We start from the raw sequence: 52,983 nt of genomic DNA, 5'->3' as shown, positions 1-52,983 counted from the left end.
GCCAACTGCCAGTGCTTCCATAATTTGAAGAGGAGATAACCGGGCAGGTTCATATAAAAACATGAGAAATCCCGTCGACATAAAAATCGGGGGAAGAACGATCTTTTTGAGTGTGGCCGGCTTCTTAATTGCTTTTAAGCGTATGATGATCGCTAAGGCAGCCATCATGGCAGCGCCCAAGGTTCCAAGCATCACCGATGTTGTCAAGGTGTATGCCTCCTCCCTTTTCCGTTTTACGGCTACTATAAAACTCCGTAAGTTCCTATTATTAATCATACACCGAGCAGCCTGAAAGATGCAATGTCGTTTTAAGGGGAAACAGGCTTTAACAGTAAATCGATAGCAACGACGCTAAAAGCCAGGTAAAGAGTAAGGATAAATGGCTGTTTGCTTATAACCCAATTTGCTCCAAACCATAAAAAAACAAGCCCCAGCGTCCCTTCGTACACATGAAGGGGATGATGGAAATTCCCATCATACATTAGTCCCCATGAACCCCCGGTCGATAGGCCTGGCTGGATTAATAACAAGGAATAGAGCGAATAACCAAGGAAAATAGACAATGAAATGTCATCGGCTGCATGAAGAGACCATTTCTTTTTCTTCCACATTAAACCAAGCACAATAGCACCTAATAAGACAGCAGCTTCTTTTGCGAAAGGACCTCCAGAAGTAAACAGTAACTGGGATGGATTAAGTATCATACTCCAATTTCCAAATAAAGGCCACATATGGTATAGGATAAACCCTGCCACAATTGTACCTGTTACAGCTGAAGTGATCTCTTCCTTTGTATTGTTTCCCCACTTTCTTTTTAAGATAAGGCTTAGTAACCCATAGGAGAGAACAAAAGCAACGGCCAAAGCAATCAGCCAGCCTGGAAATTGAAAAGGTCCCATGGTGATCAAATCATGCCTCTTCATCATCACTTCTGCCCCCTTCTTCTCTTACTATATGTATGGCCTGTATTAATTCATTCTTTGTTAGAGCACCTGTTTTCCTCCACCTTATGTATCCTTCTGCATCTATTATAAAGGTAGTCGGTATTGATCTCACCTGATACTCTCGGCTTACAGTCCCTTCTTCATCAAAAAGATTTATATAAGGAACTTTATATTCCTCTATAAAGCTCTTGGCATCTTCCATGGTATCCTGGGTAAGCATGTTTACTCCCACAAACTTCACCTCTTCTTCTTCAAACAGATGAGAGGATGCTATTAAATCCTCCATCTCTTCGTGACAAGGAGGACACCAGGAAGCCAGAAGTTTATGACAAGGGGGCGTTTCTCATCCTCTGTTATCGGATCATACATCGAACCATTTTTGTATAAGGATAAAGGCGGTGCCTGAAAACCTTCCAAAGGCAATGCTGATTCCTGGGAGTCCTCTGGCTGGGCGGACCCTAACCAGATAAAGAAAATGATAAAGAGTACGAAAAGAAAAGCAGAAGATAATTTTTGCCATTTCACAGCTGCCGCCTCCTTTTTTCCTGTAGTGTGAAAGAAGGAAAAAACCGCCTTATTTTCAGGCGGCTTTTACTTATTTTTCTACATCATACCCAATATCTTCTATTTCTTCTTTCATCCTAGCAGGTGTCACTTTATCGTTATCATAAGAAACTGTTACGTTGTTATGATCAAGACTTACCTCAGCCTTTTCTACGCCTTGTAAACTTGTTAATGCTTTTTCTACAGAAGCTTTGCAATGACCGCATGTCATTCCTTCTACATGTATCACTTCCGTCGCCATTTCTTCACCCCATTTGGTAAGTTTATCAATTCTTCTATATTATTATGACAAAAGACACTCTTGATTAGCAACTACTCATTCTTCTTCATCCGGCTTGCCAGAGATGATTAAATTTTGTATAATTTTTCAATGATACTTTTTGAGGTGAAGATGATCATGCATGCACAAGAGCTCATAATCAAAATAGAAGCCAAACGAAACCAAATGATGAATGCTGGCCGCCACTATGGATTAACCTCTGGAAAAGTTTTGCAAGCAAGCCAGGAACTGGATGAACTGCTTAATTTGTATCAAAATGAACAAGCCCTGACCCCACACCCTTATTGAGACGAAGAGCAATGGATTTCTCAGGTAGAGAAATAATTATGAGACTTGGAAAAACAGTCTCTTAAAAAAGCAGGGTCCAATTATCGTTATTTGATAATTGACCTTTTTGGTGTCAATAGATAGTACCGGGCGGTGTACTTTTTCAAACTTTATAATGGTTTATCACCGAATGGTCATCCAGGCATTTCTTTATTAATCCCTTGTTGAAGCAGGTACATATTGTAATAAAGTCCTTTCCTTGTCAGGAGCTGGTCATGAGTTCCTTCCTCGGCTATTTCTCCCTGGTGAAGAACAAGGATATGATCAGCTTCCTTGATTGTGGACAGCCGGTGAGCAATAGCGAGCGTTGTCCTGCCTTTTTTCATTCTTTGTAATGCTGCTTGAATCGCTTCTTCCGTTTCTGTATCAACATTGGCCGTTGCTTCATCTAAAATTAATATCTTTGGTGAACGCGCCATAGTTCTTGCAAAGGAGATCAACTGTCTTTCTCCGCTGGAAAAAGTAGCGCCTCGTTCTCCAACAGGGTGGTTATACCCTTTCGGAAGCCGACTGATAAATTTGTCAGCATTCACAAAGCGCGCAGCTTTTTCGATGTCCTGATCAGTCAATGATTTATCATATAACCTGATATTTGTTTTCACATCTCCGGTAAATAAGAAATTATCCTGTAGAACCAGACCCAGATGTTCTCTAAGCTCACTGTTTTCATAGGAGGAAAGATCTGCTCCATCAATCAAAATACGTCCTCGTTCTACCGGGTAAAACCTCATCAAAAGATTTATAATTGAACTTTTCCCGCTCCCAGTATGCCCCACTAAAGCGAGAGTTTCGCCTTTGCGAACCGTAAAGGAAATATTTTTTAAAACGTCTGTTTTTCCATCATATGAAAAAGAAACATTTTCAAAACGGACTTCTCCCTCCCGGATAGTTGGACGGTCTTTGCCAACCTTAAAAGGGGCAGCCTCATTGTGGTCAATTAAACGAAAAACACGACCGGCTGATACAATGGCCTGCTGAAACAATGAAAGACGCTGCATCATTTGATTAACAGGCTCAAAGAAACGATCCAGGTAATTTACAAATGCGTATAACACTCCAATCTCAACTGGCCCTTGAAACGATGCAAAACCAAAATATTGTAAAACTAAAATAAGAGCAAGAATCGATATAAAATCTACAGCAGGCCGCAGCAGGAGCCCATCAAGTTTCATGCCCTTCAACCAGGCGCGATGATGTTCTTCGTTTACTTTTTCGAATTCTTTTCTCATTCTTTTTTGCTGCCTGAAAGCTTGAATAATTGTCATTCCCTGAATCGATTCATTGATTTTTCCGTTTAACTGACTTAGCTTACCGCTCATTGCTCCGTAAAACCTGGCACTTAAACGACGGTATACATACATAAGACCCAAAATAACAGGAAGGAGAAATAAGCATAGAATCGCAAGGCGTGCATTTAAATAAAACATTGCTATGAAAATACCAATAAGAAATACAATATTTTGAACGAATGTCGATAATACGTCAACAAACATATCTTTAACTGCCTCGGTGTCATTGGTCACCCTTGAAATAATCCCGCCTGCCGGAGTACGGTCAAAAAAGGAAAGGCCAAATTTCTGCGTCTTTGAAAAAACATCTATTCGAAGCTGCTGAATAATCCGTAACGCAATCCTTTGAAACCAAAAACGCTGAAAGTAGTTAAAAATAACCGAAGTTACATGCAGGATAATATAAGCAGAACCTAACCATAAAAGCGGTTCAAAAGGGAAGTTTTGTGGCGTAAGATAATCGTCTATAAAAATTTGAATTAAAATCGGACCAACAAGTTCGGCTCCTGTTCCAAGTAACAGGAAGATAAATGAAAGAATAACGAGCCCTTTATGCCCTTTCAAATAAGCCATAAGCCTGAGAAATACTTCCCTTTGTTCCTTGGGCTCCAAAAAATCATCTTGGTGCTTCATCCTGCCTCCCTCCTCTGTTAACGAGTGATTCAAGCTGCTGCTGCTCATACATCCTCTTATACCAGCTGTTTTTTTGCTGCATTAAATCCTCATGGCTCCCTTTTTCCAGAATTTTTCCTTCATCAAGTACAAGGATAAGATCTGAATGCTTGATTGCACTTAAACGATGAGCCGTAATAATTGTTGTTTTGTTTCTTCTTTCTTTTCTTAACGCATGCAAAATATTTTCCTCCGTTTGAGCATCGACCGCAGATAAAGAGTCATCTAATATAAGCATTTCCGGGTCAAGCAAAAGAGCTCTTGCGATAGAAATTCTCTGCTTTTGTCCTCCGGATAAGGTCACTCCCCTTTCTCCTACTACTGTTTCATACCCTTTATGAAGCTGAATGATATCCTCATGAACGCTCGCAAGCCTGCTTGCTTTGATCAGGCTGCTAAACGAAGCATCTGGATCTCCAAATGCAATGTTATCAGCAATCGTCGCAGAAAATAAAAAATGATCCTGAGGCACGTAAGCAATAGATTTCCTCAATGCATCCAAAGTATATGCGCTAAGAGAATGCTTTCCAAACAAAATTTCACCTCTATTAATCTCAACTTCTCTTAAGAAAAGTTTAACTAACGTCGTCTTTCCGCTCCCTGTTTTCCCGACTACTCCTAACGTCTGCCCTTTTTTTAAGGAAAATAAGATATTTTGAAGAGCAGGATCCTGGCTGTTGTCATAATATACTGTTTGAATATGAGCTTTCACATCACCTTCAGGCGGGATAGATACCGCTCCGTCTTTATCTGTAATTGCTTGTGGTTCTTTAAGAAGCTTCTCGACTCTGCCGTAGGAAGCACGGCCTCTTTCCACTATGTTAAAGAGCCAGCCAAAAGCAAGCATGGGCCATATTAATAATCCAAGGTAGATCGTAAAGCTCGTAAGTTCCCCGATCGTAATTGTTCCAGCCACTACATATTGAGCCCCAAAATAAATAGATAGAAAATAGGAGATACCTACAATAAAAGAGATCGTAGGATCGAATAAGGCATCAACCTTGGCCACCGATATATTTTTCTTTACCACGTCCTCTGACTTGTCCCTGAAAGACTCTATTTCCAGATTCTCATGGCCAAATGTTTTCGTTATTCTGACTCCTGAAACGCTCTCTTGAACTTTATCGTTTAATGAAGAAAAAGCTTCCTGTGCCTTTCCAAACCTTTTATGAAGTAACGTTCCATAATAACTTGTCATCAATGCCATAAATGGCATAGGGATTAAACTGATCAGTGTCAGTTCCCAGCTAATCGTAATGGCCATTGTAAGAATGACAAAACCGCCCATGGTCAGTGAATCAACAAGAGTCAACACCCCTACTCCCGCTGTCTGTTCTATAGCTCTTATGTCGTTTGTGGAATGAGCCATTAAGTCACCTGTTCGTCTTTTGTTGTAAAAGCTTGACGACATTTTTGTAAAATGCTCATAAAGTCTATTCCTAAGTAAGCGTGCCAGTCGGATGGCAGAGCCAAAAATCAGCAAGCGCCAAAGAAAGCGGAGAATATATATTAAGACAGCAAGTATGAATAAAATTCCTGTCCAATACCATATTATTTCCTGTGTTAATGTTTCGTCTAAGATATGATCAACAAAGACACCAACCACATAGGGAGGAAGCAGGGATAAGAAGGAGACTAGTACGAGAAGAAAAATTCCTGTTCCATACTGCTTCCTCTCTTTTTTGAAATACCACCATAAATCTAAAAATACTTTCATAAAACCACCTGCTCTCCCATTCAAATTCTAATCGCAAAATAAAAACACCTCATATTTGAGGTGCTTGTGTTATTTCTTATCTTGCTGCCGCTGCATCGCTTTCATCATTTGATTAATTTTTTTCTGTGAAGGGTTCTGACCCATTTGCATCATCATTACCCGCAGCATTTGTTCATTAATAGGCGGGTTTTTCTTCATGTAATTCATCATGGTCTTGCGGGCAATGAAAAAACCTAATGCTAAACCAGCTAAAAGGCAAGCAAGCCCCACAAGCACAAACCAAAGCCAATCCATTCCTTATGTTCCTCCTTCTAAGACCATTAACGGAAATAATGTCATGAATGCAAGTATAACCTTGTATATTATAACGTATCCAAAGTCCTAATGAAAGAGGAGGGATGAAAATCTTTATAAAACCGTGTAAACTTTTAACGGTTTCAGCCACCCGAAGGTTTGCTTTTTGTAATTAATTGCAAAGATATAGTCGCTTAGCTGCTTGATGATATCAAATACTATCCACTCTTTTTGGTAATCCCCGTCAGTTTCAAGGATCATATACGTTGGAGTAACCGTAAGGGAAGCAGATTCGTCGGTATTTTTAAACATTAAGCTTTGATCCTCTTTTACCGCTTTTCTAAAACCCTGGTCCTGAAACATACCCTCCATGCCCAATAGCCAATCTTCAATTGGAATCGGGGTAGTGACGTATTTTATTTGCTTTTCAAGTAATGGCTTTGCCCACTTATACGCTCTTTCATAGTCCTGGAACAGGCGATATAGTTTATCCTCAGATTGGTAGTATTGAACCGCCACTTCCTTTTCCATTAAGTATAGTACATAACGATTCATTGCCGTATCCCTCCTGGAATCTTTTTATCATCATACAGGATAAAAAAAGCAAGGAGTGTCATTTTATGGTTTTAATCTACCATTCTTTTTGTCGAATGTAAAATTATTTCATTAATATTCAGAAAAAAGATAGAAGAAGCTCTCCTTAAGAGAGCTCCTTCTATCATATATCATTATCTTTGCAGTAATGCCTTTACTTTTGCTACAACATTCTCCACTGTAAATCCGTATTCTTCAATAACCTTGTCCCCAGGCGCAGAAGCTCCAAAGCGGTCAATGGTTAAGGTGTCTCCTTTTAGGCCTACATATTTATGCCAGCCTTGTGAAGCAGCCATTTCGATACCAAGACGAATTTCTACGTCACTAGGAAGAATTTCTTCTTTATAATCCTTATTTTGCTCGTCAAAGCGATCAAAGCTTGGCATGCTTATTACATTGACTTTAATACCGTCTTTTTCAAGGGCACTTTTAGCTTCGACAGCCAACGACACTTCAGACCCAGTAGCTAATAAAAGAGCATCAGGAGTTCCTTCTGTTTCAGAAATCACATAAGCTCCTTTTTTCACTCCTTCATAGGCTTTCTCTGCTGTTCCCTCTAATGTTGGCAGTCCTTGTCTAGTCAAGATAAGAGAGGTTGGCTTGTTTTGGCTTTCAAGAGCCGCACGCCAGGCTGCCACTGTCTCATTTCCATCTGCAGGCCTGATGACAGAATGATTAGGAATTGCTCTTAATGCAGCAATTTGTTCAATCGGCTCATGGGTTGGACCATCTTCACCCACTGCAATGCTGTCGTGAGTGAATACATAGGTAGCCGGAATCTCCATAAGTGCACTTAAGCGAAGGGCCGGACGGAGGTAATCCGAAAAGACCAGGAACGTTGCAGAGTAAGGTTTTACTCCGCCATGAAGAAGCAACCCGTTGACTGCTGCCGCCATCGCAAACTCACGCACTCCAAACCAGACATTTCTACCTTTGTAATTGAGTTGTGTGAAATCCTCTTCTTCTTTGACGAGAGTTTTGTTAGAGGATGCAAGGTCAGCTGATCCGCCGAAAAGGGAAGGAACTGCAGAAGATAGTGCCTGAATCGCTTCTCCAGAAGAAGCACGTGTTGCAAGCTTATCCTCGCCAGCCTTATAAACAGGAAGATTACTATCCCATCCATTTGGGAGCTCGCCTTTTACCGCTTGAGTAAATTGCTCAGCAAGTTCCGGGAATGCCTCCTGATACTTTTCAAACGATTTATTCCATTCAACTTCTTTCCCTGCTCCCTCAGCTTTCACGTTTGCGTATAATTCTGCTACCTCAGGCGGGATGTGGAAGTCGTTTTCAAATTCCCATTTGTACATTCCTTTAGTGGCAAGCACTTCTTCTGAGCCAAGAGGAGCACCATGAGCTGCGTTTGTTCCTCCTTTTTTCGGAGAACCAAAACCAATGGTGGTCTTTACTTCAATGAGTGTCGGACGCTCATCTTGTTTTCCTTCTTCAATGGCTTTCGTAATAGCATCTATGTCGTTGCCATCTTCTACTAGAATCGTATGCCAGCCATATGCTTCATAACGCTTTCTTACGTCCTCGGAGAACGATTTATTAAGATCCCCATCCAAGGAAATATCATTTGAATCATATAAAACCACAAGACGCCCAAGCTTCAAATGCCCTGCTAATGAGGCTGACTCACCGGATACACCTTCCATTAAGTCGCCGTCACCGCATAGAGCATAGGTGTAATGATCAACAATTTCATGGCCCTCTTTGTTATAAGTCGCAGCTAAATGCCTTTCAGCCATGGCCATCCCCACTGCCATTGCGACTCCCTGACCTAATGGGCCTGTTGTTGCTTCCACACCAGGAGTGTGTCCGTATTCAGGGTGGCCTGGGGTCTTACTCCCCCATTGCCTGAAGTTTTTTAACTCATCAAGAGACAGGTCATAACCTGTAAGGTGAAGCAGGCTGTATAAAAGCATAGACCCGTGTCCAGCAGATAATACAAAACGGTCCCGGTCAAACCATTCGGGGTTAGACGGATTGTGCTTCATTACTTTTGTCCACAAGGCAAAAGCCATGGGAGCCGCCCCCATAGGCAGACCAGGATGACCTGAATTTGCTTTCTCAATACTGTCAATAGATAGTGTACGAATGGTGTTTATCGCTAGCTGCTCAACATTAGTTGACATTCCTGAAATTCATCCTTTCTTCCTCTGTATATGTATTCCTGTTTTATGATATCCTTTCTGCTTGTTTTTAACAAGGCTAGAGAGACCTTAATCTTCCATCGTGCAAAAAAGAATCCATATATTACTACTTATTAAAAATAAAAAACCCTAGACATTTGTCTAAGGCTCTCTATATGTGATAAGTTACCTTCCGCTTTTCTTGGCTTCTTCAAGTTTTGCTGGCGTAACATCGTTGCCTTTTTCATCAACTACTTTCACTGATTGAAGCTGACTTTTAAAAGAAGAACGAAACTTAGCTAAATATTCATTTCTTAGCTTTTGTTGTTCAGCCTCTTCTGTTTCCGTTAGTCCTGTCGTCTTAGCTCGTTTCGCTAGTTCATTAATTCGAGCAATCTTATCTTGGGATAACATGACAGATGTAAGACCTCCCTATTTTTACCGAAATATATGTACATGGTAACGTATGAGTCAAGGTAAATGCAAATGTCCAGGCGTGTTGTTACATGACCTGACAAAGCTGATGCTTTGAAATAGAAGGACATTGTTTATTTCTCTCCACTTTCCAAATCCTGGTTTTCTGTTTTTATATATTCTACATACCTGCGGTGAACTGTTGCTTTTGAGACTTCAAATCCAAGACCTCTTAACGTGGCAGCAATTTCATGAAAAGTTAAATCGCGCTTTCTTAAATTTACAATTTCTTCGATAGGCACTTCTTTTCGGTCACGCCCTCCCTGATCCATGTTTTTTAAATTTCTTTCAGGTCTGTAGCCCTTTTCAACAGCCCGCTTCATCCCCCTCTGGATTTTAAGGTTATGTATTTTCCGTTGATACTCTTCCACCACAGAAATGATGTCCATCAGCATGGAATCCGTTTCTGAAAGCTGAAGCTTTCCTCCATCACGGACTGAATACACCTCAGCACCTTGTTTATGAAGCTGGTGCAAAATAGCAATCTTAGCATTTCCTCTTCCTATTCTCGTGTCGTCTTGGACACAGAGCGCATCGGCTCTTCCTTCTGACAGATCATCCAGAGCTTCAAGCAAGCCTTCACGCTCAACTGTATAGCCGCTTGCTTCTTCTTTAATAGTTTTATAGACTCGGTCGCCCTTTTCCTCTACCAGTTTCTTCAGCTCTTCCTCCTGTCTGCTCAAGGAGGATTGCTGGCTTTCTTTAACCGTGCTTACCCGGCAATAAATAATACACTTCTTCATTGAATAACCGCCTTATCATACACCTGCTGGATCACGTTCTATTATAAAACTGTGTGTGTTCAATCATCGACAAAACTGCCGCAGCTGGAAGGTTCCCTGGGTCATCTACTGAGCTTTGGTATTGGACAGTAGAGACAAGAATGATAATAGAAAGAATAAATAATAAAAGGATAAGCCATTCTTGTCCTGAAATTTGCTGAAACTTTCTTATCATATGTATCACCTTTTCACCAGAATGTATGTTCTTATTTGATAATGATTATAACGAGAACTATTGTTCCCGTCAACGAATTAGAACGAATGTTTGCGTACATATGTTTTCCATGGTATAATTTGCTTAAATTCAAAGAATAAAAAGAGGTGCGGAATTATGAGTAAGTTGTCTACTAGGCAGCAGCAAATATTAGACTATATTAAAGACGAAGTCCGCCAAAAAGGGTACCTCCTTCTGTTCGGGAAATTGGTGAAGCAGTCGGCCTGGCATCAAGCTCAACCGTGCACGGACACCTCTCCCGATTAGAGAAAAAAGGACTCATCCGCAGAGACCCTACCAAGCCGAGAGCAATTGAAGTTATTGAACTTGAGCCTGAACAGCCTATCATCTCAGAAAGCAACGCGGTATATGTGCCGGTGATCGGGAAAGTTACAGCAGGACAGCCTATTACAGCTATTGAAAATGTAGAAGAGTATATCCCTTTACCTGAACGTATGGTTTCAGAAGAGAAAGTATTCATTCTGACTATCCAGGGAGACAGTATGATAGAAGCGGGGATCTTTGATGGAGACCTGGTCATTGTCAGGCAGCAGCAAACAGCAGATAACGGAGATATTATTGTAGCTATGACAGAAGAAGAGCACGAAGCTACGGTGAAAAGGTTCTTTAAGGAAAAAGACTATATTCGATTGCAGCCGGAAAACAGTGCAATGGATCCTATCATTCTTGACAGTTGCATCGTATTAGGAAAAGTGATTGGTGTATTCAGGACTATTCATTAAGCTATCTTTTCTAGTAATCTATTAATAATAAACAAGCAAAGATAAATCTTTTTTTGCAAAAATGCCCCCGTCTTAGAAACAGACAGGGGCATTTTTGTTATTCTATTCATTTTTTATAGTGAAAAGCTCTCCTATAGTAAGGGGTATGCAACGACTACAACGTTGCACAAATAGAAGAGCTTACCGCTTTCAATGCCAGCACGATGAACAAAAGCCATAGAGAGAGCCACCTTTAATAAAACAAACATCCTGCCTGTCGGTGTATTAATCTGCTTTTTTATATATCAAACGAAAAAGTCTATATCAACCTACATAACAATCTTCGCCCTCCATTAACCTTTTCCTTTCATCAAAAAAGACCCTTGATGCCTGAGGCACCAAGGGTCTGATAGGTATTAATAAGTTTGGATATACTGCTCGCGTTCCCATGGGTGCACTTGCGTGCGGAACATATTTGCACTTTCTGTAACTTTTCATAACCCCTTAATTATAGGCGTTTTACCTTTTATTATTTTTCTTTCTTCCATTATATACTGGTATTTTTTCAATTAATTTTGGTCTTTTTTTGGTCATTTGTTTGGTCAATATCAAATACCCTGCCTTTCAAAATGAAAAGCATTTATGAGTATCCTATGTGTAGCTTCTCGGATGCTGCACTTCCAGGATACTGATAACTTTACGATCCGTTCATAAACCACTTGGTCAACTTTGACATGAAGGATGTAATCTTCGTGTGTATAGGGATATCTTCAAAGTAATAATACCTGTTTAACTTATCAGTTACCAAGTTAGAGCAATATGATGTCATGGATTCTCTTTTAATTCTAGCTTGATACTGAGCAAACTCTCTTTCTTCCCTTGAAGCAGGAACACGAATATCAACTTTTTTATCCGAACGTTGTTTTCTAATATTAATTTTTCTGTTGGTTCTGGAATTTCCAACACCTAATTTGTTTTTCTCCATTACGCCCTCCCCCTTCCTGTTCATTGATCAATTTTTTAAATTAAGTTTGGTCCCCTCGTCCCCTCATCCGCAATAGGGCGGTCAAAAGGGGGAGGGGCCTTTACCCTTAGCCAGCTATTACTTCGTAAGGTCTATTTTAATTCCCCCCCACTCGAACGATAGACAGGTTTCTTAGTCGCAATGTCCGTTTTGTTCTCTTCCATGTCCCTCTGTATTAATCGTTTTACATATGCAGAAAACACAGGGAATTGTTTGGCGTGTTTTAGCAGTCTTTCTTCATATGGATCATTTAGATTGAAGGACACACTCTTCGTCTTCTGCATGCTGTACCCCCATCCATTGTTCCAATACTTGCTTTCCTTCTTCTGTTAAAAAGATGTAGCCTTCAAAGTGACCTTTTTTCATCTCAATTACAAATTCTTCTTTGCTCATAGTTGATTAATTCCTCCTTGTGAGTGGGTTAATAAATCATACTCCACTATTAATCAAATAAGAACAAAAGTATTAATTAAATTTATATATTTCATCAATTTAGTTAATAAAGGAGTTGTTAGCAAACTTATAGAAATAAACGAATACAATTAATATGAGGTGATTGTTTTGCTTGTTAGCAAAATCGGGGAGTGCATAAAGCGTTCTGGATATAGAAGGGATTATATCGCTAAGGAGATGGGGATTCAAAAACAACAGTTAAGTAACTGGTGTACCGGCCGATCTAAACCACGGACTGAGGATTTATTTAAGTTGGCAGCTTTGTTAAACTGTAAAACCGATGATATGTATGAATTTATAAAAGAGGAAAAATAAAAAAAACAGGGGTTTTCACCCCTGATCTGTAGGAGGACCCTTTAATGTGAGCGTATTTTGTTTCGGATTAAGGGTCTTTCCTATTTTAGACTTATAAATGTAGAGTTATTCAATAATAATTTTAAAAAAACAGGAGCACAAAAGCTCCTGTTCTGAAAAAGGAGGGGCCCGAATATCACGTACCAAGGTCCCTTGATATTGTATGTATGTAAAGTGGGATAATGCTTTCTTATTTTATTCCCTTCGCTTTCTTTTCATAATCTATTGCCTATTGTAAATAGAAAATATCTTCGGTTTCATAAGAAGAGCTTTCTTTTGTTCTAACAACTTTTACAGAATGCCTTAAAATAAAAAAAAGGAGCCCGGAGGCTCCCCTATTAGTGAGGTTGGGGCCCAGGAGGTGATTGACATGTACTTACGATGTAATCCCGGGTCCCACTCTCATTCTATACAACAGGTACCTTAATCATACTGGGCCTTTGTTATGAACTTCTGTTAGTTACCCAGTTGTCACTCGTGGTAATATATGTTCCAGATATCAGCTTGTACATGTCTGTGCTGGCTCCTGACACGTTTACACGCTCGGCAATGGTAAACGCCTGTCCTTTTGTAGCCCAGCCTCCAATTGCTGAATCGGCGAAACTCGGTCTTGTTCTCCAGCGCACTCGGTCAGCTGTCACTATGACCAAATTTCCAGCTCGGGGTTTTTCTGTAACTCTCTATAAGTTTGTGGACCGGCTACACCATCCACCGAAATTCCTGCACTACTTTGGAAGGATCTCACGGCTGCTTTTGTTGCTGGTCCAAAAACTCCGTCAGCTCCGTGTCGTCCTAAATCTTCTCCGTGATTTAAAAGCATTTCCTGCAGGCTTGTCACAAGTGGGCCACGGCTTCCTTCTCTTAGAATTTGTCCCGTCCAGGCACTTTTTCCTGTTGAGGTGCTGCCAGAGCTTTGCGTTCTCTTTCGTAGACCCAAAGCTTCGGCAATCCCTACGGCATGAGCCTCTGCGATTTCTCGAATAAAACTGGATTGTTTTAAGAGCCTGGCGTCAGAGCTATTAGTAACAAATCCTCCCTCTGTTAAGATCGCCGGCATGTTTGTATGCTTAATAACATAAAACCCTGCAGTTTTTGTCCCACGGTCCGGCATTTTCCCCCGGAAAGCGTGATTAAACATAGCAGGGTGTAAAGAGCTGTGAATGTTTCTTGTTCTCGTCGGTGCACCCCTATATCGGAAAGTCTCGAACCCCCGGGCGGCGGCTACTGCTGCATTATAGTGAATACTAATAAAGATATCGGCTCCCCAGTTATTAGCATCTCTCACTCGTTCCCCTAACGTCCTAAACACATCAGTGGTACGGCTCATCCGTATTTGAACACCGCTATATTCATTTAAAAGGATATCTCTCAATTGCAAGGCTGTAGATAAACATAAATCTTTTTCCCTTAGTCCATTGCCAACGGCTCCCGGATCATTTCCGCCGTGACCTGGGTCAATATAAACTTTGACTCCGTTAGAGAAAAACTGAAGAAAGTTTTCACATGTTTTTAGAGCGCTGTGACCAGTCGTTAATTGAATCATTTCCATAGGTAGACCCCTCCTAATATTTTAGTTATCAGCATCTGGTTGGCTGTCATCATCGGACTCTACGTCAAAAGCCCATTCTTCTGGTTCCTTGCACTCTTCTTTTGTAAGACACACCGGTTCTCCATGATTCCCATTTTTAAAACGATCTTCTTTGTACTCAAGTTCCTGACCGCAAATAGCGCATTCTACACAATCTTTACTCATTAACACCCTCACCTTTCTTTTGTTGTTTTCCTAATTCAAAAAGACCTACTGAAGCAAGTCCTGATATACCACCAGCCCACATTCTTTCTGCTAACGTAGCATCGGCAAAAGGAAAGGCAGCTGCGCCTAATGCCAAACCAATTCCTATAGCTAGTAATGGAGCATACCGTTTATCTATCTGGGTAGACTTCTTGACTGCTTGAACCGCACCAGTAACAACTGGAACAATCAAAGAAGCAATAGCTAAAATTTCAACCATTCATACCACCTCCTAAAAATAAAATGAAAAGAAAATAGGGACCATTGCCGCCGTTAACGTAACAATGAACCCTATAATGGTAAGACCTGTTTTGATTGTCCACTTTTTCTCTGCATCTTGTCGCTTTTGGTAACGTTCAAAGTCTTTTTTGTTCTGCTGGGCTAATTGAAGGGCAGCATTAGCAGCATCTTCTGCATCATCAGCTTTTATTGAGGCATGGTGAGCCGTACTCTTAATTTCTTTTAATAGTTCCATTTGGTTCTTTTGGTTTGTATCTATCTTAATGAGCCATTCCCTGACTTCCCCTATGGCTTTTGCCAACTGATTTTCTGGCATTATATCCCCCCTATCCGTCCATCATTGGGCAAATAAAAAGAAGCCTCTACTTGGCTTTAGGCTTCTCGTCTTTGGAAGAACTTTTCTCTTTTCTTGTTTCCTTTTGTTCTCCTTTAGGGTTTGTTTGCTCTTCAACCATCTTAGCCAGCTCGTCTCTTTCTCTTTGTGTAGCTTTTAATTGAGCGTATAAAATTGCTTTTTCTTTAGCTAAGATCGCAATATCCTGCTGCATTTGTTCAGTAATATCATGCACATTCATTTCCATATACATAGTCCTCCAAGTCAATGATACGTTTTGTTTGTTCTTGCATGGCTTTCCATAAAAAAGCTGTAAGCCCCATATGGCTTAATGAATCGTCTCCTGCTTTTAAGCAATCAGGCGTTTCCTGATAAATGAATCCCAGCTTACGTTGTCCTTCTTCAGAATCTTTCATTTCATAGGTGTACACCGGTGTTTCCATAACATGCTGAAGAGCCTCTTTGTCATACAACTCAATGTTTTTCTTAAACTCTCGTCTTGACCCTTCATTAAACGCACTGGCCTTATTGGCCTATATACTGAGTCACCCACATTTCTGATTTGTATCCCGTCAGTTGTTCCTAAACCCTTCACGCCGTTGTTACTAATGTTTAATTGTAAATGACTGGATTCAAAGTAGCGTAAATCCATTGTTTGTGATGTACCAGGTATGCCCCACCTTATAGAGCTTCTGGTCATTCTCATTTCTACTTGGTTATTTTGGATATAAAGATCATCCCGGATGGATATATCCGGCGACCATTATAGAAATTTACGTCACCATTGAAAGGAACGTTAAAACGGCTGGCTGTCATAGGGGCATACCCAGAATCATTATTGTTTCTGGATTGCAGGCCGTCACCTGAACCTAGCCCCTTCAGTATTCCTCTTCCTAGCCTCATGGTGGCATGAGTGTATCCATCTTCATGTATAGGACTAAACCAGGCGTATGTTTCGCCGTTTGCCCAGGCTCTAAACTCTCCTTGTCCATCTACACTGATGTAATGTTCATTATTACGTTGTAGTCTCATTCTGTCGCCTGACCAATCAATACGCCCTTCCATACTGTTTGGATCACCAAAAAAGATTTCATCTCCGTGCAAAGCCTCAAAACGGGAAGTTTTAATGACAGAACTTTCTAATGTTCCTGACCGTAATGTATGACCGATCAACTCACCAACTTCTACTTTATCAGCAGACACACTTCGTATTTTTGCATTACTAATAGTCGTATCTTCTATGTGAACATCTTCAATGATGGCTTCTTGTAGCTGAGCTTTTCCAATAATAGCGTTTTGAAGAGCTGCATTTCCTATGGCAGCGTCAGCTATTTTTGCTTCTGTTATGGCAGCATCGTCGATGATTCCGCTGGCGGCTGTGATCGTACCCGTGGCCATTTGGTTCGCTGTGACGCTGTTCGCGTAAATGTTCCCGCCGTCTATATATACCGTATCTGCGTATTGCCACAATTGGACGCGACCCTCTGCATAATTTGCCCCGTCGGAGGATCCTCCAGGCCATTCAATTTTCGCGCTGCTTTTTTCTGCTGCATCGTATCGGTTATCGAGCGTTTCATAAGAGGACAGATCATCGGTATCGACAGCGCGCATAGCATCGCCACCGCTGCTGGCATATGCCCCGTCAAAAAACGCCCCCTGCGTCCATACCTGATACATTGCTCCACCCGTATAACGTAAACCGACGTACTCTCTCCCGTTATATTCACATTTTACGAGCTCGTAATCCGTGGAAGATTGAACGCCGACACTCCGAAACGCTCCAGATGGAAGATCGTTATTCGTGTGATTAACAACAATATCTATTACGGCGCTATTAGCATGACCACTTACCCTTTTCCCATAAAGACGACCCGTTGCAAAATTGCTATTGCCCGAACCTACAGAACAAAGAAGGATCACCCAATCCCTAGAATCTTCGGATGTGCTCCACCTGATAGGAACCTGTTCAACCGCGTAGTCTTTCGCGTTTTGTTCGGCAGCTGATGCCGCGCTGTCTGCGTGGCTCTTGGCTGAACTTTCAGCGGCGTTTGCCTTGCTTTGCGCACCGGATGGTGTTTCCTTTTCGCTCGGATCATATCCAGAGGAGAAGGACGTTCCGGATCCGATGGCCACTCTTTCAGCTGCTACCGTTCCAGCTGTTATTTTTTCGGCGTGGATATTATCAATCTTGGCATTCGTGACGGCGAGATCCTCAATCGCTGCCGTTCCCACTGCTGCCTCTGCAATTTTAGCTTTAGTAATGGCCATATCTTTTATTTTACTTTCTTCAACGGATCCACTTGCTAGTTTGGCAGCTGTGACGGCCAGATCGTCGAGCTTATCATTATCCACGGCGTTGTTTTCAATGTGGATCTTTCTGACAGCGTCGGCCGCGATCTTGGCGGAATTAATGGCATCATCCAGGATCTTGTCTCGCTGGACGGATCCATCGGCCAGTTTGGCAGCTGTGACAGCCAGATCGTCGAGCTTATCGTTATCCACGGCGTTGTTTTCGATATGAATATTTCTCACCGCGTCTGCGGCAATCTTCGCATCATTGATTGCTTCATCTAAAATCTTAGAGCTCCCGACTGAATTATCTGCAAGCTTTTCTGCAGTTACTGATAGGTCATCTAGTATATCTTTGGTCACTGACCCAAACATAAGATCAGGAGTTTTAATCCTGGCTGTTTGAGCAGAAAATTCTTCTGTAAACTCTGAAGGTGTACCATGAACATTAATTGCTCTCAGTCTGAAATAATATTGATTGTCAGTCTCCCCTTCAAGCATGACACTATTGGTATTCCCTCGGTAAATCATTGTCTCAGGACTAGGTGCGAAACCACTTGTTTGAGAAGCATATACCTCAAATCCTGATAAATAAATAGCAGCCTCATACTTCCACCGAACCAGCACATTTTGAAAGAGACCAATTACCTCTACCTCTTCAGGCACATTAGGCACAATATCAGGAAAATCTTTATCTTCAATAGGACCTCTTTTTGCATCGTCAATTAGCTTTTTCCTATCGTTAAATTCCCTTTGTAGCTGATCAAGTCGATCATCGTCAGTAAACAAAGGGAGAAAGTTCCCCATTTCAAATTCCCGGCGTTCTGGTTCTCCAAGATACTGGGTGTCTTTAATAATATTGACTTGTTCTCTCATGGCAGGCTTGAAGTCATCGTTTATGGCAAGGCACACATCGCCCAAGCGCGTCTTTTCATGATCCATCTTCTCGCCAAATTCATCAGTCATGTATTCAAGATCAGTAGCTTTGACCCTATAGTTAATTCGCGGCTTAGCTTCTTCTTCCAAAGCTAGTGCAGCACTTTTAATGAGTTCTTCTGGATCTTCTTCCTCTGAGTCTTCAAAGTCTCCATATTTATGCACCCATTGATCATTCTGCCAGCGACCATGTATAACCCTTGCTTCTTCGTCACCCACCCATTCCTGGCCAAGTGGTTTATCAAAAGGATCACCATTTTCTAGAGACCATTCCACATCAGCTATGCTTATACGGCGACCATGACCCCTCCTTCTGTTTCTTCCCCTTTTCCATAAGCATAGAGTGCTGTTTTCACGTCCGTATCATCTATATTTCTTTGAATACTTTCAACGTTATCGCCGTAAATAAAGGCTTTCCCTCGCTCATCTCCTACCCTGTATAGGAGGTCAACATACCGACCAGTGATTTTTTGGCCATCTGTTTCTACTCTCCAGCGCAGCTGGCCACCCCACACCTCAACTATTTTCTGTACGGCTGATAACGGATTTTCTCTGTAAAAGTTGGTGGAATTGTTCCCTAAGTTAGCCACTTCTCCAACAGACCAATTTGTATTTGTCAGAGCTTGTTGCAGAACATATTCAGCAGAACGGTTTTGGGGTCTAATGTCCCCTATACGTTCAGCGTCAATTAACTCATAATAAACATGTTCACAATAAACCGTTTTAAATTGTTCTTCCTCATGTTCTTCATCTGTATCGGCAAATTCAAATAAATGAAAGATGCCTTCTTGATCGAAGAAGCCTACTTTATTTCCGTTTACTACGTTCTCTGCACCTTCGTGATCTGCTGGCATGATAAGTGTAAGCGATTCTTCACCATTTATTTCCCGGACCCATTGAGCTTCAGTAAAATAAAATGAACCTGTTTCATCGGGTTCAAAGTCAGATCCTGTTCCGTTGTCTATAGTTCCAATTAATTCTTCTTTTTTATTAAATACAAGGAGTCCAGTATTCTCCAAGGATACTCACCTCCCTAAAAGGTATTTTTTATATCATCAAAGTTTATTCTTCTACTGGTGTAACACGGCGAATGCTATTTGATTGTATGATTACATCACCGATTACCACGTGAGTATTAGAACTGTTTTTAATGGACTCTAATAGATTATTAGCTGAATAGTCCTCTACATTAGTTGATAGAGTCTTTCCGTCTGTAGTATAAATCTCTATTTTCATGTTCTTACCTCCAAGAATAAATTTATTTCCTGTGAACTTTCCCCGGGAACACTTATATAAGGGTGAGGGAGCTTTGAAGCTTTCGACAACCTTATAAGGAGTGGATAAAAATGAACAAGTTGTTTGAATATCTTTATCTAAAAAAAGAAAAAGAAATTCATTTGAAAGTATCAGAAGAAGGGCTAGTGTTTTCAGAGAACCAAAAATTCTCATATCCCTTCCCTTACGTACTGCTCATAATAAACCAAATAATCCAAAGCGCCTTTTAGGCGCTTTCCAACTCTTTCTTTACTCTTTCCTTCCACCGATCAGGCACTTCTTCAAACTCCATAAAGCCTAGTTGTACTGCTGTAACATACATCTCAACCATTGGACTCCAGCTCCTTTATTCTTTCTTCTAAAGAAGACATCTTTATCATCATCATGGTGACTTGCTTCGCTAACTCTGTGTCATTTTGCATGGTCATCGAAGACATATTTCCTATTTGATCAATATCTTGAAGAACTGGAGATTCTTCTTCAAAGGTCTTAACCATTTGTTCAAACTGCTGTTTACTTATTCCAGCTTCTCTAAGTGCTCTTTCAAGTAAAGGATTCATCTTATAACCCTCCTGCTCGTACCCTTGCAAACAGTTCTACTATTTGCCTTGCATGTATGCTTATTTCTGTTGATTTTTCAGTATCCCTTTGCACTAAACGATCAACCACTGTTTTAGATTAGTCATGTAATGGGCTTTTACGCTTGTTAATGCAGCTGTGTTTTCGTGTGGTAAAGCAATGTAAGTCACATAAAAGTCAGCGTCTTGGTCATAGTGTTCAGGCCTAATAACAACTCTATCCTTACCAAATGACCTATCTTCACCTCTAGTTTCATAATCTGTAAAAAGACTTTCATTTTGATAAACGGGTATTATCTTATCAACTTTATAATTAGCCATAGTATCAGGGTCGTGCTCGTCATCTTCCCTTTTAAAATTCCAATCTATATTAACACCTTCTGAAAATCCCATTTTCTCCCTAACAACAACGCCCTGAATGACGTTCACAAGGTTTTTCCCATCGTGGAATGATATAGCCCCTTCCCGGCTTATTTCTTCTGTGGTTGGTTCTGCTAGTTTGTAGTTCATAGTAAAGGGGTTATCATCAAAGAATCTTTTAACTTCATCTGAGGTACTAAAATCATACCCCTCTTTGTCCTCTTCAGGAAGAAGAATAATTAAGTTACTGCTACCCACAAAAATGGCGTTAACGTCTGAAGTTGATCTTGTCTCTTTTAGTGGTTCTCCATTATTTTTAACGACTAAAACACTACCACCGTTATAACTGTCAGGGTATGGTAATAGCGGTTGGTGTTCACTACTTGTTTCCATCCTCCCCCAATTTAATGAATTGTCCAGCACTACATCAGTTTCCCACTTCTTACTCTTCACCCATCGGCCAGCATCTTGATAAACCTTTTCACCGTCTGCCAGCTTCAAAGGTTCGCCGTTTTCGTGGAAATAGAGATATTCAGGGTTATAAGGCGTGAAAGGCGTTGCTTGTGAGCCTAGTTCTAATTGTGGGTTTTTATAATATACATCCTCTTCAACTTCCATTGAATATAAATGAAACCTCATGCGCTTTGCTTGGCTTGTTGTTGTGAAAGTATGCGGGTTTTCAAATCTTATAAAATCCGTTTGCATACTTTGTAAATCTGTACCGTCTGCATTCCTCACTTCCCTATATCCGAATCTATCCGCGTTTGTTTCCTCTATGCTTAACGTGTAAGTTGTGTGAGGCAAAACGTCAATTTCTACATAGTTAGTAGCTGAGGAAGCATCATTCTGCATTGTCACTTCATAACCGTCCACTGATATTGCTTGTGGTAAGTTCCATTGTGTAAACGGCGGTAAAAGGTTTTTCCCCTGCGCTTCAATCGCGGAATTAAGCACATGCTGTACTGAATCAACATAAGGAAAGCGTCGTTCTATTTCTGAATTGCTCCATTCTCCCTCATTGATCGCGTTATATTCGGCTTCTGAAATAACAAATATCCTTACATCATCGAACCATGAATGAGTGCCGGATTCTGATTGGCCATGTAAAAACCATGTTTGCCCGCTGTGGTCGCCGGTGTAGTAATAACAATTGTACATAAAGTGCCATTCATCACTAATTTCACCATATCTATTGTTTCCAGATGATGTTATTCTAGCTCTTGCTCTTCTCCGTTTGTCTTTACCATCGCACCAATAAAACATAGTTGTCCTTTTCAATGTTCAAATCATCTGTAAGGTTCAAGCCACTCCACGTATAACTGTTCCTAAAACTGTATTTCCCGCTAAATGCTTCATCATCAACTACTACCCCACCCCCTCCGGTAAAAGGGTTGCCATATTCAAAACCACCTTCACGCCCCATCAAATTAACAAGCGTCCTGCCCTCAATCTCAAAATCTACAGGCGTGCTTTGGTCGGTATTAATTACATTGTATCCAGGGCCTAACGGTGCTGTTTGCCTGTTAGCATTTCTGGTAAAGTCATTTACTTTGCTCTCTACCGTGTTAATGCGGGGCTCCAGGTTTGAATTATCAACTGGTGGCTCCTTCTCTTTCATCCATACCATTCTTCATCCCCCTTACACTGTGACATAAGCTCTGTAAGCTGTACTGGTTCAATGTCAACCCTTGTAAATGGCTCAAAAGCTGACTGAAACACTTCCCTAGGCTTAACCTCAAACTCAAGATTGTTGATTGTAAAGAAAAGATTTTCTTCTCCATCGTTGCTGATCACAAACCCTCTCATAGGAGAATCAAATGTTTTAGTTACGTGTTCTGAGCCTGTGAAAGCATCTTTCACAACATTACCCATAGGGTAAACCGAAAGAGCATTATCTCTTTGAATAGGTGTTTTGCCATCAGGACCATAAATAATTGTAGGTAAATGAAAATCTTTATCTCCACCTGCGGCTCCTGGGTTTTCTCGTACTGGAGCAGCCAAATAATTTTCATCTCTTGGTATTTCGAACTTCTTTCTATTTCCCATCTTTTCCCCTCCTTATAAAAAGACTGCCCGATAAGAAAGATATGTCTTTCCTACTGGATCAGCGTCAATTTTGTTATCCCCGGGCCTTAACTTCCAGAACTTTGTGGTATAGTCCCATGCATTCATGCGCAATACATTATTTACTTCAATCCGTCTGTTACGAAAATTCACTTGTAACTTGTCACCAGCTTTAAAATCCCACTTAACTCTTAGTATTTCCCCGGTCGTTTCATTAGTGATTTCATATTGGGCTGCATCTTCTTCAAATTCTAGTTCTATGGCTGGGTAAGCGAAAACAGGAGATCCTTGAACAAAATGAGCTGCCTGAGTGGAAAGAAGGGGGACAACAGAATCCTTACCTGCAACCCCTACCACTTCTGCTTTTGTATCTTTAGCATAGGCATAAGGATTACTAGCCATTAAGTGGAATGTTATTCGTGCCGCGTTCTCTATGCGTTCAACAGGCGTGGTTGCCTCCAGTGAGACAAAATAAAACAACTCTTCATAATCAAATTCTAAAGAGACAGTCTTGGGATCCCCTTTTTGATCATAAAAAAAGACATAAACTTTCTTATGTCAGCCTGTAGTTCTTTTTTGTTTTTTCTTTGTTTTAATATAATAGAAAGATGAAAGTTCTTAACTCCAAATTTCCTACTAGTTTCTTTTAACCCTGCTCTTCCCGGGATACTCCTTGTTGTTTTGGTAACGGTAGGTAGGGCATCATGAGAATGCGCTTGTTCAAGAAAAGCTTCAAATTTTTTAATGGGCACCCCATCTATTTTCATTTATTCTGCCCTCTCCTTCCCCTAGTGTGCCTAACTCTTTTCTTTGTTATTTTTTCTACTAGTCTATCTATATCTGCTTCTTCACGAATATAAACAGGCTCGTTAAAAATGATCTCACCATGATTTTCGCCATTATCGTTTTTTCCGCCACTCACTTCTTTCATTCGATCAGCTACCGCATCAGCAAAGGGGTCCATTTGTCTGCCGACAAGCGGAACAATCGCCTCTTTTCCAGCTTCCCCTAAACCAGCAATTGTAGGTTCATCGAAGAATCCACCATGTTTATGCCAGTTCACATCAAAACCAGTAGGATACCTAACAGTTTGTCCCATAATTTCCCTAGAACCTGTTGTAAGACTAAAACGAGGCAATCGAGGTAAACTAGGTTGCGGAATTTCTAACTTTAAGTTGCTAAACCATTGTTTGATGTCATCTAATTTTCCTGACACCCAATCTGCTGCTTCAGTAATCGGATCCATGATATTAGATTTGGCTTCCTGGAAACGAGTGTAAGAATCTGCAGCTATTTCAGCAAATCGTTCAGCTGCATTATTTTTCATTTCAGTCACCTTATTGGAAGCTGTTGTTTTCATAGCCTCCCAGGTCGTTTCTAAGGTATTGCCCATTTCATCCCATTTGTTACTCGCTATAGTCCCTAATGTATCAAGAGTAACTTCGAAATCGCCGCGAAACGTTTGCCACCTAGAAAGGACCTCACCTGTCTCCCAGTCAACATGATGAACATGGCCTTCTGCTTGTTTCTGAGCTTCGGAAACCACTTTTTCATGCATTTCCTCCGCATTTGAAATACTTTCATCTTTTTGTCTTTGTGCTTCTGAGATAATAGCTTCAGCTTGCTCGGCAGATATCTCTCCAGTTTCATCTCTAAGCATAATGGCTGTAGCAACAGCCTCATTATACTGTTCTTCTGCTTCAGCAATTACTTGTTCTTTTTGTTCCTTTGAATTTTTCACCACATCGGCTGCTTGTCTTGCACTTATCTGGACAGCTTGACGCTCCATATTTTCCAATATGACTTTTTGTTCTCTTTCGTTTTCGGTCAAATATTCAATTGCGTTCTCGTTCATTTCTTGCTGGATGCGGTTAATTTCATCCTTTTCTTCCCTAGTAAGTTCTCTGTTTTCTTCAGAGGCTTCCTGCATTATTTCCTTTATACGTTCATTGTTTTCATTAACTGTTTCTATTCTTTCTTCATAACCATTTCGTACAGCGTTAAGAATTTCTTCTTGTTCTTCTTCTGCTATCTCAGTCGATTCAGTGAACAAGTTTTGCATAACAACAAGTGCCTCTTCTTTACTTTCTTCCAAAGAAGATACAATTTGAGCACCCATTTGTTCAAAGTTACCTACAATGATCTCACTCATTTCTTCAGTAACTTCTTGACCAGACCAATTTAATTCATTTAGTGCTATAGTCGCCTCTTCGTTTAGGTCCATAAATGCACCCATCGCCTGCTGAGTACTTTCACTAACTTCATCCCCAAATCGTTCGATTTGAGGTATTGATTCTTCAGTCAAATGATTATACAAGCCAACACCAGCAACAGTCAGACCACCTATAGCGGCAATTGCTAATGCGGCTGGACCTGTTAAGGCGGTTAAACCAGCAACTATTCCACCTTTAGCTCCTATTACTGTAGCTACCTGACCGCCAATAAGTAATAGAGAACCTAAACTGGTCACTAAGTGACCTGCTACCAAGACAACAGGTCCAATAGCAGCTGCCAGGGCAGTCATTTTTATAATGTTCTCTTGTGTGCTTGGCTCTAAATCCCCAAATTTACTTACCATGTCTGTAAGACCCTCAGTTAGATCAGAGACAAAAGGCAAAAGGTGCTCTGATACAGTAATAGATAATTCACCAAAAGCGGACTGAAGCCTCTCTATATTACCCTGGGCATTATCTTTCATGGTCTCAGCCATGTTATTTAACGCCCCTGTAGAATCATCTACGCTTTCTTTTAAACCCTCATACTCGTCATCAAGACCGGCAAGCAATGCTTGAAATGTTTTTAGATGCTGTTTACCGGCAATCATAGAGATATATTGAGCTTGTTGCTCATCAGTCATACCTTCTGTAGCTTCTTTAACCAACAACAATGTTTCTTCAAGACCAATGAAGTTTCCTTCAGCATCAAACGCAGATATACCCAATTCATCCATTGCTTCCCCAGCTTGTCCAGCTCCGCTTGTTAAGTTAACAAATATGGCATTTAATGCAGTACCTGCTTGTGAACCTTTAAATCCACGATTAGCTAGCACACCTAGCAAAGCGGTAGCTTCATCTAATGGGACATTAAATTCAGCAAAGGTCCCACCAGCTATTAAAAATGCTTCCATCAATGCATCCATATCTGTATTGGATGTTCGTGAAGCTTCAGCCACCATATCAAGGTATTTAGGTAAATCGGCTACTTCTATTTGTAGGGCACTCATGGAATCAGTAACCAAGTCAGAAGCGCGGGCTAAATCAATATTACCTGCTTCTGAAAGCCTGAGTATTGGTTCAATTCCATCTAACATTTGTTGGGTATCCCATCCCGCTAGGGCCATGTATCCCATAGCATCTGCTGCTTCACTTGCGCTTTTTGATGTATTAGCACCCATTTCTCTGGCCTTATCTTCTAATCTCTGAAGATCATTACCAGTCGCTCCGCTTAATGCTTGAACATTAGACATGGAGGTTTCAAACTCCATTCCTGTCCTTAGCATGGCTGCCCCCAAACCAACAATGGGTGCCGTCACGCGCATAGATAATTGGCCACCAATGTTTTTCATTTGGCCACCAACATCTTGAAACTTATGACCAGTTTCAGTTAAATTTTGACTTAATTGATTCCAAGGATTTGTTTGGTGCTGAATGGCTGCAGTTACACTTGCTAGCTCTCGTTCTGTCTTAGCCATTTCTGCAGCTGCATTATTATATCTGGTTGCTAGGTTTTCGGTTTCCTTAGCATCCCTGCCCTTTGTCCTGACACTCTCTTCATATTGATTCTTTAAAAGATTAACCCTTTCTCTTTGTAGCGTCAGAGCTCGATTTAATGTATCAGATCGTCCTCTAAGTTGTTCTAAACTTCCTCCAAATCTGTCTCCACTAGCCTTAGAAAGATTCATTTCTGATTTAACGTTTCTAAGTTTCCGGTTAACATCAGTCATGGAGCGTGAGAAATTAGCGGAGTCTAAATTAAGAGAGACCCTTAAAGCACCTACTTCTGCCATTTACTCACCTCCCCTAAAATAACTGATCAATATAAACTTGCTGTTCATCACCAGGCTCACTGTATAAATCCAAATAAAAAAGGATGTCCATCTCATCTATTTCAGAGAGTGTCCATCCATTTTTTATTAGATTCCTATACATTTTTTTTAATTGATTTAATGCCTGGTCGATTGTAACTTTCCCGTATCTTCATTTTCCTTCTCTTGATCCGCTTGAGCCTGTTGAGCTTTGATTGTCTCTATTGTTTTTTCATATTTCTCTTGGCTCATTCCCTGAGCAAGGGCAATAGCGTAATCGATCTTTCCGACTAAATCGCTGCTGCTTACTCCATCGTAAAATTCATCTACAGAGAATTGGTTATCAAACACATCAGTTATAAAACCCACTAGCTCATCAAGCTCGGTGTGACTGACGTTATTTAAATTAACTGCTTTTGTGATTTCCAACGCTTTCCTATAGTGCCTTGCTTTAATAAAAGGCACTGTAAAAATCTTTTCTTCTCCGTTAACTGACAATGTGATAGAAGGCATTAGGCGGTAGCACCTCCTTCTTCATACACCTCATTGAACCAATTATCAATCACTCCAGCTGCAACTTCTTCATCTCGTTGATCAGCACTAACTTGCCACGCTTCATCAAAATCACGCTTAAGAAACACTGCATTTATGGTCGGAGTTTGAAATTCTGGTGTATCTCCCTTTGTTTGATAGTTTTGTTCTTGAGGCTGGAATCGGCCTTTATATAACCAAACATAGCGGTAAGTTCCATCAGACTTTTCAGCCCGGAAACCTAACGCTACATAAGGGGCATAATCATCCGCACTTTTTACTAAAACCCCATCTTCATTTACTTTGTGCCCTAGCATCAAAGCCTGAATTGATTTAGGAAGATCCTTTGTATTTAAAGCTACAGTAATCTCTCCCATTGAACTTGCTGTTTCACTTGGCCCATCATCAGCGTAAAGAGTAGTTGTATTTATGGTGGGCGTAATCGTAGCAGTAATACCCCCTCTAATCCGTTCAGGCGTTTCATAGCTAACACCTGACTCATCGTCAGATTCTAACTTTGCTACATGTACGTCTCTTAAACCTAAAGTTGCCATTAAAATTCCTCCTTATAATAGTGGTACCGGATAACCTTATGAAAGTAACCCGTACCATCTTCATATTCTTCAGTTTCAAATACACGGCGGTATCCTGCCGCTTTCATTAGTTTTTTACTTCCTCCACAAGAGAAAGATAGTTACCTTTTGAGTAAACATTCACCTGAAAAGATAAATGTGTAGCTTTTTCCTCATCATCAGCATCTAAAGCCGAATACTGATTGTATTCAAAGAAGGTAACATAGGAAGTTTCAGGACCAGAATAATTTAGGCGCGCTACAGGAACGCCAACGGAGGATAAAATATTAGAAATATTCATATCCTGATCCCCTGCAATCCACGCCTTACTTCAGTAGCCATAATTGTACGTAAAAGGACCCTATTTCTTTCAAACACTGGAGCAACTACTGGAATGGGGCCCATTCTTCGACCAGCACGTTTGTTATAGAAACCAAACTCCCAAAAACGCAAATAAAAACCAGAATCATCAGGCCCTATGTCAACTGTGCCGTCTTTTACATCAGACCGTACAATTGATCTACCTGCAATCCCAGTTCTCCGATTAAGTCCCGTACTATACACATTCTTAGCAATTTCCTGCTGTAAACGTTCGGCTGCTTTATCAACTGCCCTATCTCTCAGCTGATCTCCCTGCCTCCCCATTCTCTCAAGGCGTACCATTAACTCATCCATACCTTCAAATCTCATACTCACGGCTATGTCACCGCCTTAACTCTTATATCCATTTCGCGATTAAGCCCGTCCACATTTTCAATAGGGGCTGCCAATTCATGATCTTTACCATTCCAGCGTACCCTCATCCTATCGTTAAGATCTTTTCTATACCTAATAATAAAATGTCGGCTATTTTCTAATTGATTTTGAGCCGCTTCATAAAATGATCTACCTTTTAAAGTACGCAATTCAGCCCACACTGTAACGTGCGGGGTCCATTCTTTAGAAGGGAATCCATCTATATCAATATTCTCTCCAGGCGGATTAAGGAAAGTTATTCTCTGTCTAGCTCTTGCTGTGTTCATTCTCTTCACCAATTGCTTCAACCTGAGTTTGAAAATGTTCAATGACTGTTTTACGTTTCTTGCCTTCTTTTTCAAGTTCAAGAAGTTTCTTATATTTTTCAGCACCTAAACCTTCAGTGTCACTAATAACATTTTCCACTTTTTGGTCAAGAAATTCTTCGATTTCCGATTCAGTTGTTTCTTCCTGTTTCACTTTCTCGTCAAGAATACCTTTTTGCCGAAGCTCTGCTGCACGTTGATCACTTGCTTTATAAATACTATCAGGAAGGTGAATTTCTTTAGTATGTTTATCTCTAAATTTTCTTTTTACTGTATACTCACTCATTTTCTACACCTCCATAATCCCTTAGTTGAAGAATGATCCCTTCAAGAGATTTCTCGATCCTCTCTAGCTCAGCTTGAGTTAAAGGATCATATTCTCTCTTAACATAAAGCATAATAGCCAAATCATATTGTGCCTGGCTATGCTCATCATCATTTAATGGCTTTTTTACTCCGGCACTATTTAAATGGCCTTTGGCTGCATTAACAAAAGAAGTGAGAATTTGATCATCCTCACTTCCATCAATGCGTAAATACGTTTTTAAATGTTGAAGATCCATACTGGATCACCTACTTATGCTTCTTCTACTTCATCTGTTTTAGCAATTCGGAATGCAGATTTTAACTTAATTTGATGATCCATCCAAGCAGTAATTACAAACAGTTCAATACCTGTTTTTACATCTTTATCGCGATCATACAAACGTTGATGTCATAATTATAGTGTGAAAAAGAGAAATCACCCACAACAGGATAAACAGCAGAATCTGAGAAGGTTACAGGTTTTCCTAGAACTTGCTCAGGTTGTGCGGTATAGAAAGTAGTATTTCCGTTAGACAGAAAGTCAATGATCTCAAAATAATCTTGTTGTCTCATAACAATCTGTGCATTCTCACGGTAGTCTTCATGCAGATCGCCAATTGCATCTCTAATTGCACGATACAAATTACTTGCACTCATTTCCTTAATATTATTTTGGGTAGAATAAAAAGACATGTGCTCTTCACCTGATTTAGGGGAAGTTGCAAAAGCTACTTTCTTTTCTTTGGCAGCTACACCAGATTGAAGAGACCGGTCAACATGTGAAACTAAGTTTGCATCTGTACCATTCAACACAGTTTCAGAAACGCCAGCCAAAACTTTGAATTTATGACGACCAAATGTAACATTATCCCCAGTCATTTCTAGTTCTTTAGCTGTTTCTTTGTCTTGGATAAAGTCATCATCATCCAAAGAAAAATTTAGCTTAGGAATTTCTAGGTTAGTAATTTGGGTGAATGTAGAAAGATTACGCAATTGGTTCTTTACATAAGGTTCAACAATAATATCTGTAGAAACAGTCTTAGGTAAGAACTTTCCTCCACCAGTGTCATCGTCACCAAGGGCAGCTCTTACATCATTAGTTAAAGGTTGCTGGCGAACTGTAGCCCGAATAAGCTCAGCCTTTGCTTTTTCAATGCGTTGTTTTGGATCTTCAATACTTTTTACCCCTTGCTGTGCATGAAATTTCGCTTTCTCTTCCGCTTCTCTTTCATCATGTTGTTGTTTAATTACATCAAAGCGCATTTTTAAGTCATCGCGGGATTTTTGTAAAGTCTGAATATCCTCTGTTGTTGCACTTGTATCAATAGCCACTTCGGCTAATTCCGCTTCAACTTTTTGAAGCTGCTGTCCAACTGTTGAAAGATTTTGCTTTTAATTCATAAAGGGTTTTACCTTTAGCAAAGTATTGAAGATTCATTTTCATTCTGTTTTTATGCTTTACAATTTTTAAAAGTTCCTGTGTTTTTGTCATTTTATAATCCCCCTAAAATATCACTAATGTAATTGGAATTTGATTTTGCTTCTTCAGATATCTTTCTTCTATCCGCCATTTCTTGGGCAGAAAATTTTTCTTGTGTTTTCGACTGCTTTAATTGTGACGGTACATTCTTGTACTTAGATAGAATTTCTTCATTAATAGATGCAACCATGTCATTAGCTTCTTCTACTACATCACATAGACCATATTGATATGCTTCGTCAGCTGATAGCCAAGTTTCTTCATCAAGCATTTGTTGAAGCTCTTCTTCGTCTAATTTATCTCCAGCTTTTTGAAGATAGGATTGAACAGCAGAACCACCTATACGGTCTAAATCGTCAGCAGTTTTCCGTAACTCTTTTGCATTTCCTATAGCAAACGTCCATGGGTTATGAATCATCAACATAGAATTTCTAGGCATAAAAATAGTGTCACCTGCCATTGCGATGACACTTGCGATAGATGCTGCTAACGCATCTACATGCACATTTACTTTTGCTTTATGTCTTTTTATCATGTTGTGAATAGCCACACCTTCAAAAACACTACCACCAGGAGAGTTTATATAAAGGTTAATTGTAGAGATATCACCAAGGTCATCTAAATCTTCTTTAAAACTTGTAGCTGTTGTGTCTTCTTCATCCCATTGGTAACGAACAATGTCTCCGTAAATAAAAACATCAGCTTCCTCAGAATTATCAGCTGACATCTTCATATCCCAATACTTACTATTCGTCATCTTTTCATATTTGTTATTAACCGACATCATAGCGTCAGTCTTCATGTGAACCGGCATTTTGTTCATTAACTCTCACCCCCTTTCGTTCAAGTGGATCCATTTCTAATGGATACATATCACCACTAACTAATAACTCATCAGCTCGCCCCCCTTTCGGTGGTAAGTCTTCCCATCTTCTGACTTCATCCCTGGTTAACCATCCATCACGTAAACCACCATGATAAAAAGCAGTCCTGGCTTTTATATCCCCCCGTAACAAACCACCCACGCTTAGTTTAAAATACTTGCCATCCTCTCGATCTTTCCGAGTGAGTAGCTTACGGTCAAACTCTTGCTCATACTGGCGTACAATAGGAATTAAAGTCATTTGAACAAATGTAAGCATCAATTGTTCATTACTTGAATAACTTTGACCTTCTGTATCATTTAGCATAGTTACTGGAACATTAAAAACGTTAGCAACCCTGGAACGGGTAATACGTTCAGAGGTAAATGTATCTGCAGCTACATATTTCCGTTCGATTGGATCAATTTCTACTCCAGGTTCCTGAAAAAGGATTCCTCCGTTTTCTTTATAAAATCTTTTAAAGTCTTCAATCACTTGCTCTCTTTTTTCTCTGTCTATGTTGGCCTTATACTTTAAGACAAAGGAATTTGGAGCACTTTCCATCTCTTTCAAGCTGAAATCTCTTACCGCTTTATCATAGCTATTGGTGCTTTTTAGGACTTCAATCGGATTAATGCCTTTTTGACCGCCTGCACCAACTATATGCTTGAGATGAATAATATCTAAGTTATGAAAGTAAAATGTCTTTTGGTTTCCTAGCACCTTGTACCACATTTCTTGAGTACTGGCTTCAATTACCGGTTCCACATAGGTGGGATCCATAGGTGTTATCCTTTCAACCTGCCCTCTAATATTCCTTTCAATCAAGGCATAGGCGTTCCCATGCTCATTCCTCATGGTTTCCATGTTTCTCATAAACTCAAAGGATGTCATGCTGTGATTAGGGCTATTTATTAAAACATTAGCAGCATCATTAATGACCGTGTCGTAATTGTGATACAACTTAATTGGTAATGAAGCCATAATATTAGATAACCTTGAGACGATACTAAAAATAGTTTCATTTGTAGCTAATTTTGAGTTGTCCACTCCCCAAAAAGTGCGTCCGTACCAATTCGTAAAGTCAAAACTTTTACCAGCCCATGAAGCTGCAGCCATAAATAGTTTAGTTTTCATTTTGTTATACCATTTCAATTCCTCACCCCCTTAACAGATCAGCCATAGAAATAACTTCAAGGTTATCACCGCCAGTGGAAGTAACTAGTCTTTCCATTACTTGTGTATGGGCATTTAACATGGCAGCAAACCCATCAATTTTTCTATATCTATTTGATTTTGTAGGCATTTTATTTCCATTTCGATCAATAACTAACTCCACATTGTTGATATACCAACGTAACAAAGGGTTATTATTAAAAATCACTTTCCCATCAATAAACAAGTGTTTTAAATCATCCATTGCAGGACCAAGGGTAATAAAACCTTGCCTTACCACCTCTGTTTCAAACCCATCTTCCTTAAGAGCAATGTTAAGGCGGAAAGCTTTTGCAGGGTCATAAGTGATCATTTCGATATTATATTTTTCCTTTTGTTCCTTAAACCAATGGAAAACATGCTCTTCATTGATGTATTCCTCTTTAACAATTGTAAGAAGGCCTGCTTCCTCCCACTCTCTATAAGGAATTTTTTCGTTTTCTTGCTTTACCTTTTTCTCAGGTATCCAAGAGTGAGACAAAATAAAAACCTCTCCAGTACCAAGGAGAGGGAAAGAAAGGCAGGCGCTTGTAAAGTCTTCAGAATCTGATAAATCATAACCACCTATCCCGGTTTTTCCATATAAGTCACTTAAATTCATGACTTTATTGTTTCTTTTAAGAACCTCAAAATCAATAAATGGCATTTTGCTTGCATTAACAAAGATGTTAAACCGTTTAGTAATAAAATCATTTCTTTCCTGTGGAGTTCGTTTCGCTTTATCCCATTCTTCCTGCATGTCACTGCTCTTAATCGACACACCAAGGTTTGGATTTGCTTTCACCCACATATCAGGCTGGTCAAACTCTTCTGGGTCATCAAGTTCAGCAATATAATAAAAGGTCCGTTCGTCAGTAATAAGACCATTTAATGTATCCACACCTTGCTCATAGTAATTAACAAGTGGTCCATCTAATTGATAACCAGCCGTAGTAATGTAAACAAGCAATGGTTGTTCCCGGGAACCACGAGAGTTTTTAATCACATTGATTAATTTATAATCCTTATACTCATGGATTTCATCAAAGATACCAATGTGTGTATTTAAGCCATCTAACTTTTCAGAGTCAGACGCTTGCGGCTCTATTTTAGAAAAGGTTTTATCATAATGAATAGCGTCTCGTAAGGGCCTGAACCGTTTTCTAAGTAATGGAGAAGCTTTTATCATAGCTTTTGATTCATCAAAGACCAAGCGAGCCTGTTTCATCGAGTTGGCTAGCAAAGGAATATCAGCCCCGTGCTCACCATCTTTAGAAACCCCATAGTTTGCTACACCAGAAATAAGAGTGGTCTTTCCATTCTTCCGAGCAACAAAGACAAGTCCTTCCTTAAATCTCCGTAACCCATCATCCTCGTTTATCCAACCAAAAAGACTACCAAGAATAAAATGTTGCCATGGTTGCAAAATTAACTGTCTAAATTTCCCCTTCGAAGGCCGGCAATATTTTTCTATGAACTTTATTGGCCGATGTGCTTTCTCTTCATCAAACACCCAAGGAAAACTTTCAGTTCCTTGCTTTTTAAGATCATTCAGGTGACGCTTAGCAGCCAAGATGTTGTTTTTACTAGCCAGTATTTTCCCTTGTACCACTTGCTCAGCATACCAGGTAGATAGAAGATGTGATGAAGGTTCTACTAAAACATGCAGCACCCCGTTAGAAGCTGTCGAAGTCATCCTCTTCGCCATCTCCATCAACTACTTTCTTACGCTGAGCAGGGGTCAGACCCATGGACTTTAACAGGTTGTTTAAGGTTTGAACCGTTTTAGCTATTTCGACTACAAGCGGGTTTTTGGTTAGGTTCGTAGCGCCCGCTTTGTTTGTGTATTCATACATTAAATCCTGCTTATGGATTTCTTTTTTGAGCTTTCGGTAAAATTTATGTGTTTCTAAATATAAAGAAATTAGTTCTTCATCTGATTCCTTGTATGAATCACCAAGGTAATCAATAAGTTTTTGTCTTGTAGGTACGGCCATCTTAATACCTCCTCTCAATATCCGTGATCTGTGACCCCCCTTTCATAAAAAAACATCCGCGTAGAAAAGGAAACTCCGCCGCCGGTCAGTATGTGGGTAGCCTCTCCCTTTCTTCTTAGGGGGCTATGTTATCTCAGGGTTACCTTTAACCTCGACTAACGTTATCTTTTTGCTCACTCTCTTTACAGTGCTTCCTTTCTCCGTGTGCTCTTTGTTGTGGCACGAAGGACAAATGCTTTCAAGGTTACTTAGTGTGAGCTCAAGCTCAGGGTAGTCACGCCGCGGTTGATGTGATGGACAGTGTTGGCCATGGTGATACGACCAGCACTGTAGCATGAGCAACACAAGTAATGATCACGAGCTAGCACAACCACTCGGCACCTTCTCCATTCTTTGCTTTGATAAAACGGATCAACTTTCTTCATGATTTTATCCCTTGTTTTTCCTAAACTTTTCTTTCAAAAAAAGTACCAAAGTTTCTATTTCTTTTTTATCCTTTTGAAATTGAGAGAAGAGTCTCTTCTTGATCTCAGGATCCTTTTGTTTGTCAATCTTGATTTGCAATTCTTTGATTGCTTTCTGTTTTCTTCTTATCGTTTTATCTGTAACGATGACACCATACTTTTCTTTACATTCCGGGCAGTTGAAATATGTTTCTTCAATCCCCTTCTTCTTAAAAGTTTTAGGTTTTATCTGAAACTCTTGATTGCATTTATCACAAGAAACCACACGGTTATTCATTATCTCCCTCCTTTATCAAACAAAAAAAGGACACTCAAATGAGCGCCCTAAGTCACAATTGGAATTCAATAACCGTTACAGTTATTTCAGGGAACCCCTCTTCTGATTCCCCCGCATAAGTGCCATACACTTTCAGATGTTGCCCTTCTTCTATGTTCTCCTCAATCATAGAGAAGTTTGCAATGTTGTACATTCCATGGCCATCGTTTTCTTCTGTTGTAATGGTGAACTCACCCAGCTGACCACCATCAGCCACAAAGGTTACTTTTCCTTCAATATATAATGGAGTGCCTTCTTCTACCTCTCCACCATTCACCTCAGTAAAGTTAGCTTCCATGGCTTGTTCCTTTAACCTTTCATTTAACTCTTCTTGAGTCGGTTCATTTGGTTCTTCCTCAGCTGTCACTTCACCATCTTCTATAAGTTCACCAGTTGCTTCTTCTTCCGGAGAACAGGCAATGAGTGTAAGTAGGAGGAATAAGAAAAAAATTAACTTCATAGGTATCACCTTCCAGCTCTATGTATGTGTTTCATTATACATGACCAAGAAGGTTTTCAGAACTAATCTTTCTTATCCTCTTTTTCTAACAACTTCACTACTTCTTTTCTTGTTTTATGATCTGCTCGTGAAAGCAATAATTGAAAAGCTTCTAAGTCTCTCAGCTTTATAGTTACTTTTGGAGTATCCATTATGCATGCCCCCTTTTTTAATAAAAAGAAAAACAGCCAAAAAGGATGTCTAGTCTTTATTAAAATCTTTTTTATTAATTTGTTTAATTACCGGCTCAAACTTCTTTTTTAATTCATTAAATTCTTCTTCTCTTTTTTAATTTCTAAGTCAGCATAGCTGTTGCCTTGAATATTAGCCATTCTCATCCATTGCTTAACATGAAAGTAAGAAGGCGAGTACCTCCATACCGCTTTAGAAGGATTTAAAAACTTTTTTAGGTGATCATTATTTTTGCTAAACTCTAATTTAGTTCTATGTATATTCTTAAAAAAATCAATTGTTACTACATAAGCTTCAATCCATACTATATCACTCAAAATCGCTTCAGTATTTGGCCTTTCCATCTCTAATCTCAAAGTTCTTGGATTGATTTCCTTGTATTCTATCCCTATTTCTGGTTTTGATAAATAATACTGATCTTCTTTCCCAATATTAACTATCTTTGCTATTAGAAAGGTTTGAAAAGCAATTCCGTTTCCAAAGTTTTTCACCTCACACCTTAAAGTTAACTTATTATCTTCAAAATTATGATTCATGTTTGATCTTAGCAAAGATAACCTGGGTGAATCTTGTACAAGTATTGCTCTTCTAGTAAATAAAAACAGCTATTAGAGTTACTAGTACTAATAAAGAATTAATTATATCTGCGGAATCCATATTCTCTTCCTCCTCCGTCTAGTTAATTCGACGAAGTAAGTAAGTAATCCTGTTTTATATGTTTTGTAATACAATGTGAGATGTGAGTCACTTCAACAAAAGACGCCTACTTATAACAAGCAGACGTCTTTTAACAGAATTCTATGTGAGTATGTCGGGATCCTTAGAAAGAAATCTTTTTTAGATTTTTTTCATATTACCATTATAACTCTTTCATTTACCAAAAAAAATGGCACGTTTTTGACATGAGCTTCACTTATTTAATTTTATGCCATCCACTCCAAAAACCAATATAGACAAGGTTTTCACGGCTTCGTTAGCATCCCGGTAAACGGTTCTGACGTTCGTTTTGTGACAGTCAGCGACCTCCTCAGCCGTTAATCTTTCGTCAGAGATATATAAATGATAGATGGTTTGATACCTTCTCATCTCTTCTGCCCTTCCAGATCGCTCACACATGATCTCATATACTTCAAGCATCTGATTAATAAAATTAACCATTGTTATCGTTCGTTGCTTACTTCGCTTAATGGCTTCAACTGCAAAGTCGTCACTATCTAAGCTATCCACAACTTCCTCTTTATTTAAGATAGATACTTCTTTCTCAAGGTCTGCACAATGAAGAGAGAAGGAACGATAGTTTTTAAGAAGAAGCTTTGTATTACGCAAACGCCAATCCGTTCTATTCTTCTCTTGGATCTTCTTCTCATTCTCAAGGTATTGGATCGTTGTTTGTACTGCAGCCTGGCTGATATTCTGGCTACTTCTTCCCACATTTCTTTATTCAATGGAACGCCCCTCCTTAAGTGTAACGGATCATCCGTAACACTATTTTCTTTGTTAGTTTTTTTAGCTGTTGATATATCAAGGGTTTGAGTCTACTTGTTACGCGTTACGGATAAAAGTATTTTTTCTAGTCCCTTTTACTTTTCTTTTTCTTTCTCTTTTTATTTTATATATATACTTATTACTATTATTATCTGTAACTTTAAAAGAAAAATAGTATATATACTATTATATTAGTAATTACAGCTGTTACGGATGAGAAATTTCATCCGTAACAACCCGTAACTATGTGTAACATTAATTAGCTTTCACATAAACTTTCCGCAACTTGCCATTCACTCTTCTTCCTTTCGATTCATAACCAGTAGAAGAAATTCTTCGGCTCATAGCGATTTTACCAACAGGCTTCAGACCGTTATCCTCACAATAATTCTGATATTGCAAATAGACAGTCTCCGTTGTCTTCCCTTCCACACCCATGTTTTTTAAATCCATGTCATAAAGGAAAGAAAGTACACTATCATTCTCAGTAAGATATTGATTTGTAACATCCTCAATTGTTTTGCTATAACTGATCTTGCCATTGCTTACGATTCGATTCATGCCTTCAATGGCCAACCTAAGTAAGTAAGATTTAGCTGACTCTGAGGAAAGCTTTTCATCAATCTTCGGATCAACTTCAGTTACTTTATTATCGAAGGGAATGATAACCAAACGCCTGGCTATCCCTCCGGACTTATCTTTAAACGTAGGCATTTCATTACAAGTAAAGATAAGAGTAGCCTTGTTCTTTAACTTAAACGGTTCTCCGTACAATTTTCGGACTGAAATTGTGTTTCCCGACACCAGTGTCTTAAAGTTCTTTGATCTCTCTAAATAAGCAGCGTCTATGTCATCTCCAATATTGGCCAGCTTTCCATCTAATGTTGCGATCTGGAAGGCCTCATTAAAATCTTCCAATGATAAGGTGTGACCAAGATCACCAATAAAACTGTTTAGCATTTCAAGTAAAGTTGACTTCCCGTTACTTCCACTCTCTCCAGACAAGAAAAATGCCTTGTGCGGGAAGTTGTGTGTCATTAACACGTGACCAAACATTTCTTCTAAAACAATACGAAGGTCCTTTCTATTCTTAGTGACAAAGTTTAAAAACCGATCAACGTGTTCATCATAAGTTCCTTCTTCATAAGCTACGTCTAAATTAAAAGGTGTAAACTCACTTTCAGCGGGTATAACTTCATTAGACGAATCGAGGGACCAACCATTGTTGAAGCGGATCGAAAACTCGTCTTGCTCAATGAGTTCTGCGTCTACTTCTAATCGTTTTAAAAGCTCGCTTTGCTGTCTTGGCTTTAACTTAATACGCTTGTCCACTGCACGTAATAACTTATTGTTATCGGTAATCCAGCCGTCATTTTCTGTTTTAAAATAAAGCGACTGATTATAATACTTAATTTGAAATTCACTTGCTAAGACTTCACTTGTAGTAATAATGTCTTTAGGATCCAGAAACTTATTTTTTAATTCATTAACAGTCTTGGATATGACACTTTGAATCAGCTTATCAAGCTCCCCTTTATCTAAAGGAGAAGCAAACACATGAGCTTCTATAAATTCCGCCAAATTAGCAACTTGGTCACTTGTTACATCTTTATACATTTCGCGAACAGCCAAGAGATGAGTAAAAAGGAAACTATTCCTGTTTTGGCCTTCCTGAAGACCCAGCAGGCTTTGTGATAGTTTACTAGGATGTAATTCTAAGGGAAGAGACGGTAGCTCTTCCCACCTTCCTAGTAAATGGCTGTTTTCTATCGGACGAATTCTTCCTTTTTGCTTTACCGTCCCATGTGCTTTCTTTCCTAACTTATAATCCACGTTAACGCCGCAGCTGGTAAGCTTTCCTACCCAATTTTTTATAAAAACATTCTTTGGTTTTCGGAAATAAAGGTGTATCCCCCGACTTGTTTTTACCTTTAATGTTGGGTGCTTTTGAAAAATAAGATTACCGACTTTAGCAGATTCTTTATCATCAAAGTCAACCACAACGACCTGGTTGTTAAGAATCACGCCTGCATCTTCATAATTAGTGTGGTCCGTACTGAAAGTATCAAAGTTATGCAGTGGTACTTTTCCGTCCAATTCAATGTATTTGAGCAAGGTGTGACCTCCTTTCTGTAGATGATGGTTATGGTTGGTTTCTTACGAGAGAAGTTACTGGACCAGTGCTGTTCCTCTTTTGCTGGTTAAGAAGGCTGGCTATTTTTTCCGTAGGATCAGGTGGGCATGAGGTCACTTTTTTCCTTTCTATTACTTCTCCTTTGCGTCGAAGAGAATCCATTCTCCCTTTGCATGTAACCCATGTTCTTCCTGGTAGCTGGTTTGAGATTTCCTTGTAAGTATATCCATCTCTATACAATCGTTTTAGTACCTCGTCCTCTTTGGTTGTCCAATACTTTACCGGGCGTAAATTAAGCTCTCTTGCTTTTCCAGAGCAACCATTCTTGGTTCGCCCCAATTCCTTTCCAATCTCTTCATAGGTGAAGTCTTGTTTAACCATATAACGGAGTGTGGCTATTTCCTTCTCTGACCATGGTTTGCATTTATAAGTAATGACTGGAGTGTTCACGTAGTCAATTTTTTCTACATCAATGAAGTCACCGCAGCGAGGGCAATGGACATGACTAGGAATAGGAGCGGTCAGAAAGTCTAGCTACAGTCAGAGCAATAGTACACATTGTATTTTACCTTCCTACGCTTGCTCATGTATTAATCACCTTCTCAAGCCTTTCATCTTTGTCTTTCCAATAGATCAGCTCGTCCTCTGCTCGTCTGGCACGTTGTTCTAGATTTTCAACCTTTTCGGCTTGTTCAAATAGCTCAAGTACATATTGGCATTGAAACATTTCATATGCTTCATTTCCTTCTTCCTTCACTCTTCTCTTCAAAAAGTTTTTTGCACTTAGGAATACAAAACCCTTGATATTACTCACTTCCTCACCCTCTCTCCGAACAAAATGGCTATCAGATAAAGCAATGATGCAGCTACAAGTAAAGGAGCCGTTACATGTTTGGTTAGGTACATCCCCAGTTCAATCATATACTCACCTCAACCTAATCATCCCTGTCTGGATTACATTGAAAAACTTGCCCATCGATCTTTATCACAGTGGTTTTGCCTTTTTTAGTCTTTAATACTTCTATTTCTTTGGTCACCGTTTCACCTTTTTGCATAATATGGCTCCTTCATTTTGTGGTCGTAATGTTCATAATTAAAATAACCCTATAATTATTAAGGTGAATAAAACACCACAACCAAACCCTAAATCCACCCTATTCCTTCTCTCATACTTTTCACTCCTTCGCAGTTTTGGTCTACTTTTCCCCCTTCAGAATTCCCTTCCAAAAACTTAAATTGTCTGTATTTCAAATGAACGTCAATCAGCATTTTATCAATGGCTTCTTCGTCTTTTACACCTTCTTTTGGTAAAGCCATTCCCAACGCTTGTTCATCAAACCACTTGATTTTATTCCTGGATATCTGTACTAAAAAGGTTTTCTTCACTACTTGCCTTTTACCAAGAAATGAATGCATGAAATTCAAGGTTTCTGTTTTATCAATAAGAACAATTCCTCGTTCATCAGTGTGTTTGATTGTCACTTCGTCCCCAGCAAGAAACCCCATCTGTTTCCCCCTTTGGCTATCTTCTAATAACCGTTGTTTTGGCGACTCATATTAATTTTGAATTTGTCCTTGTATCCTTCTGTGATCTTCTTTTGATCAAAACCATACATGAGACCCAACCCAAGAAGGTATTCCATCATACTTTCATACCTTTCTAACAAAATACTTTTAGGAATGCTTTTATCGTAAGCTTGTGCTACTTCAATCACTTTCTTAGCAAGAAGAAGAGTATGTGTAGTCAGGTCACTCCCAACGTGAGCTTTTACTTTTCCAAGGTGATAACCCATTTCTAAACCTAGATCCAATCCAAAATGCAGCATATCGACAAATTCTTCAAGAAGGGGATCCGCATAAGAAGGAGGACCTCCAGCTCCGTGTGGCCAAGCTACTTTCTGTCTGCGTGGTTCTTGGTCTTTACTCCAAAATTTAAAGTGCCTGCTTTCATTACTCGCTTCCCCGATCTCCACTAGGGGAGCTAACACTTGATTAAGAAACACGTCTTCATCATGAAGGTTATGTTGATCTTTAATGCGCTTATTAAGTATTGCCTGTTTTGGATACAACTCTGTTAAACTTATAATCATTCGGCTATCTCCTTTAACTCTGGTAATCTAACATACTCACACTCAATTTCTTGAAGTGATAAGGACCTAAGCGGTTTTCCCTCCCGCGATTCATAGAATCCTTGTTTCTCCAGTTCATCAATTAAATACTGCCGCCTTAATTCCATTTTTCTTCCTCCTTAAACCAGCTACATGCATGCCAATTGGCTTTGTGATCAGTGCCGGCCAGCTGTATCTCCTCTGTACTCACATTTAAAATATTTTGTCTCATACTGTTTGTAATAAAAACGCTGACACTCTTTGCACTTTCTTCCTTCCGGTCCCTTTCCGTGCTTGTAGACCATAGGGTTTTCATAAGTTTTATCCTCGTATAACTTTGGGTCAAACAATGACATAGAATCATCCTTTAAATTCAATTTAATGAACAATTTACCAGTGCAAATAGGTAAAAAAATAGGATGTCTTCCTCTTACAGCAACACCTTTAAAACTCACTGGCTTTGTTATATTTCTCTTGAACGCTTTGCAGTTCAATTTTCAACATCTCATTTTCACGCTCTAATTCTAAAAGAAGATAGCTTGAATCAAAGTCAGTTTTTTCTATATCCAGTTGATCTCCTGTGGTAATCTTGGTTTCCGTGACTACACCACTATCTTCTAATTTAGGCGAGGTGTTCATTTCTACTTTTTCAGGTTGCTTCTTATCATTCCGCCAAGGGGTATTCTTACCACCTTTTTGCACATTCTCAAATTTCACGCCTTTTAAATCCCATTCTTCTTTTAATCCATAAAACTTCACTGAATGAAGACGAAATTCATTCATTATATCTTTATCAGACTTACCTACTTCTTTCAGAGCAAGGTACTTTTGTTTGTTCAATCCGTTATTCAACATTGCTTCCATCTCCTCTGAAGAAACTTTATATTCATTTACAGATGAATCAAATTTACGTTTTTCTTTCTTACCGGTCTTAATTTCGATGTACTCACTTTCTAACCAAGATTTATTTTTATGACTCATTTTCTTTTCAACTTCCTTCTATATAACTCCCTGGCAGCTGCGTACCGATCACTAAGGCTGGCTTCTTTATCACGTGTGATTTGGTATAGTTGTTCGTTTGTTTGTTTCTTCATGTCACCCGCCACCCTTGCAGTTGTTTTTCTTTCACTTCTCCCAGGTTAATTGCTCATACAACCATACTTTTGTTCCCCATCCAATTTGTATAGCAGGAACCAGTATCTTTTTCTTCGCTTCCCCAAATAATCAGCTCCCTAGCCCCCCTAAAACAAATAACCTTCTGCTTCTTTGATGTACCAATTCAAATCAATGTGACGCTTATTCAGTTTTTCTAAGTCATCATTCCAAACAAGAGTATAGTCACTGGTATAAGGCACTTTAGAGTATTTTGTTTCTCTTTCTCGCTTAACCTTATACACAGTCCCCAACATCTTTTCTTTACCAGCAAAGACGCGATTTGTTTTTTGTAAGGGAGAAAACTCACTTGCATAACTTCCTTCTATGAGTGTTTTTTGTTTCACTTCTTGCACCATTCCATCAAACTTGCCGGCTTTTACCACATTCTGAAAGCGATCAATTTCGCCCTTTTTCCAACACTCCACCACTGTTCGATTAATTCGGGTGCCATTTATGAAATAGTCAACAAGCGATTTATCAATAATGCTAAGACTATTCCTTTCAAAGTCTCCCCCTTCATAATTAGTAAAACGTCCTTTAGCTTTAATGCTGCCGTCTTGATATTGAATTACGTAATTGTTCACATCACGCTGGACAATCTTAGTAATTACATCTACATCGAAGGTTAAATCGAACTTCTTTTCAAACATTTGGAGCATCCAGACAATAGACTGTTGCATTTCTTTCTCAAACTTTATTATGATTCCATCTGTATTCGTTTGAATTAACTCGCAGGCTGGCTTAATTGACTCAATGAGATAAGTCATAATCAACTGTCCATTAACTACAATATTGTTTGCCTGACGTGGGTTATAGAGTTTGTTGTATTTACTTTTCATGGCACCATAGGTGCTATTTAGTAGAATCTTATATACTTTTTCTTTCGGATCGTTTCCAAGTTTCAGCATTTTCCGGGTGTGGTATATCTTCTTAAACACATCAATGTTTTGAATAAAGTTGTTGTTTATAATCAGAGAAGGATAATAAGAGGAAATATCAATCTGCATAAAGTTCCCTTCTCCTTTATAATGTTCCCGGGCCCCATGAAGTCCACCAAAACCAAAAACGTGATCAAGACCGTGCAAATTATAGGTGAATTTTCTGTTCTCTAATTCTTTGTAGTCTGATCCAGCTTCATAATCTTTTTCAACCTTTTTTATAAAACTGCACGATATCTTTAGGTAACTCATCTAATGGAATTCTTTCATCATATTTAAGCTTTAAGCGGTCCTTATCGGTACCTGGTTTACTTTGCAATACTTCACTAGCAAGGTTGGCCCTTGTTTTTTGACAGAAGTGGCCGGCAACCCAAACTCTTTTATGATTTCAAACTTACTTGCAAAGTAGCTTTCCCTTTCCCCAAATAACTCTTTGGTGGTTAACACATCATTTTCACAGTATTGGAAGACCTGTTTTATTTCTTTTTTGCTCAATTTCCGATCAATGGAAAAACCAACAGGTGTCTCTTGTATGTTTTTCATCATGTTAGCTTGAACTTCTTTTAAGGAGAGACCTAACCTTATTTCTTGCATAACATCAAGGGTAAGAGGGTTAGTGAGTTTTAAATTAAACCGTTGCCCGCTAATGATTTTTTGTGAGGTGTGGTAAGGATTAATACCTTTAAGAATCGAAGCTAAAATTTTATCGTCATAGTTGTAATTGTTATATCCGATCAAGTAACTTACACTTGATAGGAAGCTCTTTAGAGCTCCCTTATCATTGTGAATGTGTGTAAGCTGACCCTCATGTTCAAAAACGATTAACCAATCTTCCTTGAACACTTCCATGTCATAGAAGGTAAACATAATATACCTCCTTAGTTAAATGGCGCCTCTTCCATGGCTTCCCAATTTTGAAAAGTTCCTTTTTTGTTTGTTTTTAAGTCAATCATGCATTGGTTCCCTATGCCCTCTTTCAATGTTTCTACCAACGTATCTGTGTCCTCAAAATCTTCAATTGTAAGGTCAACATCCAAAATCGCAGCTGTTTTCATTGCCCTTTTTTAAGTTTTAGCTGCATCATTTTTTCATTAGAGAAGAAAATGTTCCCAAAGTATTTTCGGCCTTCTAAACCTTCATTAAGGATTTCAAATTCAAATGAAAGCCATTCAGTGCCTTTGTCATTCTCTCTCCAAGATACTCCAGTCAGCATGCCATCATATAAACCGTCTGGTAGATCTTCAAAATCTCCCCTACAGCATCTGTTTAGGATCAAAGCCTTCGTTCATAATTTCTTGTGCCATCGCTTTTAAATTCATAATCAATTTCCCCTTTGTTTTAAAATTTTTTATTTAGTTACTGCAGGTCGCCGGCGTGGAACTGGTCTTCGTGGCGCTTTCTTTTCTTCTATTTCCGCTTCTTCTTTTGCTGGAGAATCTGTTTTTGCTTCTTGTGCACGTTCCTCTGCTTTCACTTTTTGTTCTACTTCTTTTTGCTTTTCTTCCTGTTCTACTATCTTCTTGGCCTCATTTACATTTGTTGATTTACTTTTATCAAAAGCACCAATTACTGTATCAAGCAGCTGTGCAATCCTTTCGTCGTCTACTTTGTCCCGGGTATAATTCTTACGTTTGCTTTCTACCTGGCGTAGATACTTTTTACCGATCTTCCGGCAAAGAATTGTATAATCAGAATTACCGTTAACAATGTTCATCCATTTGAGCTTTAAAGAAGGAACATGCTTCTGGACATCATTTTCTTCAATGGTATTTAAGCGGGAGACATAAATAACATTGAGTCCTTTTTTCATTGACAGTTCCTTCAATCTCATAACTAGGACCCGAACCATCATTTCAATCATCTGATGACCTTTTCCATAAGGGATATCAGCAATTGATTTAACATTTTGCTCTTCTGTTATTTCCTGTTCAAAGAGAGTAATCACATCATCAATCACATCTACAATTACTGTTTCAAAAGAGTGGTTGGTACTCTCCAGCTCTACAATAATGTCAGACATAAGGTCACTGGCACCCTGTGTAATTTGTCCTTTTACATTCCTTGTATGGGAAATGTTAATGGAGGGTGTTTCGATCATATCCGCATTGCCATCTGTATTAAGATTTAGAGGGTTAGGAAATTCATCTGTAAAATATGTCTTCCCATGCATTGTACCTCCATAGATCACAAAGTTACGCGGTGTTTCTTTAGCTACTTTCTTTTTATTTTCAGGTAATAAGCCCATTACTCGTTTTCCTCCTTAATTTCAAATTCAATTTGTTCCTGCCTCATAAATTCTTCTAATGCATCTAGTTGTGATTCAGTTCCAGTGACCTTATATACTTCAAAGAAAGTTTGTTCATCCTTTACCGGAGCAGTTTTTTCTTTTATCACTGTAGCTGTTTTCGTTTCCTGTTCGCATTCTTTTTCCAGTCGTTTCTGAACTTCTTCTTGGGCGTCATCTAGAATTAACGTTTTGATTTCCTTTACTTCTTTGTACTGAAGTAACTTCACATAAGCAGAGCTTAATAGGTTTGTTTTATATCTATTGTTAGCTATCTCCACTGTGTTTTCGATGATTTCTTTGTCACCCTCAAATTTTTGCTGTTTAAGAACAAGCGCTTCTGCTTTTAGGGTTAATTCCTCTTTAATGGATTTCATTGATTTACCTTTAGTAAGAAAATCACTTTCAACGATTAACTCTGATGAGTAATCAGAAGAAATATTTTGTTCACTTATCAACTTATCTATGAAGCTTTGAATCTGTTTTCTTTTTTCTTCTTTTCGATCTTCTTCAAATTTCTCGATCTGGGAAACTAAAGGGGTTACCACTTGATCAAACTTCTTGTTTAGTTCTTTACACTGCTCCTCAAACTCAGTAACTGATTTTGTTAATTTCTTTTTGGTCTGAAGACGGTAGCTGTCGACTGCTTTTTTACCTTTTCGTAAATCAGCAACTGTCTTTTTCGCCTCTGGTATATCATCTTCTGTAAAAGTTAATCCTTCGTATTTCTTTAAGTTTTGATCCAATGTAGCAAACAGCTCTTGAAAGTTAAATTCCACTTTTGCTGGTTCAAATTGAAGAGTTTTTACCTGCAGTTCATTCATTGACTTACCTCCACTTGATTTGCCAAAGTTTTTAAAATCATCTTCACTTGCTCCAGGGTTGTCTTTTAAAAACGCACACCGGCCCCAAAACAAATCAATTTCTTTTAATATTTTTTCAATGTAAGCATCATCACGCTCTACCTTTTTGATTTTTTAATCTTTCTTCTTCAAATTCAGCATCAAAGTCAGCCGGCCTTTCATACAAAGCTAGCCATCCTTGATCACATTCAAATTGGTACATATACAACTGCATCTGACTTTTATAGACTTCTAGAGTGGGATATTTACCATGAGTTTTATTTCAAGTATCAGATTTGATCTTGGTCATACCCATCGGTGTTGGAGCGGATCCCTTCACCTATTTTTGTTGCTTCCACAAAGTGTGTCTCATTCACTACATTGATGTAGTCCCTGATCTGGGGTTCCATGACGTTTCCATACTGAGTGTATTCATTGCCTTTGAAGTCAGATTTCTTAAGTCCTACTTTTTCTAGTGCTAACTCATAAGGGGTCTTATATTTATTAATTCCTAGTAGCGTGGGTACATCTGATCCACCAACATATAACTCTCTCTTCTCAATTACATTTGCCCCTGCTTGAGTCGTTAAATTACTCATAACTTGAGATCCTTTTTAAATAAGTCTTCAGTGAAATCTTTTTCTGTTTCAAAGCGTTATAAATAGCTGTTTCTACAGTTCCTTTTGTAATATAGCGGTATACGGTTACCTTTTGGTCTGTCCATTTCTGTAAGCTCTCCCAGTGCCTGCTCATAGTCCTGAAAGGAATACGTGGGAGTATAGAAAACCACCAGGTTGGAATACTGTAATTCAATGCCTGCAGCACCTGCCATGTATTGAACTAAGGTTACAGAGTTATCCAAGCCTTCCCACTTCCTTTTATCAGGGAGGTTTGTTTCCTGGCCACTAACTTCAAAGATTGTCTTTCCTAACTTTTTCATGACCTTTTTTAACTCTTCTTTTTCTTCCTGATAGTAATAAAAGAAGATCATGTTTTCTTTTGTACCTTCTGCAAGCATTTCAGAATACTTTAGTTTGTCCTTTTGATTAGCATGAAACCTCAGACCATGCTGTAGTTTAGGGATAGAATCAAAAATTTCTTCACCTAGGACTCGATCCTTCTCGATCGTTTTATATTCCTTAGTTTTCGTGAAGGACACATCTTCATAAACCAATCCGGGAAGGTCTAAACAATCTTCTTTTGCTAGCTTAATAGAGAAAGATTGATACAACTTTTTTTAATTTATCTTGGTCCTTCCATCCACTCACTACTTTTACAGGATTAGAACCAAAGAATTCATCTTCATAAATAGCATGTTTCCGGTTAAATTCCGTCTTGTTTTTGTAATGGCCAAACATGATCATATAGCAATGGTGTCACCCCACCCATTACTGGACGGAGTCGCAGACAAAAGAAGAAAATTAGTCGATGTTTTAGAAAGATTTACTCCTGCTTTTCCTCTTTGACTTGTTGGATTCTTGATATAATGGCATTCATCATAAACAACAAACCAACCATTATAGTCTTTCCAGCGTTTAGCCAGGACACCATAGCTTAGAGTCTCGTACGTAATTTCAATACCGTATTTCTCACACACAAGCTCTACCTCTCGATCCCAACCACCTTCTGCTTTCTTTTGTGGTGGGCATACTATTAAAAGAGGTTCTCCTTTTGTATGGCGTAAATAATGGTGCAAAGCCATCATTGTCTTTCCAGTTCCTGTGTCAGCAGCAATAATATAATCAGGATCAATCTTATTAAGAAGCTCTTTTTGAAAGTCATATAAGATTGAATTTTGTAAGATAGTGCTTCGTTTCTTCAACAGAGAATGAGACAAATGCAACACCCCCTGCCTTTTCAATTAATCTAATGTTTGCTTTCTGGAGCTCACTCACCTTACCACCTGGTTTCTTTACTTCAATTCCGACAAACCTCCCATTGATGCAAGCCAAGATGTCTGGGACACCTGCTTTTGAAAATAAATTCCCATGCGTTTTAATGTGCCAGGCACCAATGGAAGCAAGGTATCTTTTTATATTGTTTTCAATTGTTTTTTCAGAGAATTGACTCACGACCTACCACCAAAGATCAGCTCAATATCTTTTTTATTCGCTCGGCGTGCTTTTAATTTTTGATTTGGTTCATCGTAATAATACTTGTCTAATTTTTTTGAAGTAATTTGTCCTTCTTCCACTAGTTCTGCAATACCGATAAAATCTAATTCTTTTTGAGTCATTTCCATATCAGTTGCTAGTTGAGCCTTATCAAATTTCCGGCTGGGCTTTTGTGAAACTGTTAGCACGTAAGGAGTGTTTTCTTTATAAGCAATCACATTGCCATTTTTTAAGATGTGGCTAATGATTTTGTCTGTTTTTTATCAATGATTTCTTTTTTACCAGAGCGTTCTTTCTTTAATTGTTCAACTTTTTGGAACAACCCGTTTATTTCTGATTCACTCAGATTGGTTTTCACATTAAAATCGTTCATTTGCTATCCCCCTGGAGTGTGATATACTCACGTTGATATAAGTTTTCTATAGTCATCTGTTGCCGCAGGTGACTTTTTTTTAGTATTTTGGGTTTTCCCAGCTACAGAAAACACGGGTTTCAAACACTATAGTTGAGACATCAACTTTGAATCCTCGCTTTTCAAAATGTCGTATTAACCGTTCGTCATTATTAAATTCAAACCACCCTGGTTTTTTGTTAATGCTGATAGCCGCTGTGAATTTTCCCCGCTTCGCCTCTTCTGTTATTTTTTGAGACATTGTTTTGATTGTTTTCGTCAGCATTTCTTCAGCAGCGATAGCAACGTTCTCTTTTGAAACATTATAAGCTTCTTGTGCATTCATCCTTTTCACCTCTTTTTCGTCCTTAGGTTCATTGGCTGCCATTCAGCGCTTAGATGAACATAAGAGGAAGTTTCCTACAAGCTAGATTTTATTTATTTTTCTTCCTCTACTCTTATATAAGTAGTTCAGTGCGAAGTTGACTTCTAATATTGGTAAATTCTTTAAGGTTTTTTACTTATTTTTTTCTTTCTGTAGTTTTGTTCCAAAGCCGCTTTTGCACAAATGCGAATAACTTGAATTCTTTTCTTCTCTTGGAGAACAATCCGCATTTCATGGAGAAAACCATTCTTCTTATGTATTTCAGCCATTTGGCATAAGAATGATTCGTGGTTAACCAATTCAAGATAATCTTCTTTGGTTATGTTTTTAAATAAGTTCTTTCCAATATTCCCATCAACAAATAGCGTCATCACTTTACTCATTTCATCATCCCTCTTTCTTTTTTGATTTTTTACGACTACATTTTTCGCAAATGTGGGTAAAAAGAAGTTCCTCCTGAATAGAGGAAAAAAATTAATTAGCTTGCTTATACATTGGTAAAGTGTAAGCTTTCATGATCAAGTGAATTTGCTCGCTTCGACACTTGGACCGCAAATCAATTTTCTCTAACTCCAGCATCAACATTTGTTGGTAAACATCCATCTCATTCAATACCCCCTATCATCTACTTGAATTTCATCGTCTAGATCTTTCAGAATTGACTCCAACTGTTGAATTGTTTCTTTTTTATTGTCACTTTTAGTTTTATCGATCAAAAACATAACTTCTAATACTTTTGCCCTGATTTGTGTTATGGCTAGTTCTTTTCGTATGTTCATGTAACACCCCCTTAAATTAATACGTTTGTTGTGCAATCCAATTATTTAAAAATTCTTTTGTTTTTTCTGATGGAAAGTACCATTTATTACCCACCTTAAATTTTGGGAAGTCAGGATCAAAAAAGAACTTATCTTGAATTGTGTTCCAAGACATATTTGTTTGCCTCTTTAATTCTTTTGCATCCCAGAATGTTATTTCATTATCTAACTGATCAAGCCGCTTTTTTATTTCTTGCATGTATAGCTCTTTCAATTCTTTCTGATCTACTTTTACTTCGATCATGTTTTTATCTCCTTTCGTACATAATAAGAAGTGCTGTTTAAATCAAAGTGTCGCTCCCTTTTTGTTCACTACAGGTTAACTCAGATTCCAAAAAAATATCATCCGGATTTTTATTAAAGACCGCAGCTATTTTTACAGCCAAATCATAAGACAAACCTCGCTCCCCATTTTCTATTTGCCAATAGTATGGTTTGCTTATTCCTACTTCATTAGCAACGGTTTGAAGGGTTTTTGATGAAGAAGGCGTAGTTTTTTAATTTCTTGCGCTCTGACATCTCGTCACCACCTTTTGTTAACTCCTTGTTAACTAGATTATAAGTTAACTGTTAGCTTATTTCAACCATTTTATTCACATTTTAGTTAACTTTTTTTTAATTCATTTACGTTAGCATACTGTTAACTTATAATTGAAAGTATACGAAAAGTGGGCTTGGAGGTTGATTTTATGGGGTTTGGAGAACGATTACGTTCACTGAGAAAAGAAAAAAACATTACACAAGAAGGCCTTGGGAAAATCATTAATGTTACTAAGGTTTCTATCTCTGGATATGAAAACGGGAACAGGACCCCAGATACTGATACCCTTCAAAAACTGGCTGACTATTTCGATGTGTCTGTTGACTTCCTGTTAGGAAGAACTAATAAAGCTGCATATTCAAATAAAGAGGAAGATTGGTTAGATAAGAGGGTAGATGAAGCACTTGAGGATCCCGAAACCCAGATCTTTCTTAAAGACTACTTATCAGTCCAGAAGAAAAACGGGAGGATGTAAGAAGATTCTTAAAGTTTCTCATTATGGAAGAAGAAGAGAAAAAGAAGGACGACAAGTGACATAAATAAAAACGGTCAAAAATGACCGTTTTTATTTATTACATGAAGTTATATTTTAAAAGGATGAGGAGAGTTATATATGTCTGAACTGTACGATCAACAAGCATCTTCAATTTTAAAATTTATCTCAGATAAAGATATATCAATACAGATATTTTTCATTTCCAAAAATAAATCTAATAATGAAAATTTTTACACAGCTTATTCAACTAATATAGAGCCTAATTTACTTACTGATGAGTTGCTACCGATGATTTCTAACTATCTTAAGAAAAAGTTTAACGGCAAAAGCTTTGAAACCTTTTCACCTGAAGCATCCTCTCCTGAGGAAATCTACACATTAAAAAAGTGAACAAGTGGCAGATTTGGGTAAAATTATTGATGCTATTTCATCTTCTCAGGATTTTTTATCAAGCGGAGAAGGAGATTTAAACAACGTCCATGCATATGTAATAATAATACAAAATCATCTAGGTGAAGATATAAAGTTATTTAAAAAATTCAGCAACCCTAAAAGCAATAAAAAAAGGTATGCTTTTCGAAAAGTATCAAGATAAATTTAAAAAAGTTGCTTCTGAAGTTATTTCAATTGATGATCGAATAGACGCAATATATACTAATGATAATGTAATAATATTGAGTCAATACCAATTTGAAATATTATTCGATTATAAGAGTGAGTATATGACACTTAGAAAAAAAGTGTTAGATGACTTGAAGTTAAACAGGATAATATTTTCTCTGATTCCCAGGGTTTTGAGAGTTTGTGGAGCATTGCTATGACGGGAGATATATAAGACAATTTATGAAGGTAGAAAATTTCAACGGAATAAAAGTACTTGTAAATCACATGGAAGATCTACCTAAGATTATTGAAGACTTTGATCTGGTTATTGATTTAGATAATAAAAAAATAAAATATCAAAATAAAGATTCCTTTGCAGACGTTTTAAAATTGCTAACTGGAAAATTCGTTTATAGTGCTTTGGGACGCGATCCTATGGAAGCCTTAGGCACAAAAACAAGAAAATTAGAGTTTATTTAAGGGAAG

The 52,983-nt window shown here is 38.7% G+C and carries 79 protein-coding genes and 5 pseudogenes (1 of these 84 only partly in view); 8 read left to right on the top strand and 76 right to left on the bottom strand.

Annotated elements, in window-relative coordinates; genetic code table 11:
* The 5 genes and pseudogenes from JCM19033_RS17135 to copZ form a co-directional block, all read right to left on the bottom strand.
* Positions 1-192 (bottom strand): annotated as a pseudogene (locus JCM19033_RS17135) (CcdC family protein); it reaches 260 nt to the left of the window's first position.
* Positions 193-308: 116 nt separating this feature from the next.
* Entirely contained in the window at positions 309-926 is a 618-nt protein-coding gene (locus JCM19033_RS17130) for a hypothetical protein (protein ID WP_054637213.1), read from the bottom strand.
* Positions 910-1,230: a TlpA disulfide reductase family protein gene (locus tag JCM19033_RS17125; protein WP_054637212.1), complete on the bottom strand. Its 321-nt coding sequence runs from the start codon at positions 1,228-1,230 to the stop codon at positions 910-912. The genes JCM19033_RS17130 and JCM19033_RS17125 overlap by 17 nt, the downstream gene beginning before the upstream one ends.
* A complete protein-coding gene (locus JCM19033_RS17120) occupies positions 1,218-1,469 on the bottom strand; it encodes a hypothetical protein (protein ID WP_054637211.1) in 252 nt (83 codons plus the stop codon). Before JCM19033_RS17120 ends, JCM19033_RS17125 begins: the two co-directional genes overlap by 13 nt.
* A 70-nt stretch (positions 1,470-1,539) precedes the next feature.
* Entirely contained in the window at positions 1,540-1,749 is a 210-nt protein-coding gene (copZ, locus tag JCM19033_RS17115; RefSeq protein WP_054637210.1) for a copper chaperone CopZ, read from the bottom strand.
* 129 nt (positions 1,750-1,878) lie between these two features.
* Between copZ and JCM19033_RS22600 the strand changes: the two genes are divergently transcribed.
* Positions 1,879-2,076: an aspartyl-phosphate phosphatase Spo0E family protein gene (locus JCM19033_RS22600; RefSeq protein ID WP_157049948.1), complete on the top strand. Its 198-nt coding sequence runs from the start codon at positions 1,879-1,881 to the stop codon at positions 2,074-2,076.
* Positions 2,077-2,249: 173 nt separating this feature from the next.
* On the opposite strand, the gene JCM19033_RS17110 is transcribed toward JCM19033_RS22600, so the two are convergent.
* The 8 genes from JCM19033_RS17110 to JCM19033_RS17075 all read right to left on the bottom strand — a co-directional run bounded on the left by JCM19033_RS17110 (position 2,250) and on the right by JCM19033_RS17075 (position 10,244).
* A complete protein-coding gene (locus JCM19033_RS17110) occupies positions 2,250-4,037 on the bottom strand; it encodes an ABC transporter ATP-binding protein (RefSeq protein WP_054637209.1) in 1,788 nt (595 codons plus the stop codon).
* A complete protein-coding gene (locus JCM19033_RS17105) occupies positions 4,021-5,793 on the bottom strand; it encodes an ABC transporter transmembrane domain-containing protein (RefSeq protein WP_054637208.1) in 1,773 nt (590 codons plus the stop codon). Before JCM19033_RS17105 ends, JCM19033_RS17110 begins: the two co-directional genes overlap by 17 nt.
* 69 nt (positions 5,794-5,862) lie before the next feature.
* Entirely contained in the window at positions 5,863-6,087 is a 225-nt protein-coding gene (locus tag JCM19033_RS17100) for a YneF family protein (protein ID WP_054637207.1), read from the bottom strand.
* Between the two features lie 114 nt (positions 6,088-6,201).
* A complete protein-coding gene (gene sirA, locus JCM19033_RS17095; protein ID WP_054637206.1) occupies positions 6,202-6,642 on the bottom strand; it encodes a sporulation inhibitor of replication protein SirA in 441 nt (146 codons plus the stop codon).
* Between the two features lie 173 nt (positions 6,643-6,815).
* Entirely contained in the window at positions 6,816-8,816 is a 2,001-nt protein-coding gene (gene tkt / locus JCM19033_RS17090; protein ID WP_054637205.1) for a transketolase, read from the bottom strand.
* 183 nt (positions 8,817-8,999) lie between these two features.
* Entirely contained in the window at positions 9,000-9,227 is a 228-nt protein-coding gene (locus JCM19033_RS17085; RefSeq protein WP_054637204.1) for a DUF896 domain-containing protein, read from the bottom strand.
* A gap of 134 nt (positions 9,228-9,361) precedes the next feature.
* Complete coding sequence (locus JCM19033_RS17080; RefSeq protein WP_054637203.1) at positions 9,362-10,030, bottom strand: recombinase family protein; 669 nt, start codon at positions 10,028-10,030, stop codon at positions 9,362-9,364.
* A 31-nt stretch (positions 10,031-10,061) separates the two neighbouring features.
* The gene (locus JCM19033_RS17075; RefSeq protein ID WP_054637202.1) at positions 10,062-10,244 is read right to left on the bottom strand and encodes a hypothetical protein; all 183 of its coding nucleotides are present in this window, start codon (positions 10,242-10,244) and stop codon (positions 10,062-10,064) included.
* 156 nt (positions 10,245-10,400) lie between these two features.
* On the opposite strand from JCM19033_RS17075, the pseudogene lexA reads away from it, so the two are divergent.
* Positions 10,401-11,026 (top strand): annotated as a pseudogene (gene lexA, locus JCM19033_RS17070) (transcriptional repressor LexA).
* Between the two features lie 676 nt (positions 11,027-11,702).
* Here the strand turns inward: lexA and JCM19033_RS17065 are convergent.
* The 3 genes from JCM19033_RS17065 to JCM19033_RS23720 all read right to left on the bottom strand — a co-directional run bounded on the left by JCM19033_RS17065 (position 11,703) and on the right by JCM19033_RS23720 (position 12,422).
* Complete coding sequence (locus tag JCM19033_RS17065; protein WP_054637201.1) at positions 11,703-11,990, bottom strand: hypothetical protein; 288 nt, start codon at positions 11,988-11,990, stop codon at positions 11,703-11,705.
* A gap of 131 nt (positions 11,991-12,121) precedes the next feature.
* Positions 12,122-12,313 (bottom strand): hypothetical protein, encoded by a 192-nt coding sequence (locus JCM19033_RS22595; RefSeq protein ID WP_083465537.1) that lies wholly within the window; start codon positions 12,311-12,313, stop codon positions 12,122-12,124.
* Positions 12,276-12,422: a hypothetical protein gene (locus tag JCM19033_RS23720; protein WP_157049946.1), complete on the bottom strand. Its 147-nt coding sequence runs from the start codon at positions 12,420-12,422 to the stop codon at positions 12,276-12,278. The genes JCM19033_RS22595 and JCM19033_RS23720 overlap by 38 nt, the downstream gene beginning before the upstream one ends.
* Before the next feature lie 168 nt (positions 12,423-12,590).
* Here JCM19033_RS23720 and JCM19033_RS17060 point away from each other — a divergent pair, with 168 nt between their 5' ends.
* Complete coding sequence (locus JCM19033_RS17060; RefSeq protein WP_054637200.1) at positions 12,591-12,797, top strand: helix-turn-helix transcriptional regulator; 207 nt, start codon at positions 12,591-12,593, stop codon at positions 12,795-12,797.
* Positions 12,798-13,279: 482 nt separating this feature from the next.
* Here the strand turns inward: JCM19033_RS17060 and JCM19033_RS17055 are convergent, their stop codons facing one another.
* The 60 genes and pseudogenes from JCM19033_RS17055 to JCM19033_RS22580 all read right to left on the bottom strand — a co-directional run bounded on the left by JCM19033_RS17055 (position 13,280) and on the right by JCM19033_RS22580 (position 51,276).
* On the bottom strand, positions 13,280-13,477 hold the full coding sequence (locus JCM19033_RS17055) for a hypothetical protein (protein WP_054637199.1): 198 nt from the start codon (positions 13,475-13,477) through the stop codon (positions 13,280-13,282).
* The gene (locus JCM19033_RS17050) at positions 13,477-14,385 is read right to left on the bottom strand and encodes an N-acetylmuramoyl-L-alanine amidase (RefSeq protein WP_054637198.1); all 909 of its coding nucleotides are present in this window, start codon (positions 14,383-14,385) and stop codon (positions 13,477-13,479) included. The genes JCM19033_RS17055 and JCM19033_RS17050 overlap by 1 nt, the downstream gene beginning before the upstream one ends.
* Positions 14,386-14,406: 21 nt before the next feature.
* Positions 14,407-14,589: a hypothetical protein gene (locus JCM19033_RS17045; RefSeq protein ID WP_054637197.1), complete on the bottom strand. Its 183-nt coding sequence runs from the start codon at positions 14,587-14,589 to the stop codon at positions 14,407-14,409.
* The gene (locus JCM19033_RS17040) at positions 14,582-14,848 is read right to left on the bottom strand and encodes a holin (RefSeq protein WP_054637196.1); all 267 of its coding nucleotides are present in this window, start codon (positions 14,846-14,848) and stop codon (positions 14,582-14,584) included. The genes JCM19033_RS17045 and JCM19033_RS17040 overlap by 8 nt, the downstream gene beginning before the upstream one ends.
* 12 nt (positions 14,849-14,860) lie before the next feature.
* Complete coding sequence (locus tag JCM19033_RS17035; RefSeq protein WP_054637195.1) at positions 14,861-15,184, bottom strand: hypothetical protein; 324 nt, start codon at positions 15,182-15,184, stop codon at positions 14,861-14,863.
* Positions 15,185-15,230: 46 nt separating this feature from the next.
* Positions 15,231-15,449 carry a hypothetical protein gene (locus JCM19033_RS17030; protein WP_054637194.1) on the bottom strand — a complete coding sequence of 73 codons (219 nt, stop codon included), beginning with the start codon at positions 15,447-15,449 and terminating at the stop codon, positions 15,231-15,233.
* Positions 15,430-15,687 (bottom strand): annotated as a pseudogene (locus JCM19033_RS17025) (tail fiber domain-containing protein); the annotation flags it as partial. The pseudogene JCM19033_RS17025 and the gene JCM19033_RS17030, both read right to left, overlap by 20 nt.
* Positions 15,688-15,910: 223 nt before the next feature.
* On the bottom strand, positions 15,911-18,703 hold the full coding sequence (locus JCM19033_RS26370) for a phage tail spike protein (protein ID WP_054637192.1): 2,793 nt from the start codon (positions 18,701-18,703) through the stop codon (positions 15,911-15,913).
* Positions 18,704-18,714: 11 nt separating this feature from the next.
* Complete coding sequence (locus JCM19033_RS17015) at positions 18,715-19,446, bottom strand: phage tail spike protein (protein ID WP_054637191.1); 732 nt, start codon at positions 19,444-19,446, stop codon at positions 18,715-18,717.
* Positions 19,447-19,489: 43 nt separating this feature from the next.
* A complete protein-coding gene (locus JCM19033_RS23715) occupies positions 19,490-19,876 on the bottom strand; it encodes a hypothetical protein (protein ID WP_157049945.1) in 387 nt (128 codons plus the stop codon).
* Positions 19,877-19,928: 52 nt separating this feature from the next.
* A complete protein-coding gene (locus tag JCM19033_RS26365; RefSeq protein WP_269758327.1) occupies positions 19,929-20,033 on the bottom strand; it encodes a CD1375 family protein in 105 nt (34 codons plus the stop codon).
* Positions 20,026-20,262: a hypothetical protein gene (locus JCM19033_RS17010; RefSeq protein ID WP_054637190.1), complete on the bottom strand. Its 237-nt coding sequence runs from the start codon at positions 20,260-20,262 to the stop codon at positions 20,026-20,028. The genes JCM19033_RS26365 and JCM19033_RS17010 overlap by 8 nt, the downstream gene beginning before the upstream one ends.
* Before the next feature lie 93 nt (positions 20,263-20,355).
* Positions 20,356-21,903, bottom strand: coding sequence for a hypothetical protein (locus JCM19033_RS17005; protein ID WP_054637189.1), 1,548 nt, complete (start codon positions 21,901-21,903; stop codon positions 20,356-20,358).
* Positions 21,881-22,267, bottom strand: coding sequence for a hypothetical protein (locus JCM19033_RS17000; RefSeq protein ID WP_054637188.1), 387 nt, complete (start codon positions 22,265-22,267; stop codon positions 21,881-21,883). Before JCM19033_RS17000 ends, JCM19033_RS17005 begins: the two co-directional genes overlap by 23 nt.
* Complete coding sequence (locus JCM19033_RS16995; protein ID WP_054637187.1) at positions 22,255-22,686, bottom strand: hypothetical protein; 432 nt, start codon at positions 22,684-22,686, stop codon at positions 22,255-22,257. Before JCM19033_RS16995 ends, JCM19033_RS17000 begins: the two co-directional genes overlap by 13 nt.
* Before the next feature lie 12 nt (positions 22,687-22,698).
* Positions 22,699-23,106 carry a phage tail domain-containing protein gene (locus tag JCM19033_RS16990; protein WP_054637186.1) on the bottom strand — a complete coding sequence of 136 codons (408 nt, stop codon included), beginning with the start codon at positions 23,104-23,106 and terminating at the stop codon, positions 22,699-22,701.
* 95 nt (positions 23,107-23,201) lie between these two features.
* Positions 23,202-23,471: a hypothetical protein gene (locus JCM19033_RS16985; RefSeq protein ID WP_054637185.1), complete on the bottom strand. Its 270-nt coding sequence runs from the start codon at positions 23,469-23,471 to the stop codon at positions 23,202-23,204.
* Positions 23,468-26,710 carry a phage tail tape measure protein gene (locus tag JCM19033_RS16980; protein ID WP_054637184.1) on the bottom strand — a complete coding sequence of 1,081 codons (3,243 nt, stop codon included), beginning with the start codon at positions 26,708-26,710 and terminating at the stop codon, positions 23,468-23,470. The genes JCM19033_RS16985 and JCM19033_RS16980 overlap by 4 nt, the downstream gene beginning before the upstream one ends.
* Before the next feature lie 156 nt (positions 26,711-26,866).
* A complete protein-coding gene (gpG, locus tag JCM19033_RS16975; RefSeq protein WP_054637183.1) occupies positions 26,867-27,241 on the bottom strand; it encodes a phage tail assembly chaperone G in 375 nt (124 codons plus the stop codon).
* Positions 27,241-27,813, bottom strand: a complete 573-nt coding sequence (locus JCM19033_RS16970; RefSeq protein ID WP_054637182.1) for a major tail protein — start codon at positions 27,811-27,813, stop codon at positions 27,241-27,243. Before JCM19033_RS16970 ends, gpG begins: the two co-directional genes overlap by 1 nt.
* Before the next feature lie 106 nt (positions 27,814-27,919).
* Positions 27,920-28,132 carry a hypothetical protein gene (locus JCM19033_RS16965; RefSeq protein ID WP_269758326.1) on the bottom strand — a complete coding sequence of 71 codons (213 nt, stop codon included), beginning with the start codon at positions 28,130-28,132 and terminating at the stop codon, positions 27,920-27,922.
* On the bottom strand, positions 28,129-28,521 hold the full coding sequence (locus JCM19033_RS16960) for an HK97-gp10 family putative phage morphogenesis protein (RefSeq protein WP_269758330.1): 393 nt from the start codon (positions 28,519-28,521) through the stop codon (positions 28,129-28,131). The genes JCM19033_RS16965 and JCM19033_RS16960 overlap by 4 nt, the downstream gene beginning before the upstream one ends.
* Before the next feature lie 8 nt (positions 28,522-28,529).
* A complete protein-coding gene (locus tag JCM19033_RS16955) occupies positions 28,530-28,853 on the bottom strand; it encodes a phage head closure protein (protein ID WP_054637180.1) in 324 nt (107 codons plus the stop codon).
* Entirely contained in the window at positions 28,834-29,178 is a 345-nt protein-coding gene (locus tag JCM19033_RS16950) for a hypothetical protein (protein WP_054637179.1), read from the bottom strand. The genes JCM19033_RS16955 and JCM19033_RS16950 overlap by 20 nt, the downstream gene beginning before the upstream one ends.
* Positions 29,171-29,455, bottom strand: a complete 285-nt coding sequence (locus JCM19033_RS16945; protein ID WP_054637178.1) for a head-tail connector protein — start codon at positions 29,453-29,455, stop codon at positions 29,171-29,173. Before JCM19033_RS16945 ends, JCM19033_RS16950 begins: the two co-directional genes overlap by 8 nt.
* A gap of 14 nt (positions 29,456-29,469) precedes the next feature.
* Positions 29,470-30,690 (bottom strand): annotated as a pseudogene (locus JCM19033_RS16940) (phage major capsid protein).
* A 1-nt stretch (position 30,691) separates the two neighbouring features.
* Complete coding sequence (locus JCM19033_RS16935; protein WP_269758329.1) at positions 30,692-31,435, bottom strand: head maturation protease, ClpP-related; 744 nt, start codon at positions 31,433-31,435, stop codon at positions 30,692-30,694.
* A gap of 34 nt (positions 31,436-31,469) precedes the next feature.
* A complete protein-coding gene (locus tag JCM19033_RS16930; RefSeq protein WP_054637226.1) occupies positions 31,470-32,660 on the bottom strand; it encodes a phage portal protein in 1,191 nt (396 codons plus the stop codon).
* Between the two features lie 40 nt (positions 32,661-32,700).
* Complete coding sequence (locus JCM19033_RS16925) at positions 32,701-34,431, bottom strand: terminase large subunit (RefSeq protein WP_054637177.1); 1,731 nt, start codon at positions 34,429-34,431, stop codon at positions 32,701-32,703.
* Positions 34,412-34,732: a phage terminase small subunit P27 family gene (locus JCM19033_RS16920; protein WP_054637176.1), complete on the bottom strand. Its 321-nt coding sequence runs from the start codon at positions 34,730-34,732 to the stop codon at positions 34,412-34,414. Before JCM19033_RS16920 ends, JCM19033_RS16925 begins: the two co-directional genes overlap by 20 nt.
* 123 nt (positions 34,733-34,855) lie before the next feature.
* Positions 34,856-35,068 (bottom strand): HNH endonuclease, encoded by a 213-nt coding sequence (locus tag JCM19033_RS22590; protein WP_198153550.1) that lies wholly within the window; start codon positions 35,066-35,068, stop codon positions 34,856-34,858.
* A 93-nt stretch (positions 35,069-35,161) separates the two neighbouring features.
* The gene (locus tag JCM19033_RS16915; protein ID WP_054637175.1) at positions 35,162-35,473 is read right to left on the bottom strand and encodes a hypothetical protein; all 312 of its coding nucleotides are present in this window, start codon (positions 35,471-35,473) and stop codon (positions 35,162-35,164) included.
* A 52-nt stretch (positions 35,474-35,525) separates the two neighbouring features.
* On the bottom strand, positions 35,526-35,972 hold the full coding sequence (locus JCM19033_RS16910) for a hypothetical protein (protein ID WP_054637174.1): 447 nt from the start codon (positions 35,970-35,972) through the stop codon (positions 35,526-35,528).
* Positions 35,973-36,034: 62 nt separating this feature from the next.
* Positions 36,035-36,163, bottom strand: a complete 129-nt coding sequence (locus JCM19033_RS26360) for a hypothetical protein (RefSeq protein ID WP_269758325.1) — start codon at positions 36,161-36,163, stop codon at positions 36,035-36,037.
* Positions 36,164-36,271: 108 nt separating this feature from the next.
* A complete protein-coding gene (locus JCM19033_RS16905; RefSeq protein WP_054637173.1) occupies positions 36,272-36,694 on the bottom strand; it encodes a hypothetical protein in 423 nt (140 codons plus the stop codon).
* A 418-nt stretch (positions 36,695-37,112) separates the two neighbouring features.
* On the bottom strand, positions 37,113-37,634 hold the full coding sequence (locus JCM19033_RS16900; RefSeq protein WP_054637172.1) for a hypothetical protein: 522 nt from the start codon (positions 37,632-37,634) through the stop codon (positions 37,113-37,115).
* A gap of 309 nt (positions 37,635-37,943) precedes the next feature.
* Complete coding sequence (locus JCM19033_RS16895) at positions 37,944-39,803, bottom strand: phage/plasmid primase, P4 family (RefSeq protein ID WP_054637171.1); 1,860 nt, start codon at positions 39,801-39,803, stop codon at positions 37,944-37,946.
* A 28-nt stretch (positions 39,804-39,831) separates the two neighbouring features.
* Positions 39,832-40,272: a hypothetical protein gene (locus tag JCM19033_RS16890; RefSeq protein WP_157049943.1), complete on the bottom strand. Its 441-nt coding sequence runs from the start codon at positions 40,270-40,272 to the stop codon at positions 39,832-39,834.
* A gap of 133 nt (positions 40,273-40,405) precedes the next feature.
* Positions 40,406-40,636: a hypothetical protein gene (locus JCM19033_RS16885; protein WP_054637169.1), complete on the bottom strand. Its 231-nt coding sequence runs from the start codon at positions 40,634-40,636 to the stop codon at positions 40,406-40,408.
* 329 nt (positions 40,637-40,965) lie between these two features.
* Complete coding sequence (locus JCM19033_RS16880; protein ID WP_054637168.1) at positions 40,966-41,328, bottom strand: hypothetical protein; 363 nt, start codon at positions 41,326-41,328, stop codon at positions 40,966-40,968.
* 23 nt (positions 41,329-41,351) lie between these two features.
* Positions 41,352-41,912 carry a dUTP diphosphatase gene (locus tag JCM19033_RS16875; RefSeq protein ID WP_054637167.1) on the bottom strand — a complete coding sequence of 187 codons (561 nt, stop codon included), beginning with the start codon at positions 41,910-41,912 and terminating at the stop codon, positions 41,352-41,354.
* On the bottom strand, positions 41,909-42,058 hold the full coding sequence (gene fbpA, locus JCM19033_RS22585) for a Fur-regulated basic protein FbpA (protein WP_083465533.1): 150 nt from the start codon (positions 42,056-42,058) through the stop codon (positions 41,909-41,911). The genes JCM19033_RS16875 and fbpA overlap by 4 nt, the downstream gene beginning before the upstream one ends.
* Positions 42,049-42,246: a hypothetical protein gene (locus JCM19033_RS24410; protein ID WP_054637166.1), complete on the bottom strand. Its 198-nt coding sequence runs from the start codon at positions 42,244-42,246 to the stop codon at positions 42,049-42,051. The genes fbpA and JCM19033_RS24410 overlap by 10 nt, the downstream gene beginning before the upstream one ends.
* 128 nt (positions 42,247-42,374) lie before the next feature.
* The gene (locus tag JCM19033_RS16865) at positions 42,375-42,911 is read right to left on the bottom strand and encodes a hypothetical protein (RefSeq protein ID WP_054637165.1); all 537 of its coding nucleotides are present in this window, start codon (positions 42,909-42,911) and stop codon (positions 42,375-42,377) included.
* Positions 42,912-43,171: 260 nt separating this feature from the next.
* Complete coding sequence (locus JCM19033_RS26355; protein WP_269758324.1) at positions 43,172-44,275, bottom strand: hypothetical protein; 1,104 nt, start codon at positions 44,273-44,275, stop codon at positions 43,172-43,174.
* Between the two features lie 30 nt (positions 44,276-44,305).
* Entirely contained in the window at positions 44,306-44,890 is a 585-nt protein-coding gene (locus JCM19033_RS26350; RefSeq protein ID WP_269758323.1) for a hypothetical protein, read from the bottom strand.
* Between the two features lie 11 nt (positions 44,891-44,901).
* Positions 44,902-45,078 carry a hypothetical protein gene (locus JCM19033_RS23710; protein WP_157049941.1) on the bottom strand — a complete coding sequence of 59 codons (177 nt, stop codon included), beginning with the start codon at positions 45,076-45,078 and terminating at the stop codon, positions 44,902-44,904.
* A 293-nt stretch (positions 45,079-45,371) separates the two neighbouring features.
* Positions 45,372-46,268 carry an AAA family ATPase gene (locus JCM19033_RS16855; RefSeq protein ID WP_054637164.1) on the bottom strand — a complete coding sequence of 299 codons (897 nt, stop codon included), beginning with the start codon at positions 46,266-46,268 and terminating at the stop codon, positions 45,372-45,374.
* Positions 46,269-46,537: 269 nt separating this feature from the next.
* Positions 46,538-47,131 (bottom strand): annotated as a pseudogene (locus tag JCM19033_RS16850) (DUF1351 domain-containing protein); the annotation flags it as partial.
* A 308-nt stretch (positions 47,132-47,439) separates the two neighbouring features.
* Positions 47,440-47,748 (bottom strand): YqaJ viral recombinase family protein, encoded by a 309-nt coding sequence (locus JCM19033_RS16845; protein WP_054637162.1) that lies wholly within the window; start codon positions 47,746-47,748, stop codon positions 47,440-47,442.
* A 56-nt stretch (positions 47,749-47,804) separates the two neighbouring features.
* Positions 47,805-48,323: a hypothetical protein gene (locus JCM19033_RS26345; protein ID WP_269758322.1), complete on the bottom strand. Its 519-nt coding sequence runs from the start codon at positions 48,321-48,323 to the stop codon at positions 47,805-47,807.
* Positions 48,324-48,509: 186 nt separating this feature from the next.
* Positions 48,510-48,986, bottom strand: coding sequence for an SNF2-related protein (locus JCM19033_RS26340; protein ID WP_269758321.1), 477 nt, complete (start codon positions 48,984-48,986; stop codon positions 48,510-48,512).
* On the bottom strand, positions 48,928-49,221 hold the full coding sequence (locus JCM19033_RS16835; RefSeq protein ID WP_054637161.1) for a VRR-NUC domain-containing protein: 294 nt from the start codon (positions 49,219-49,221) through the stop codon (positions 48,928-48,930). The genes JCM19033_RS26340 and JCM19033_RS16835 overlap by 59 nt, the downstream gene beginning before the upstream one ends.
* On the bottom strand, positions 49,218-49,481 hold the full coding sequence (locus JCM19033_RS26335) for a hypothetical protein (RefSeq protein ID WP_269758320.1): 264 nt from the start codon (positions 49,479-49,481) through the stop codon (positions 49,218-49,220). The genes JCM19033_RS16835 and JCM19033_RS26335 overlap by 4 nt, the downstream gene beginning before the upstream one ends.
* Before the next feature lie 11 nt (positions 49,482-49,492).
* The gene (locus JCM19033_RS26330) at positions 49,493-49,636 is read right to left on the bottom strand and encodes a hypothetical protein (protein ID WP_269758319.1); all 144 of its coding nucleotides are present in this window, start codon (positions 49,634-49,636) and stop codon (positions 49,493-49,495) included.
* A gap of 79 nt (positions 49,637-49,715) precedes the next feature.
* Entirely contained in the window at positions 49,716-50,042 is a 327-nt protein-coding gene (locus tag JCM19033_RS16825; RefSeq protein WP_054637160.1) for a hypothetical protein, read from the bottom strand.
* Positions 50,043-50,161: 119 nt separating this feature from the next.
* Positions 50,162-50,422 (bottom strand): hypothetical protein, encoded by a 261-nt coding sequence (locus JCM19033_RS16820; protein ID WP_054637159.1) that lies wholly within the window; start codon positions 50,420-50,422, stop codon positions 50,162-50,164.
* A 225-nt stretch (positions 50,423-50,647) separates the two neighbouring features.
* Complete coding sequence (locus JCM19033_RS23705) at positions 50,648-50,818, bottom strand: hypothetical protein (protein WP_157049939.1); 171 nt, start codon at positions 50,816-50,818, stop codon at positions 50,648-50,650.
* A gap of 16 nt (positions 50,819-50,834) precedes the next feature.
* Positions 50,835-51,101, bottom strand: coding sequence for a group-specific protein (locus tag JCM19033_RS16815; RefSeq protein WP_054637158.1), 267 nt, complete (start codon positions 51,099-51,101; stop codon positions 50,835-50,837).
* A 37-nt stretch (positions 51,102-51,138) separates the two neighbouring features.
* A complete protein-coding gene (locus tag JCM19033_RS22580) occupies positions 51,139-51,276 on the bottom strand; it encodes a hypothetical protein (protein WP_374701263.1) in 138 nt (45 codons plus the stop codon).
* Positions 51,277-51,546: 270 nt separating this feature from the next.
* Between JCM19033_RS22580 and JCM19033_RS22575 the strand changes: the two genes are divergently transcribed.
* From JCM19033_RS22575 to JCM19033_RS16790, 5 genes are all read left to right on the top strand, one after another.
* Positions 51,547-51,873 carry a helix-turn-helix domain-containing protein gene (locus JCM19033_RS22575; protein WP_083465531.1) on the top strand — a complete coding sequence of 109 codons (327 nt, stop codon included), beginning with the start codon at positions 51,547-51,549 and terminating at the stop codon, positions 51,871-51,873.
* 138 nt (positions 51,874-52,011) lie between these two features.
* Complete coding sequence (locus JCM19033_RS16805; protein ID WP_054637157.1) at positions 52,012-52,284, top strand: hypothetical protein; 273 nt, start codon at positions 52,012-52,014, stop codon at positions 52,282-52,284.
* 4 nt (positions 52,285-52,288) lie between these two features.
* Entirely contained in the window at positions 52,289-52,489 is a 201-nt protein-coding gene (locus JCM19033_RS24405) for a hypothetical protein (RefSeq protein ID WP_054637156.1), read from the top strand.
* Positions 52,464-52,715, top strand: a complete 252-nt coding sequence (locus tag JCM19033_RS28400; RefSeq protein WP_054637155.1) for a DUF4868 domain-containing protein — start codon at positions 52,464-52,466, stop codon at positions 52,713-52,715. The genes JCM19033_RS24405 and JCM19033_RS28400 overlap by 26 nt, the downstream gene beginning before the upstream one ends.
* A 67-nt stretch (positions 52,716-52,782) precedes the next feature.
* A complete protein-coding gene (locus JCM19033_RS16790) occupies positions 52,783-52,977 on the top strand; it encodes a hypothetical protein (protein ID WP_198153547.1) in 195 nt (64 codons plus the stop codon).
* The last annotated feature ends 6 nt before the right edge of the window (positions 52,978-52,983 follow it).

This window comes from Thalassobacillus sp. C254 (genome assembly GCF_001310615.1).
The sequence above is the reverse complement of the archived record's forward strand: the minus strand, read 5'-3'. Positions and strand labels throughout refer to the sequence as shown.

What these genes read in the sequence shown, in the direction of transcription:
- JCM19033_RS26350 (WP_269758323.1), bottom strand. Translation starts at nt 44,890, where the DNA reads ATGTTTACCTTCTATGACATGGAAGTGTTCAAGGAAGATTGGTTAATC.
- JCM19033_RS16930 (WP_054637226.1), bottom strand. Translation starts at nt 32,660, where the DNA reads ATGGCTGCAGCTTCATGGGCTGGTAAAAGTTTTGACTTTACGAATTGG.
- JCM19033_RS17050 (WP_054637198.1), bottom strand. Translation starts at nt 14,385, where the DNA reads ATGGAAATGATTCAATTAACGACTGGTCACAGCGCTCTAAAAACATGT.
- JCM19033_RS16925 (WP_054637177.1), bottom strand. Translation starts at nt 34,431, where the DNA reads ATGACTTCGACAGCTTCTAACGGGGTGCTGCATGTTTTAGTAGAACCT.
- JCM19033_RS23720 (WP_157049946.1), bottom strand. Translation starts at nt 12,422, where the DNA reads ATGAGCAAAGAAGAATTTGTAATTGAGATGAAAAAAGGTCACTTTGAA.
- JCM19033_RS22600 (WP_157049948.1), top strand. Translation starts at nt 1,879, where the DNA reads ATGATACTTTTTGAGGTGAAGATGATCATGCATGCACAAGAGCTCATA.
- JCM19033_RS17045 (WP_054637197.1), bottom strand. Translation starts at nt 14,589, where the DNA reads ATGAGTAAAGATTGTGTAGAATGCGCTATTTGCGGTCAGGAACTTGAG.
- JCM19033_RS22595 (WP_083465537.1), bottom strand. Translation starts at nt 12,313, where the DNA reads ATGCAGAAGACGAAGAGTGTGTCCTTCAATCTAAATGATCCATATGAA.
- JCM19033_RS23705 (WP_157049939.1), bottom strand. Translation starts at nt 50,818, where the DNA reads ATGAACATACGAAAAGAACTAGCCATAACACAAATCAGGGCAAAAGTA.
- JCM19033_RS16915 (WP_054637175.1), bottom strand. Translation starts at nt 35,473, where the DNA reads ATGAATAACCGTGTGGTTTCTTGTGATAAATGCAATCAAGAGTTTCAG.
- JCM19033_RS16945 (WP_054637178.1), bottom strand. Translation starts at nt 29,455, where the DNA reads ATGGATCTTCAACATTTAAAAACGTATTTACGCATTGATGGAAGTGAG.
- JCM19033_RS17125 (WP_054637212.1), bottom strand. Translation starts at nt 1,230, where the DNA reads ATGGAGGATTTAATAGCATCCTCTCATCTGTTTGAAGAAGAAGAGGTG.
- JCM19033_RS26355 (WP_269758324.1), bottom strand. Translation starts at nt 44,275, where the DNA reads ATGAGTTACCTAAAGATATCGTGCAGTTTTATAAAAAAGGTTGAAAAA.
- JCM19033_RS16875 (WP_054637167.1), bottom strand. Translation starts at nt 41,912, where the DNA reads ATGATTATAAGTTTAACAGAGTTGTATCCAAAACAGGCAATACTTAAT.
- JCM19033_RS17075 (WP_054637202.1), bottom strand. Translation starts at nt 10,244, where the DNA reads ATGATAAGAAAGTTTCAGCAAATTTCAGGACAAGAATGGCTTATCCTT.
- gpG (WP_054637183.1), bottom strand. Translation starts at nt 27,241, where the DNA reads ATGCCTTCTATCACATTGTCAGTTAACGGAGAAGAAAAGATTTTTACA.
- JCM19033_RS16820 (WP_054637159.1), bottom strand. Translation starts at nt 50,422, where the DNA reads ATGAGTAAAGTGATGACGCTATTTGTTGATGGGAATATTGGAAAGAAC.
- JCM19033_RS17105 (WP_054637208.1), bottom strand. Translation starts at nt 5,793, where the DNA reads ATGAAAGTATTTTTAGATTTATGGTGGTATTTCAAAAAAGAGAGGAAG.
- JCM19033_RS16920 (WP_054637176.1), bottom strand. Translation starts at nt 34,732, where the DNA reads ATGGCCGTACCTACAAGACAAAAACTTATTGATTACCTTGGTGATTCA.
- JCM19033_RS16990 (WP_054637186.1), bottom strand. Translation starts at nt 23,106, where the DNA reads ATGGCTAGTAATCCTTATGCCTATGCTAAAGATACAAAAGCAGAAGTG.
- fbpA (WP_083465533.1), bottom strand. Translation starts at nt 42,058, where the DNA reads ATGGAATTAAGGCGGCAGTATTTAATTGATGAACTGGAGAAACAAGGA.
- JCM19033_RS16865 (WP_054637165.1), bottom strand. Translation starts at nt 42,911, where the DNA reads ATGAGTCATAAAAATAAATCTTGGTTAGAAAGTGAGTACATCGAAATT.
- tkt (WP_054637205.1), bottom strand. Translation starts at nt 8,816, where the DNA reads ATGTCAACTAATGTTGAGCAGCTAGCGATAAACACCATTCGTACACTA.
- JCM19033_RS17110 (WP_054637209.1), bottom strand. Translation starts at nt 4,037, where the DNA reads ATGAAGCACCAAGATGATTTTTTGGAGCCCAAGGAACAAAGGGAAGTA.
- JCM19033_RS17010 (WP_054637190.1), bottom strand. Translation starts at nt 20,262, where the DNA reads ATGAATCCTTTACTTGAAAGAGCACTTAGAGAAGCTGGAATAAGTAAA.
- JCM19033_RS16970 (WP_054637182.1), bottom strand. Translation starts at nt 27,813, where the DNA reads ATGGCAACTTTAGGTTTAAGAGACGTACATGTAGCAAAGTTAGAATCT.
- JCM19033_RS17100 (WP_054637207.1), bottom strand. Translation starts at nt 6,087, where the DNA reads ATGGATTGGCTTTGGTTTGTGCTTGTGGGGCTTGCTTGCCTTTTAGCT.
- JCM19033_RS26330 (WP_269758319.1), bottom strand. Translation starts at nt 49,636, where the DNA reads ATGAACGATTTTAATGTGAAAACCAATCTGAGTGAATCAGAAATAAAC.
- JCM19033_RS23710 (WP_157049941.1), bottom strand. Translation starts at nt 45,078, where the DNA reads ATGAAAACAGCTGCGATTTTGGATGTTGACCTTACAATTGAAGATTTT.
- JCM19033_RS17030 (WP_054637194.1), bottom strand. Translation starts at nt 15,449, where the DNA reads ATGGAAATGAATGTGCATGATATTACTGAACAAATGCAGCAGGATATT.
- JCM19033_RS17065 (WP_054637201.1), bottom strand. Translation starts at nt 11,990, where the DNA reads ATGGAGAAAAACAAATTAGGTGTTGGAAATTCCAGAACCAACAGAAAA.
- JCM19033_RS26365 (WP_269758327.1), bottom strand. Translation starts at nt 20,033, where the DNA reads ATGGTTGAGATGTATGTTACAGCAGTACAACTAGGCTTTATGGAGTTT.
- JCM19033_RS16980 (WP_054637184.1), bottom strand. Translation starts at nt 26,710, where the DNA reads ATGGCAGAAGTAGGTGCTTTAAGGGTCTCTCTTAATTTAGACTCCGCT.
- JCM19033_RS28400 (WP_054637155.1), top strand. Translation starts at nt 52,464, where the DNA reads ATGCTTTTCGAAAAGTATCAAGATAAATTTAAAAAAGTTGCTTCTGAA.
- JCM19033_RS17040 (WP_054637196.1), bottom strand. Translation starts at nt 14,848, where the DNA reads ATGGTTGAAATTTTAGCTATTGCTTCTTTGATTGTTCCAGTTGTTACT.
- JCM19033_RS16960 (WP_269758330.1), bottom strand. Translation starts at nt 28,521, where the DNA reads ATGAGATTTGAAGGTATGGATGAGTTAATGGTACGCCTTGAGAGAATG.
- JCM19033_RS16825 (WP_054637160.1), bottom strand. Translation starts at nt 50,042, where the DNA reads ATGGCAGCCAATGAACCTAAGGACGAAAAAGAGGTGAAAAGGATGAAT.
- JCM19033_RS16845 (WP_054637162.1), bottom strand. Translation starts at nt 47,748, where the DNA reads ATGAGTAATTTAACGACTCAAGCAGGGGCAAATGTAATTGAGAAGAGA.
- sirA (WP_054637206.1), bottom strand. Translation starts at nt 6,642, where the DNA reads ATGAATCGTTATGTACTATACTTAATGGAAAAGGAAGTGGCGGTTCAA.
- JCM19033_RS16950 (WP_054637179.1), bottom strand. Translation starts at nt 29,178, where the DNA reads ATGAGTGAGTATACAGTAAAAAGAAAATTTAGAGATAAACATACTAAA.
- JCM19033_RS16815 (WP_054637158.1), bottom strand. Translation starts at nt 51,101, where the DNA reads ATGATCGAAGTAAAAGTAGATCAGAAAGAATTGAAAGAGCTATACATG.
- JCM19033_RS16880 (WP_054637168.1), bottom strand. Translation starts at nt 41,328, where the DNA reads ATGGGGTTTCTTGCTGGGGACGAAGTGACAATCAAACACACTGATGAA.
- JCM19033_RS17085 (WP_054637204.1), bottom strand. Translation starts at nt 9,227, where the DNA reads ATGTTATCCCAAGATAAGATTGCTCGAATTAATGAACTAGCGAAACGA.
- JCM19033_RS24410 (WP_054637166.1), bottom strand. Translation starts at nt 42,246, where the DNA reads ATGAAAACCCTATGGTCTACAAGCACGGAAAGGGACCGGAAGGAAGAA.
- JCM19033_RS17035 (WP_054637195.1), bottom strand. Translation starts at nt 15,184, where the DNA reads ATGCCAGAAAATCAGTTGGCAAAAGCCATAGGGGAAGTCAGGGAATGG.
- JCM19033_RS17130 (WP_054637213.1), bottom strand. Translation starts at nt 926, where the DNA reads ATGATGAAGAGGCATGATTTGATCACCATGGGACCTTTTCAATTTCCA.
- JCM19033_RS16935 (WP_269758329.1), bottom strand. Translation starts at nt 31,435, where the DNA reads ATGACGAATAGTAAGTATTGGGATATGAAGATGTCAGCTGATAATTCT.
- JCM19033_RS16805 (WP_054637157.1), top strand. Translation starts at nt 52,012, where the DNA reads ATGTCTGAACTGTACGATCAACAAGCATCTTCAATTTTAAAATTTATC.
- JCM19033_RS16965 (WP_269758326.1), bottom strand. Translation starts at nt 28,132, where the DNA reads ATGAATATTTCTAATATTTTATCCTCCGTTGGCGTTCCTGTAGCGCGC.
- JCM19033_RS16855 (WP_054637164.1), bottom strand. Translation starts at nt 46,268, where the DNA reads ATGGGCTTATTACCTGAAAATAAAAAGAAAGTAGCTAAAGAAACACCG.
- JCM19033_RS23715 (WP_157049945.1), bottom strand. Translation starts at nt 19,876, where the DNA reads ATGAGAATTTTTGGTTCTCTGAAAACACTAGCCCTTCTTCTGATACTT.
- JCM19033_RS16995 (WP_054637187.1), bottom strand. Translation starts at nt 22,686, where the DNA reads ATGGGAAATAGAAAGAAGTTCGAAATACCAAGAGATGAAAATTATTTG.
- JCM19033_RS26360 (WP_269758325.1), bottom strand. Translation starts at nt 36,163, where the DNA reads ATGGATACTCCAAAAGTAACTATAAAGCTGAGAGACTTAGAAGCTTTT.
- JCM19033_RS22575 (WP_083465531.1), top strand. Translation starts at nt 51,547, where the DNA reads ATGGGGTTTGGAGAACGATTACGTTCACTGAGAAAAGAAAAAAACATT.
- JCM19033_RS17000 (WP_054637188.1), bottom strand. Translation starts at nt 22,267, where the DNA reads ATGGTATGGATGAAAGAGAAGGAGCCACCAGTTGATAATTCAAACCTG.
- JCM19033_RS16985 (WP_054637185.1), bottom strand. Translation starts at nt 23,471, where the DNA reads ATGAAAATAGATGGGGTGCCCATTAAAAAATTTGAAGCTTTTCTTGAA.
- JCM19033_RS22590 (WP_198153550.1), bottom strand. Translation starts at nt 35,068, where the DNA reads ATGCTACAGTGCTGGTCGTATCACCATGGCCAACACTGTCCATCACAT.
- copZ (WP_054637210.1), bottom strand. Translation starts at nt 1,749, where the DNA reads ATGGCGACGGAAGTGATACATGTAGAAGGAATGACATGCGGTCATTGC.
- JCM19033_RS17005 (WP_054637189.1), bottom strand. Translation starts at nt 21,903, where the DNA reads ATGTTTTATTGGTGCGATGGTAAAGACAAACGGAGAAGAGCAAGAGCT.
- JCM19033_RS16790 (WP_198153547.1), top strand. Translation starts at nt 52,783, where the DNA reads ATGGAAGATCTACCTAAGATTATTGAAGACTTTGATCTGGTTATTGAT.
- JCM19033_RS16910 (WP_054637174.1), bottom strand. Translation starts at nt 35,972, where the DNA reads ATGAAGTTAATTTTTTTCTTATTCCTCCTACTTACACTCATTGCCTGT.
- JCM19033_RS16955 (WP_054637180.1), bottom strand. Translation starts at nt 28,853, where the DNA reads ATGAACACAGCAAGAGCTAGACAGAGAATAACTTTCCTTAATCCGCCT.
- JCM19033_RS17080 (WP_054637203.1), bottom strand. Translation starts at nt 10,030, where the DNA reads ATGAAGAAGTGTATTATTTATTGCCGGGTAAGCACGGTTAAAGAAAGC.